This window comes from Cobetia sp. BMC6 (assembly GCF_029991385.1).
Lineage (GTDB): Bacteria > Pseudomonadota > Gammaproteobacteria > Pseudomonadales > Halomonadaceae > Cobetia.
Window position 1 is genome coordinate 1 of sequence record NZ_JAKUMF010000006.1, and the last position, 57,671, is coordinate 57,671.

Annotated in this window: 49 protein-coding genes; 27 read left to right on the forward strand and 22 right to left on the reverse strand. The window is 63.6% G+C overall.

The window, feature by feature from the left end; translation table 11 throughout:
• Positions 1-719: 719 nt before the first annotated feature.
• Entirely contained in the window at positions 720-3,530 is a 2,811-nt protein-coding gene (locus tag MKZ40_RS11980) for a heavy metal translocating P-type ATPase (RefSeq protein ID WP_254627090.1), read from the reverse strand.
• Complete coding sequence (locus MKZ40_RS11985) at positions 3,527-3,982, reverse strand: MerR family DNA-binding protein (RefSeq protein WP_175089711.1); 456 nt, start codon at positions 3,980-3,982, stop codon at positions 3,527-3,529. The genes MKZ40_RS11980 and MKZ40_RS11985 overlap by 4 nt, the downstream gene beginning before the upstream one ends.
• A gap of 443 nt (positions 3,983-4,425) precedes the next feature.
• Here MKZ40_RS11985 and MKZ40_RS11990 point away from each other — a divergent pair, with 443 nt between their 5' ends.
• Positions 4,426-5,679, forward strand: coding sequence for an outer membrane protein transport protein (locus tag MKZ40_RS11990; RefSeq protein WP_254627089.1), 1,254 nt, complete (start codon positions 4,426-4,428; stop codon positions 5,677-5,679).
• A 169-nt stretch (positions 5,680-5,848) separates the two neighbouring features.
• Here the strand turns inward: MKZ40_RS11990 and MKZ40_RS11995 are convergent, their stop codons facing one another.
• From MKZ40_RS11995 to MKZ40_RS12020, 6 genes are all read right to left on the reverse strand, one after another.
• Positions 5,849-6,931, reverse strand: a complete 1,083-nt coding sequence (locus MKZ40_RS11995; RefSeq protein WP_175089709.1) for a porin — start codon at positions 6,929-6,931, stop codon at positions 5,849-5,851.
• A 318-nt stretch (positions 6,932-7,249) separates the two neighbouring features.
• The gene (locus tag MKZ40_RS12000) at positions 7,250-8,845 is read right to left on the reverse strand and encodes an ABC transporter ATP-binding protein (protein ID WP_217485871.1); all 1,596 of its coding nucleotides are present in this window, start codon (positions 8,843-8,845) and stop codon (positions 7,250-7,252) included.
• 147 nt (positions 8,846-8,992) lie between these two features.
• Complete coding sequence (locus tag MKZ40_RS12005; RefSeq protein ID WP_175089707.1) at positions 8,993-9,916, reverse strand: ABC transporter permease subunit; 924 nt, start codon at positions 9,914-9,916, stop codon at positions 8,993-8,995.
• 14 nt (positions 9,917-9,930) lie between these two features.
• Complete coding sequence (oppB, locus tag MKZ40_RS12010) at positions 9,931-10,857, reverse strand: oligopeptide ABC transporter permease OppB (RefSeq protein WP_043337152.1); 927 nt, start codon at positions 10,855-10,857, stop codon at positions 9,931-9,933.
• A gap of 59 nt (positions 10,858-10,916) precedes the next feature.
• Positions 10,917-12,563: a peptide ABC transporter substrate-binding protein gene (locus tag MKZ40_RS12015; protein WP_254627088.1), complete on the reverse strand. Its 1,647-nt coding sequence runs from the start codon at positions 12,561-12,563 to the stop codon at positions 10,917-10,919.
• Positions 12,564-12,713: 150 nt separating this feature from the next.
• Entirely contained in the window at positions 12,714-14,339 is a 1,626-nt protein-coding gene (locus MKZ40_RS12020) for a peptide ABC transporter substrate-binding protein (protein WP_175089706.1), read from the reverse strand.
• A gap of 419 nt (positions 14,340-14,758) precedes the next feature.
• Here MKZ40_RS12020 and prfB point away from each other — a divergent pair.
• From prfB to MKZ40_RS12050, 6 genes are all read left to right on the forward strand, one after another.
• A protein-coding gene (gene prfB, locus MKZ40_RS12025) for a peptide chain release factor 2 (RefSeq protein ID WP_175089705.1) occupies positions 14,759-15,857 on the forward strand; the annotation gives its coding sequence in 2 pieces (ribosomal slippage) (positions 14,759-14,833 and positions 14,835-15,857; 1,098 coding nt in all).
• 164 nt (positions 15,858-16,021) lie between these two features.
• The gene (gene lysS / locus MKZ40_RS12030; protein ID WP_175089704.1) at positions 16,022-17,560 is read left to right on the forward strand and encodes a lysine--tRNA ligase; all 1,539 of its coding nucleotides are present in this window, start codon (positions 16,022-16,024) and stop codon (positions 17,558-17,560) included.
• A 367-nt stretch (positions 17,561-17,927) separates the two neighbouring features.
• Positions 17,928-18,311, forward strand: coding sequence for a hypothetical protein (locus MKZ40_RS12035; RefSeq protein ID WP_043336300.1), 384 nt, complete (start codon positions 17,928-17,930; stop codon positions 18,309-18,311).
• A 229-nt stretch (positions 18,312-18,540) separates the two neighbouring features.
• A complete protein-coding gene (locus MKZ40_RS12040) occupies positions 18,541-18,852 on the forward strand; it encodes a BolA/IbaG family iron-sulfur metabolism protein (RefSeq protein ID WP_175089703.1) in 312 nt (103 codons plus the stop codon).
• Between the two features lie 2 nt (positions 18,853-18,854).
• Positions 18,855-19,823, forward strand: coding sequence for a hypothetical protein (locus MKZ40_RS12045; protein WP_175089702.1), 969 nt, complete (start codon positions 18,855-18,857; stop codon positions 19,821-19,823).
• Complete coding sequence (locus tag MKZ40_RS12050; protein ID WP_175089701.1) at positions 19,820-20,338, forward strand: GNAT family N-acetyltransferase; 519 nt, start codon at positions 19,820-19,822, stop codon at positions 20,336-20,338. The genes MKZ40_RS12045 and MKZ40_RS12050 overlap by 4 nt, the downstream gene beginning before the upstream one ends.
• A 198-nt stretch (positions 20,339-20,536) precedes the next feature.
• Here MKZ40_RS12050 and MKZ40_RS12055 read toward each other — a convergent pair whose 3' ends face one another.
• A complete protein-coding gene (locus MKZ40_RS12055) occupies positions 20,537-20,797 on the reverse strand; it encodes a cell division protein ZapB (RefSeq protein WP_175089700.1) in 261 nt (86 codons plus the stop codon).
• Positions 20,798-20,979: 182 nt separating this feature from the next.
• A complete protein-coding gene (gene rsmD, locus MKZ40_RS12060; protein WP_175089699.1) occupies positions 20,980-21,654 on the reverse strand; it encodes a 16S rRNA (guanine(966)-N(2))-methyltransferase RsmD in 675 nt (224 codons plus the stop codon).
• 106 nt (positions 21,655-21,760) lie between these two features.
• On the opposite strand from rsmD, the gene ftsY reads away from it, so the two are divergent.
• From ftsY to MKZ40_RS12085, 5 genes are all read left to right on the forward strand, one after another.
• The gene (gene ftsY / locus MKZ40_RS12065; protein ID WP_175089698.1) at positions 21,761-23,467 is read left to right on the forward strand and encodes a signal recognition particle-docking protein FtsY; all 1,707 of its coding nucleotides are present in this window, start codon (positions 21,761-21,763) and stop codon (positions 23,465-23,467) included.
• Positions 23,464-24,132, forward strand: a complete 669-nt coding sequence (ftsE, locus tag MKZ40_RS12070) for a cell division ATP-binding protein FtsE (RefSeq protein ID WP_043336289.1) — start codon at positions 23,464-23,466, stop codon at positions 24,130-24,132. The genes ftsY and ftsE overlap by 4 nt, the downstream gene beginning before the upstream one ends.
• Positions 24,129-25,211: a permease-like cell division protein FtsX gene (gene ftsX / locus MKZ40_RS12075; RefSeq protein WP_175089697.1), complete on the forward strand. Its 1,083-nt coding sequence runs from the start codon at positions 24,129-24,131 to the stop codon at positions 25,209-25,211. The genes ftsE and ftsX overlap by 4 nt, the downstream gene beginning before the upstream one ends.
• Before the next feature lie 258 nt (positions 25,212-25,469).
• Complete coding sequence (gene rpoH / locus MKZ40_RS12080) at positions 25,470-26,345, forward strand: RNA polymerase sigma factor RpoH (protein WP_175089696.1); 876 nt, start codon at positions 25,470-25,472, stop codon at positions 26,343-26,345.
• 196 nt (positions 26,346-26,541) lie between these two features.
• Positions 26,542-29,172, forward strand: coding sequence for a GGDEF domain-containing phosphodiesterase (locus tag MKZ40_RS12085; RefSeq protein WP_175089695.1), 2,631 nt, complete (start codon positions 26,542-26,544; stop codon positions 29,170-29,172).
• Positions 29,173-29,304: 132 nt separating this feature from the next.
• Here MKZ40_RS12085 and slmA read toward each other — a convergent pair whose 3' ends face one another.
• The 5 genes from slmA to coaBC form a co-directional block, all read right to left on the reverse strand.
• A complete protein-coding gene (gene slmA, locus MKZ40_RS12090; protein WP_175089694.1) occupies positions 29,305-29,922 on the reverse strand; it encodes a nucleoid occlusion factor SlmA in 618 nt (205 codons plus the stop codon).
• Between the two features lie 112 nt (positions 29,923-30,034).
• The gene (gene argB, locus MKZ40_RS12095; RefSeq protein WP_043336279.1) at positions 30,035-30,952 is read right to left on the reverse strand and encodes an acetylglutamate kinase; all 918 of its coding nucleotides are present in this window, start codon (positions 30,950-30,952) and stop codon (positions 30,035-30,037) included.
• A 230-nt stretch (positions 30,953-31,182) separates the two neighbouring features.
• The gene (locus tag MKZ40_RS12100) at positions 31,183-32,565 is read right to left on the reverse strand and encodes a phosphomannomutase/phosphoglucomutase (protein ID WP_175089693.1); all 1,383 of its coding nucleotides are present in this window, start codon (positions 32,563-32,565) and stop codon (positions 31,183-31,185) included.
• 171 nt (positions 32,566-32,736) lie between these two features.
• On the reverse strand, positions 32,737-33,195 hold the full coding sequence (gene dut / locus MKZ40_RS12105) for a dUTP diphosphatase (protein WP_043336274.1): 459 nt from the start codon (positions 33,193-33,195) through the stop codon (positions 32,737-32,739).
• Positions 33,196-34,539 carry a bifunctional phosphopantothenoylcysteine decarboxylase/phosphopantothenate--cysteine ligase CoaBC gene (gene coaBC, locus MKZ40_RS12110; RefSeq protein WP_175089692.1) on the reverse strand — a complete coding sequence of 448 codons (1,344 nt, stop codon included), beginning with the start codon at positions 34,537-34,539 and terminating at the stop codon, positions 33,196-33,198.
• A gap of 298 nt (positions 34,540-34,837) precedes the next feature.
• Here coaBC and radC point away from each other — a divergent pair, with 298 nt between their 5' ends.
• The 11 genes from radC (at position 34,838) to MKZ40_RS12165 (ending at position 45,716) form a co-directional block, all read left to right on the forward strand.
• Positions 34,838-35,512: a DNA repair protein RadC gene (gene radC / locus MKZ40_RS12115; protein ID WP_043336272.1), complete on the forward strand. Its 675-nt coding sequence runs from the start codon at positions 34,838-34,840 to the stop codon at positions 35,510-35,512.
• A 440-nt stretch (positions 35,513-35,952) separates the two neighbouring features.
• Positions 35,953-36,189, forward strand: coding sequence for a 50S ribosomal protein L28 (gene rpmB, locus MKZ40_RS12120; RefSeq protein ID WP_043336270.1), 237 nt, complete (start codon positions 35,953-35,955; stop codon positions 36,187-36,189).
• A gap of 92 nt (positions 36,190-36,281) precedes the next feature.
• Positions 36,282-36,437, forward strand: coding sequence for a 50S ribosomal protein L33 (rpmG, locus tag MKZ40_RS12125; protein ID WP_016417370.1), 156 nt, complete (start codon positions 36,282-36,284; stop codon positions 36,435-36,437).
• Positions 36,438-36,593: 156 nt separating this feature from the next.
• The gene (mutM, locus tag MKZ40_RS12130) at positions 36,594-37,409 is read left to right on the forward strand and encodes a bifunctional DNA-formamidopyrimidine glycosylase/DNA-(apurinic or apyrimidinic site) lyase (RefSeq protein WP_175089691.1); all 816 of its coding nucleotides are present in this window, start codon (positions 36,594-36,596) and stop codon (positions 37,407-37,409) included.
• Positions 37,410-37,540: 131 nt separating this feature from the next.
• Complete coding sequence (locus MKZ40_RS12135) at positions 37,541-38,731, forward strand: class I SAM-dependent rRNA methyltransferase (protein WP_175089690.1); 1,191 nt, start codon at positions 37,541-37,543, stop codon at positions 38,729-38,731.
• A gap of 174 nt (positions 38,732-38,905) precedes the next feature.
• Positions 38,906-39,262, forward strand: a complete 357-nt coding sequence (locus MKZ40_RS12140; RefSeq protein ID WP_175089689.1) for a DUF2007 domain-containing protein — start codon at positions 38,906-38,908, stop codon at positions 39,260-39,262.
• A complete protein-coding gene (locus MKZ40_RS12145; RefSeq protein WP_175089688.1) occupies positions 39,259-39,765 on the forward strand; it encodes a thioesterase family protein in 507 nt (168 codons plus the stop codon). Before MKZ40_RS12140 ends, MKZ40_RS12145 begins: the two co-directional genes overlap by 4 nt.
• Before the next feature lie 143 nt (positions 39,766-39,908).
• Complete coding sequence (gene ald / locus MKZ40_RS12150) at positions 39,909-41,030, forward strand: alanine dehydrogenase (protein WP_175089687.1); 1,122 nt, start codon at positions 39,909-39,911, stop codon at positions 41,028-41,030.
• Positions 41,031-41,216: 186 nt separating this feature from the next.
• Positions 41,217-42,230 carry a tryptophan--tRNA ligase gene (locus MKZ40_RS12155; RefSeq protein ID WP_175089686.1) on the forward strand — a complete coding sequence of 338 codons (1,014 nt, stop codon included), beginning with the start codon at positions 41,217-41,219 and terminating at the stop codon, positions 42,228-42,230.
• A 265-nt stretch (positions 42,231-42,495) separates the two neighbouring features.
• The gene (locus tag MKZ40_RS12160; protein WP_175089726.1) at positions 42,496-43,725 is read left to right on the forward strand and encodes a YeeE/YedE family protein; all 1,230 of its coding nucleotides are present in this window, start codon (positions 42,496-42,498) and stop codon (positions 43,723-43,725) included.
• Positions 43,726-44,036: 311 nt separating this feature from the next.
• Complete coding sequence (locus MKZ40_RS12165; RefSeq protein ID WP_175089685.1) at positions 44,037-45,716, forward strand: NAD-dependent malic enzyme; 1,680 nt, start codon at positions 44,037-44,039, stop codon at positions 45,714-45,716.
• A 118-nt stretch (positions 45,717-45,834) separates the two neighbouring features.
• On the opposite strand, the gene acnA is transcribed toward MKZ40_RS12165, so the two are convergent.
• Positions 45,835-48,594: an aconitate hydratase AcnA gene (acnA, locus tag MKZ40_RS12170; RefSeq protein WP_175089684.1), complete on the reverse strand. Its 2,760-nt coding sequence runs from the start codon at positions 48,592-48,594 to the stop codon at positions 45,835-45,837.
• A gap of 377 nt (positions 48,595-48,971) precedes the next feature.
• Between acnA and MKZ40_RS12175 the strand changes: the two genes are divergently transcribed.
• The 3 genes from MKZ40_RS12175 (at position 48,972) to trxB (ending at position 51,534) form a co-directional block, all read left to right on the forward strand.
• Positions 48,972-49,337 (forward strand): CPXCG motif-containing cysteine-rich protein, encoded by a 366-nt coding sequence (locus MKZ40_RS12175; protein WP_175089683.1) that lies wholly within the window; start codon positions 48,972-48,974, stop codon positions 49,335-49,337.
• Between the two features lie 286 nt (positions 49,338-49,623).
• On the forward strand, positions 49,624-50,226 hold the full coding sequence (locus tag MKZ40_RS12180; protein ID WP_043333044.1) for a peroxiredoxin: 603 nt from the start codon (positions 49,624-49,626) through the stop codon (positions 50,224-50,226).
• Positions 50,227-50,577: 351 nt separating this feature from the next.
• Entirely contained in the window at positions 50,578-51,534 is a 957-nt protein-coding gene (gene trxB, locus MKZ40_RS12185; RefSeq protein WP_175089682.1) for a thioredoxin-disulfide reductase, read from the forward strand.
• A gap of 134 nt (positions 51,535-51,668) precedes the next feature.
• Here trxB and MKZ40_RS12190 read toward each other — a convergent pair whose 3' ends face one another.
• A complete protein-coding gene (locus MKZ40_RS12190; RefSeq protein ID WP_175089681.1) occupies positions 51,669-51,920 on the reverse strand; it encodes a SlyX family protein in 252 nt (83 codons plus the stop codon).
• A gap of 596 nt (positions 51,921-52,516) precedes the next feature.
• On the opposite strand from MKZ40_RS12190, the gene MKZ40_RS12195 reads away from it, so the two are divergent.
• Positions 52,517-52,981 carry a cold-shock protein gene (locus MKZ40_RS12195; protein WP_043333039.1) on the forward strand — a complete coding sequence of 155 codons (465 nt, stop codon included), beginning with the start codon at positions 52,517-52,519 and terminating at the stop codon, positions 52,979-52,981.
• A gap of 96 nt (positions 52,982-53,077) precedes the next feature.
• Here MKZ40_RS12195 and MKZ40_RS12200 read toward each other — a convergent pair whose 3' ends face one another.
• From MKZ40_RS12200 to dapC, 5 genes are all read right to left on the reverse strand, one after another.
• On the reverse strand, positions 53,078-53,491 hold the full coding sequence (locus tag MKZ40_RS12200) for a hypothetical protein (protein WP_043333036.1): 414 nt from the start codon (positions 53,489-53,491) through the stop codon (positions 53,078-53,080).
• A complete protein-coding gene (dapE, locus tag MKZ40_RS12205; protein WP_282627907.1) occupies positions 53,488-54,687 on the reverse strand; it encodes a succinyl-diaminopimelate desuccinylase in 1,200 nt (399 codons plus the stop codon). Before dapE ends, MKZ40_RS12200 begins: the two co-directional genes overlap by 4 nt.
• 156 nt (positions 54,688-54,843) lie before the next feature.
• Entirely contained in the window at positions 54,844-55,869 is a 1,026-nt protein-coding gene (gene dapD, locus MKZ40_RS12210; RefSeq protein WP_175089680.1) for a 2,3,4,5-tetrahydropyridine-2,6-dicarboxylate N-succinyltransferase, read from the reverse strand.
• A gap of 40 nt (positions 55,870-55,909) precedes the next feature.
• A complete protein-coding gene (locus tag MKZ40_RS12215) occupies positions 55,910-56,266 on the reverse strand; it encodes an ArsC family reductase (protein ID WP_043333033.1) in 357 nt (118 codons plus the stop codon).
• Positions 56,267-56,398: 132 nt separating this feature from the next.
• Positions 56,399-57,598, reverse strand: coding sequence for a succinyldiaminopimelate transaminase (gene dapC, locus MKZ40_RS12220; RefSeq protein ID WP_175089679.1), 1,200 nt, complete (start codon positions 57,596-57,598; stop codon positions 56,399-56,401).
• Positions 57,599-57,671 lie beyond the last annotated feature (73 nt).

Consider the following 57,671-nt stretch of genomic DNA (forward strand, 5'->3'; position numbering starts at 1 on the left):
AACTCGGAAGTGAAACCGCTTAGCGCCGATGGTAGTGTGGAGTTTCTCCATGTGAGAGTAGGTCATCGTCAGGCACTTATACTGAACCGCCCCTGTAGCCTTGCTGCAGGGGCGGTTCTCTTTGTGCTAAGGAAAAATCATAGGCGCGAAGGTCATGCGTGGGAGAAGCCATGTGCGACATGTGTGGAAAGGCATGCATAGAGACGTCAGCAGATCCGCTGTGCAGAAAGAAGGCCAAAGGAAGCGCCCCTGTCACTGATGTGGCAGGGGCGTTTTTGCATTAACGGCACCTTGATCAAGCGGGATAAATAAGAGGCACGCGGGGTAAAGTAGAGCAAAGCGGCTGTGGAAAACTCAAGACTCGGCAGTGCAGGAGCTATCCATACGAACTCGCGACAGCTATTTTCCCTCCAGTGTGCTGCCGGGGGCCCAGGCCTCGGAGTTGCCGGGCGGCATGCCATGAGCACTCTCGTTGCGAGTCTTGCGAGAGCCGTCTGGTGCTCTTTTAGGCAGGAAGAGGTCACGAAAAAAGCCCTGCCACACAGCGTGTGACAGGGCTTGGAGGTGATAATCTTGTGCGATTGCCTTTGTGCGATCGCCTTGCGCAACTGCAGGACTACAGAGCAAGGCTGGGAGTGTGTTTCATGACTTGGCGAGCCAGAACCACCAGACAATGGCGGCAATCAGGCCGAGTCCTAGCAGATTGATGGCCATGCAGATCATGCTGACGCTCCTTGTGAGGTGGTGGCGGTATTCTCGGGGCTACCCGTTGCGGATCCAGCTGCGCTCGGGGGCGTATATCGACGCAGACGATTGGCATTGGTCACGACGGTGACCGATGACAAGGACATGGCCAGCCCCGCGATGACCGGCGACAGCAACATGCCCGTGAAGGGGTAGAGGATGCCCGCGGCAATCGGGATGCCGATCAGGTTGTAGCCGAAGGCACCCACCAGGTTCTGCTTGATGTTGCGCAGGGTGGCCTGGCTGATCGCGATCGCATCCGCGACCCCGCCCAGCGACGGATGCATCAACGTGATACCGGCGGTCTCGATGGCAACGTCAGTACCTTCGCCCATCGCGAAGCCGACATCGGCCAGCGCCAGCGCCGGCGCATCATTGATGCCATCGCCGACCATGCCCACCACATGACCTTCCTGCTGCAGCCGCGCGATCTCATCATGCTTGTCATCCGGTGAGACGCCAGCACGGTAATCATCGATACCTGTCTCGCGCGCCACGGCCGCTGCCGTGTGAGGGTTGTCACCGGTCAGCATGATCACCTTGAGGCCGATGGCATGCAGGCGAGCAATGGCATCGCGACTATCGTCACGCAGCGGGTCGGCCAGCCCGAAGACGGCGAGCAATTCATCGTCGCGAGCCATCAGGATCAAGGTGCGCGCATTGTCTTCCAGCGCCGTGATCTGCTCGCTGAGAGGAGCAAGGCTGATGCCTGCCTCTTCCAGCATGGCAGCGTTGCCCATGCGCCAGGTGCGACCTGTATCGTCCTGGGCCTGAATGCCGCGCCCGCTGATGGTCTGGTAGTCATGGAAGGCCTTGCTGCGCGAGGCATCGGGGCGTCTGGCTTCGATATGTGCCAGCAGCGCCGCGGCCAGCGGGTGCTCGGAGCCCCGCTCCAGTGCATATGCTGCATCCAGCACGGCTTCCTCGTCTTCCCCTTCGAGGAGCGAGACCTCGGTGACTTCCGGCTTGCCGCGCGTCAGGGTGCCGGTCTTGTCGACCACCAGCGCAGTCAAGCGACTGGCGGTCTGCAGTGCCTCACCGCTGCGTACCAGCACGCCATGCTCCGCTGCCTTGCCGACCCCGATCATGGTCGAGATCGGCGTCGCCAGACCCAGTGCACACGGGCAAGCGATGACGAGTACCGCCGTCGCGACCACCAACATATGGACGCCGGTCGGCGCAGGCCCGAAGTTGAACCACACCAGCGCCGCGACGATGGCGATGATCATCACGCTGGGCACGAACACGCCGGAGATGGTGTCAGCCAGCCGGCCAATCGGCGGGCGCGAATTCTGCGCCTGACGCACCTGGCTGATGATGCGTCCCAGGCGCGTCTCGCTACCGACGCGCTCGACCTCGAAGACCAGGCTGCCACGCGTATTGAGCGTGCCGGCGGCTACTTCATCGCCGATACCGCGTGACACGGGCAGCGGTTCACCGCTGAGCATCGATTCATCGATATGGCTCTGGCCCTCGATGACCCTGCCGTCCACCGGAATGCGCTCACCGGGGCGAATGCGCACCTGGTCCCCGCTGCGGACCTCGTTGATATCGACCTCGTGCTCTTCACCGTCGCGGATCACGCGGGCAGTGCGAGTCTGCAGATCAAGTAGCGCGCGCAGCGCCTGCTGAGTACGGCCCCGGGCGCGGACTTCCAGCGCCTGCCCCAGGCTGATCAAGCCGATGATCATGGTCGAGGCTTCAAAGTAGAGTCCGCGCGCCGCCGGGGGCACGCTGTCGGGAAACAGCAGCACGCCCATGGAGTAGATCCATGCCGCTCCGGTACCGAGCGCCACCAGCGTGTCCATGTTGGCCTGATGGTGCGTGAAGGCCTTCCAGGCGCTGGTGAAGAAGCTGCGTCCTGCCGTGGCGAGCACGCCTAGCACGGCGACGCCGATCGCCAGCCACACCCCGCGCTCGAGCCCCTCGAATCCGGGGTGATGGAAGAACATGCTGATCATCAGGGGGATACCGATGCCCAGCGACAGCACGCTGTCGCGGACACGAGAGCGATATTCCTGATCGGCGTCTTCCTGCTGTTGCTGCTCACCGGCCTGCGCGTCTTCCACCAGGCTTGCCCCGTAGCCGATACCTTCGATGGCAGAGACGATCTCGTCGGGAGCGAGGCGGCTCGTGACCTGGGCGGTGCGTGAGGCGAAGTTGACCTGCGCCTGCTCAACTCCATCCAGGCCATCCAGTGCCTTCTGGATCGTCGCCACGCAGCTGGCACAGGTGACGCCGGACAGTGAGAACTCGGTGCTTGCGCTATCGGCTGGCTGGCTCGCAGTCGCTGCCTTGTTTGCAACGGCCGGGGTATCAGCAGCCGGCGCGACTTGAGCTTCATCCACCTCGGCGGGGGCCTCAAGCGAATAGCCCGTCTCGAGAATGATGCTCTCGAGCAGCCCGCGCGGCAGACAGGCGACCACGTCGAGAGTGTCTTCTTTCGGCGTGCCACTGACTTGCGCGGTGTCATCCCAGTGCTGGATGGCCTCGCGCAATCTGGCGACGCACTTCTGGCAGTGCATGCCGTACACCGACAGATCATGATGGGCGCGTTCCGGCAGGGCTTTCTCCTTGAGGGGGTAGCCGCAGTCTTCCGCGACTTCCTGCAGTGCCGTGGATGATAGCTGGCTGTGCATCAGCAACAGCTCCGCGTCAGGCGCGCCGAGCAACTCGGCCTGCGGGTCCTGCGCCTGCAAGGCACGACGAATCCTGCTGACACAGCCCTGACAATGGATGCCTGGTGCCTGCATAAGTCGCGTCTCGGGAAGTGACGGGGTCATCATGACTGCCCCCCGTCGCGATGTTGAGAAGTGGAAGCGGTGTCGGGCATGTCCTGCGGAAAGCCTTCGATCAGACAGCACACGCTGTTGCCGTCCGGCACGCCATCCGGCAGGTCCTGCCAGCAATCCAGCGCATGCTCCATGCGCCCTGCCAGGGCTTCCAGCTCACGAATTCGCTCGCGCACTTTCGGCAGGTGCTGCCGCAGCAGGTCACGAACCAGTGGGCACGGCGAGTCGTGCTGATCCGCCTGCTCGAGAATCTGTTTGATGTCGGCAAGGCTGAAGCCCAGCTGGCGTGCCTGACTGATGAATTTGAGTCGTACCAGCGCCTGCTCATCAAAGCGCTGATAGTTGTTGACGGGATCACGTCGGGCCGTGATCAGCCCCTGGCGCGTGTAATGGCGAACGGTTTCGGCGGTGACGCCCCCCGCGCGGGCCAGTTCGGCGACTTTCATTGCATCATCTCCTGGTGATCGAGAGTGGCGGAGAGAGCATTCGGCTGCCCTGTAGGTCTGTCGGCAGCCAATGTTCCGTGACTGATCATCAGTGTAAGACTTATGTGTTGCACATAGGTCAAGCGAGCCGATACATACGAAAAATCTGATGTTCGACCAATAGGCTAGAGGGGGGAGAAGAGGGGGCTGTCGTGTTTTAAACGCTGGCGACAAGGCACGAAATCGTCGTCAGGTCATGGGCTTAGCAGCACGTGACAGTGCAGACATGAATGAAAGTTCCCTGAATACTAGAAATCTCCCTATTCAAACAAACGTTCGCCCTTGACTTGAACGCACGACTCGCCCAAAACGTAGATGACAGAGCTATGCATCAACGAATGATAACAACAACATGCGGCTCTCCAGCCACCTGCAATGGGACGCCATCCATAATGAAAAACAAGATGAACAAACTCACCCTCGGGGTCGCTCTGGCAACGGTAGCCACGGCTTATGCCGGTGGCGTTCACGCGGGGGCCTTCCAGCTGAACGAGCAGAGTGTCAGTACCCAGGGCACCTCCTTCGCCGGGCGCGCCTCGAATGCCAATGATGCCTCCACCGTGTTCGGCAACCCCGCCGGCATGTCCTTCCTGGATCGTGCCCAGATCACCGGCGGTGTGACCTATCTTGACGTCAATACCGATATTGATGTCGCCAGCGCGAATGATGCACTCGGTCGGCCAGTCTCTGGCGGAGATGACGGCGACATGGTGCCGGGGGCGGCAGTGCCTTCCTTCTATTACGTGCAGCCGATGAATGATCGGGTAGCACTGGGCTTCGGGGTCTACGCACCCTTTGGCGTGATCACCGATTATGGTTCTGATTTCCGCGGCCGTTATTTCGCCAATTACAGTGAAGTCGAGGTGGTCACCGCCCAGCCGACCATCTCCTACCGCATCAATGACAAGTGGGCCATCGGTGCCGGTGTGACCTACAACAGCATCAAGGGTGAGCTGACGTCGAATACTCTCGATGTCGGCGCAGGCGATGGCAAGGTCAAGATCAAGGGCGACGATGCCGCCTGGGGCTACAACGTCGGGGTCATCTTCCAGCCGGTGGAAAGTACCCGCCTCGGTCTGTCCTATCGCTCCAAGGTGGATTACAGCCTGGAAGGCGAGGCCAAGTACAACAATGTCTTCACTGGCACGGGCTTCGTTAATACCGAGCAGGATGCGTCGCTGGATGTGACCCTGCCGGAAAGCATCGACTTCTCCGTGACGCACAAGCTGGATGATCGCTGGACGCTGATGGCAGGCGTGACCTGGGTGCACTGGAGCCGCTTTGACGAGATCGCGGTGGAAGTCGACAACATGAGCGACATCGTCGAGGAGCAGGGCTACGAGGACAGCTGGCAGTACGCGGTGGGTCTGAGCTATCAGCTCAATCCGCAGTGGGTGCTGCGCACCGGCATGGCCTTCGATGACAGCCCGACCGTGGATGAGCATCGCAGCGCGCGTATCCCGTCCGGGGATCGCACCATCTTCTCGCTGGGGGCCGGCTGGACGCCGATGCCGGAGCTGACCATCGACATGGCCTACACCTACCTGTGGGAAGAGACGGCCACCGTCAGCCTGAGCGAGCCCAACCGTGGTACCTATGAAGCCGATTATGAGAATGAAGCGCATGGCTTCGGTCTCGGCGCGACCTATCGCTTCTGAGTACGTAAGCGGCTGAAACGCTGAGCTGATTTCGGGACAATCGATACAAAGAACGCCCGGTCATATGACCGGGCGTTTTCTTGTCGTCCTGCCGGGTTCATCAGGCAAGGGCGGAACTATCGCCTCAGCGCGAGCATTGGCGAACCGTCACCAGCGTCTGACATGACGATCAGAAGTCGTAACGCGCCAGGAACATCAACTGGTCGCGGTCGGCGCTGTACTCGCTTCCGTCTGACTGGCGGCTGTTGTCGAAGCGATACTCGGTGGCCAGCGTCAGGTCCTTGACCCGCCAGGCTGCGCCCAGAATCTGATAGGCGTAGCGTGCTTCGCTGTCGGCGTCTTCCAGGTGGTTCAGGCCGCCATAGAGCTCGACACTGTCATCACCCCAGATGACCTCCTTGAACTTGTAGTTGACCACGAATTCCGCGCCGCGCGCCTTGTCGACGAAGCTTTCCGAGGAGTCCAGGGTGCTGCCGGCGATGTGATTGCGATATTCCCCGCCGACGAGGGCGATGTACCAGTTGCCCGGCGACCAGTGACCACCGAGCAGCCAGGCATCGATATCGCCGTTCTCGCTGTTGCCGCTCTCGTAGTCGCTCATCTCCGTATGGTGGAAGACCCCGCCTACCGTGAAGTCCTCGTTCGGGTGCCAGTTGAGCGCGGCTTCATAGCTGTAGTCACGCTCATACCCCGAGTACTCGGTCTCGGTGGTGAAGACGCCATCCTCGAAGAGTGAGGTCTCGTTGCTGTGCTGGCCGTCATGGCCGAGCTGGTAGAGCAGGCCGACAGTGACGTCGTCGAAGCCTTTCTTCCAGTACAGCGAGTTGTCCGGCCGCCCCGTGCCATGCAGGCCACCATCACCGCTGCGGCCTTCGAATGTCCCTGACGCCTCGCCACCATTGATCCAGAACCAGTCGGTGTTGACGGCCACCATGTCGTACCAGGGGCCATACTGCTTGCCGACCGTGAAGCTGCCCCATTTCTCGTGGGCCGCTCCGGCGTAGAGCATGCGCTTGTAGTGAGCATCGGTGCCGTCCTTGAACCAGGGATCGAAGCCCCATTCGGCGCGGATGATGGAGCTCCAGCCCTGCTCGAACTGATGCTCGTGGATCAGGCGCACCCGTGAGCCGCCGTTGTAGATCTCGTCGTGTGCGCCATCCTGGATCACCGCAAACGCCGCCAGGCGGCCACTGAACTCGACGCGGTCGGTATCCGTCTTGTAGACCTCGATGGCCTGGGCCATGGGGCTCATGCTCAGCAGTCCCGTGCCGAGCAGGGCTGCGCCAATCGCGTGACGCAGTCGTGAGTGAGTGTGAAGGGGGATGCTGGCTGTTGTTGTAGGTTGCATCGTCATCCTGTGCATGTCTTTCCATCGGCGTGGGTCATGCCGGAGCGTCCTGCTCCGGCCTCGGTCGGGTGCAAGCACCCGGCTGCCCTTGCCCGGGGCGAGGCCGGGCGCTCATCGCCACCCTTCAGGCAGGCAGTAATGAGGCCCTGCGCCTTTTCCCAGGCAAAGTGGGGTCTTGATGGGCGCCGCAGCGCCCATCAGGCATGTCGTCTTTTCAGGGTGTCAGTGGTGCGCCTGGCCCAGGTCCGGGGCGAAGGCGGCCTGCATCAATTCACGCGTATAACGCTCCCGGGGCGCCTCGAAGATGGCGTGGGTACTGCCGTTTTCCACTACCTCGCCTTCCTTCATCACGATGAGGTGGTCTGACAACGCACGCACGACCGCCAGGTCATGGCTGATGAACAGATAGGTCAGGCCATGACGCGCCTGCAGGTCGCGCAGCAGGTCGATCACCGTGACCTGTACCGAGCGGTCCAGCGCCGAGGTCGGCTCGTCCAGCAGCAGGAATTCCGGCTTGAGCACCAGGGCGCGCGCGATGGCGATGCGTTGGCGCTGACCGCCGGAGAACTCATGCGGATAGCGATTGCGCATGCCGGGGTCGAGGCTGACCTCGCTCAGGGCTTCGCAGACCCGCGCATCGCGTTGGGCGCGATTGAGCTCGGGATGATGCACACGCAGGCCTTCGCTGATGATCTCGCCCACGGTCAGGCGCGGCGACAGGGAGCCGAAGGGGTCCTGGAAGACGACCTGCATGCGCGAGCGCAGCGGCCGCATGCCGGGCTTGTCCAGCGCGGCGATGTCCACACCATCGAAGTCGATGTTGCCCTGGCTCTTGAGCAGGCGCAGCAGGGCACGACCCAGCGTCGACTTGCCGGAGCCGGACTCGCCGACGATGCCGATGGTCTGCCCGCGTCGCACCTCGAGATCGATGCCGCGCACCGCCTCGAAGGCGACCTTGGGGCCGAGCAGCGGACGCTTGATGGTGAAGCTGACACGCACATCGCGCGCCGACAGCAGCACTGGTGCATCCGCGGCCACCGGGGCCTTCTCGCCGGCCGGTTCGGCATCGATCAACATGCGGGTGTAGGCGTGCTGCGGGCGCTCGAAGACGTCGTGGGTGGCGCCGGTTTCCAACAGCTCGCCGTGACGCATCACGCAGACGCGGTCCGCGAAGTGGCGCACGATGCTCAGGTCGTGGGTGATGAACAGGATCGCCATGCCGTAGCGCTGCTGCAGCGACTTGAGCAGCCGCAGGATCTGCGCCTGCACCGTGACATCCAGTGCGGTAGTCGGTTCATCGGCGATCAGCAGGTCCGGCTCGCAGGCCAGCGCGATGGCGATCATCACGCGCTGACGCTGGCCACCGGACAGCTCGTGGGGATAGCTGTCGATACGTCGCGCCGGCTCCGGAATGCCGACCTGCTCAAGCAGTTCCAGCGCCTTGTGGCGAGCCGCGCGACCCTTGAGGTCACGATGCAGCGCCAGTACCTCGATGATCTGGCGTCCGATGCGGTGCAGCGGATTGAGCGAGGTCATCGGCTCCTGGAAGACGGTGGCGATGCGGTTGCCGCGCAGCTCGCGCATACGCCGCGTCGAGGCACTCAGCAGGTCTTCGCCGCGCAGGCGGATGGCGCCCTTTATCTCGGCGAGTTCCGGCAGCAGGCGCAGGATGGCGGTGGACGTGACCGACTTGCCGGAGCCGGACTCGCCGACCAGCGCCAGCGTCTCGCCCTTGTTGAGGGTGAAGCTGACGCCCTTGACGGCGGGTACCGCGCCGTCCGGCAGCTGGAAGTCGACCTTGAGATCATCGACCTCCATCAGCGGCGGCGTGCCCGGCGCCTCGGCGGCCAGGCCCAGGCGAGTCAGGGTGTCGGCGCGCGCCTGGTCGGCGGCGTTGCGTGCTGGCGGCAGGCTGGAGGAGGTGCCGGAGGTAGAGGGTGAAGAAGTCATGATCAGCGCTCCGGTTCAGCGAGTCTTGGGGTCGAGGGCATCACGCAGCCCATCGCCGAGGAAGTTGAGGCAGAACAGGGTCGCGGCGAGGAAGGCCGAGGGCACCAGCAGCATCCAGGGCGCGGTCTCCATCATGTCCTTGCCTTCGGAGATCAACACGCCCCACGAGGTCAGCGGTTCCTGCACGCCGAGACCGAGGAACGACAGGAAGCTTTCCAGCAGGATTACCTTGGGCACCGTCAGCGTGACGTAGACGATCACCGGGCCCAGCGCATTGGGGATCAGGTGGCGGGTGACCACCTGCAGGTCGCGCACCCCCAGCGCATGCGCCGCCTCGACGAATTCGCGCTTCTTGAGCGCCAGCACCTGGCCGCGCACGATACGCGACATGTCCAGCCACTCCACCGCACCGATGGCGGCGTAGATCAGGAAGATGTTGCGACCGAACACCACCATCAGCAGGATCACCAGGAACATGAATGGCAGCGAATACATGATGTCGACGAAGCGCATCATCAGGTTGTCGGTGCGTCCGCCGAAGTAGCCGGAGACGGCGCCGTAGAGCACGCCGATCACCAGACTGACGAAGGTGGCGACCAGCGCCACCGACAGCGAGATCTGGCCGCCATGCAGGGTGCGGGTCAGCAGGTCGCGGCCGTTGACGTCGGTGCCGAAGACGTGGCCGGAGGCCAGGTCCGGGCCGGTGCCGATGGCGTTCCAGTCGACTTCATCGAGTTCGAAGGGCGTCAGCCACGGGCCGATCAGGCAGGCCAGCACGATGATGGCCATCACCACCAGGCTGCACATGGCGGCGCGATTCTGCTTGAGGCGACGCCAGGCGTCGCGGGTCAGGCTGTCGCCTGCCGGCGCGGCAGGGGGCTGGCCGTCGAAGGCACTGGCACCGCCGGTGCCGTGGGGGGCGGGAGTTGTCTGTGACATGTCAGGGCCTCGGGTCAGTCGTCGTAGCGGATCTGCGGGTCGAGCATGCTGTAGAGCAGATCGACGATCAGGTTGAGCAGCAGGATCAAGGCGCCATAGAAGACCACCGTGCCCATCACCAGGGTGTAGTCACGATTGAGCGCACCCTGCACGAAATAGCGCCCGATGCCGGGAATGCCGAAGATCTGCTCGATCACCACCGAGCCGGTGATGATGCCGGCGATGGCCGGGCCGAGGTACGAGACCACCGGCAGCATCGCCGGTCGCAATGCATGGCGCAGAATCACCTTCCACTCGCTCAGGCCCTTGGCGCGGGCGGTGCGGATGTAGTGGCTGCCGAGCACCTCGATCATGCTGGCGCGCATCATGCGGGCGATGTAGGCGATCTGCTGGATGGAGAGCGCCACCACCGGCAGCAGCAGGTTCTGCCAGGCGCCGCCGTTCCAGCCGCCGGCCGGCAGCCAGCCAAGCAGCACGCCGAACACCAGCGCCAGCAGCGGGGCGATCACGAAGTTGGGCACCGCGATCCCCGCCAGCGCAGTACTCATCACCACATAATCTGCCGTCGAGTTGCGCCGGATGGCCGCGATCACCCCCAGCGGCACCCCGATCAGCAGCGCGGCCAGAATCGCCCACATGCCCAGTTCCAGGCTGGCCGGGAAGCCCTGGCTGATCAGCTCGCTGACATCGAAGTCCTTGTACTTGAAGGACGGGCCGAGATCGCCCTGCACCAGATCACCCAGATAGCGCAGATACTGCATCGGCAATGGCTCATCCAGGTGATAGGCCGCGCGCAGGTTCTGCTCGATTTCCGGGGGGAGACGGCGCTCGCCATCGAAGGGGCCGCCCGGAGCGACCCGCATCAGGAAGAACGATAGGGTGATCACGATCAGCAGGGTGGGAATCGCCTGCAGCAACCGTTTGAGGGTGTAGCTCAGCATCCAGTGCTCCGTCCGAGCCGCTGCCCGGGTGTGTCGTTGTTATTGGTGACTGTCGTCTGTCAGCGCGAGGTATCGATCTGCAGATAGCGACTCGGGTGCACGTCCAGCGCATTGGGCGCCCAGCCGCTGATGGCGGGGTCGACAAGACTGGAGGTGACATAGTCGTAGAGCGGCAGCACCACATCGTGGTCGAGCAGATACTGCTCGGCGTCATGGAGCTGGCGCTGGCGGGTGCCAGTGTCTCCTTCACGCGCCGCCGTCTCGATCAGCGCATCGTAGGTCGGCGAGCTGAGCCCGGGCGCGTTGGAGGTGTTGTCGCTGCTGAAGGAGTTCAGGAAGTCGTATGCATCGGCGATGGTGGCGATCATGCCGTAACGCCCGACTTCGAAATCGCCCAGCGCCAGATCGCGGTAATGCACCGCGGCCTCGGTGTTGGTCAGCGTCACCTTCACGCCCAGCGGTTTCCACATCGCCCCGAGGGCCACGGCGATCTTCTTGTGGTCTTCCAGGGTGTTGTAGCGCAGGGTCAGCTCAAGCGGGGTTTCCGGGCCGTAGCCCGCGTCGGCCATCAGCTCACGCGCCTTCGCCATCCTCCGGTCCATCAACCAGTCAGCGAAGTCGAAGCGCGCGCCCTGATGTTCACTCAATGCCTTCGGCACGAAGTGCCAGGAGGGAATCTGGCCCATGCCGAGAATGCGCTCGGTAATCACCTCACGGCGCGTGGCCAGATTCAGCGCGCGACGAATGCGCTGGTCGGCCACGGGTGAGCCCTCGCGCAGATTGAAGACATAGAAGTACTCGCCGAGGATCGGGTAGGTGTGCAGGGCAGCGGCCAGATTGTCCTGAATCCAGGCGTAGTGGCTGGCGGGCACGCCGTAGGCGATCTCGACTTCGCCGGCGCGAAAGCGATTGAGCGCGGCATGACTCTCCTCGATGGGCAGGTAGACCACCTCATCGAGCGCGACCGTGTCTGCCGCGTGATAGCGAGCATTGGGTGACAGTGTGATATGCGACTGTGGCGCCCATTCGTTGAGCACGAAGGCACCCGAGGTGACCATGTTGGCCGGCCGCGTCCAGTCAGCGCCCTTGGCCGCGATCACATGGCGTGGCAGCGGGGCGGCTTCGCTCATCGCCAGCGTCTGCGCCAGCGTCGCCGAGGGATGACTGAGCGTGATGGTGAGCGTCTGCGCATCGGGCGCGGTCACGCCGAGTTGCTCCGGTGCCAGCGCGCCGGTATTCACCGCGCGAGCATTGACGATCGGGTAGTAGAGCGTGGCGTTGTGGGCCGCGGTGGCGGGTGTCAGCAGGCGGCGCAGCGCGAAGACGGCATCCTGGGCGGTCAACGGCGTGCCGTCTGACCACTCGAGCCCCTCGCGCAGATGAAAGGTCCAGCTCAGCCCATCGGCGGACGACTCCCAGCGCTCTGCCAGCCCGGGAATCAGCTCGCCGTCGGCGGAGTAGGCGATCAGCGGCTCGAACAGATCACGCGTGATGCGTGTCTCCCAGGTGCCGCTGGTCTGCTGCGGGTCCAGCGACGCCGGCTCGGCGCCATTGGCGATACGCAGGATCTGTTCGCCTTGGCTTGCAGGGCTTGTGGATTGTGCGGCCATGGCGCTGCCGGAAGCGCCGATGGAGAGAGAAAGAACGGACAGCAGCAGGCCTGCGCTGAGGCTTGCCGCGCATTGCATCGGTGAGGTGGGGGACATGCATGAACTCCTTGTCACGCCCGTGGGGCGCGACGTCATCTTCTGGTGCCATCCTTGGCAGATGCCACGCTCCTGCCCTGCCGGACACGAGCGTGGACCCATGACGATCTAGAGAACCGCGAGCCAGGTCAGAGGCTCACAGGGCTTGCCTCACTCGGAGAACGAGACCCAGCGCGAGCGGTGGGTATCCTCGATGTTGTCCTGCCAGCCGTTGAGCTTGGGGTTCACCAGATTGCGCGACACGTAGTAGTAGATCGGCAGCACTGCGTAGTCATCCAGCGCCTTGCGCTCGGCGTCCTGCATCAGTGCCTCGCGATCCTCCATGTCGAGCGTATTGGCAGCCTCTTGCATGTCGTCATCCAGCGCACTGTTGGAATAGGCGCCGTAGTTGTTGGGCACGCCGCTTTCCAGCAGGTTGAGGAAGTTCTGGGCGTCGTTGTAGTCGCCGATCCAGCCGGCGCGGCCGACATCGAACTTGCCCTGGCGCATGTCCTCGTAGTGCACCGCGACTTCGGCGTTCAGCAGATTGACCTTCACGCCCAGCGGCTTCCACATCGCGGCGGCGGCGATGGCCACCTTCTTGTGGTCTTCGCTGGTGTTGTAGCGCAAGGTCAGCTCCAGCGGGTTGTCCGGGCCATAGCCGGCGTCTTCCATCAGGGACCTGGCCTTCTGCATGCGCTCATCCATCGACATGTCCTTGAAGGCCATTTCCTGGATGTCGTAATGGTTCACGCCGGTGGGCACGAAGCTGTAGGCCGGCACTTCGCCGGTGCCGAGGATCTTGTCGGTGATGACGTTGCGGCGGATGGAGAGGTTGAGCGCCTCACGCACGCGCGGGTCTGCCGTGGCATGGCCATCGCGCGAGTTGAGCACGTAGTAGTAGATGCCCAGGTAGGGCGCGACGTGGGTGGCGTCCGGCAGGTTGTCCTTCAGCCAGCCGTATTGCTGGGTCGGGAATTCGCGCGCGATGTCGATCTCGCCGGCGCGGAAGCGCTTCAGGGCGCTGTTGCGCTCCTCGATGGGGTAGTAGATCACCTCATCCAGCGCGACCTCATTGGCATCGTGGAACTCAGGATTCTTGAGCGCGACGATGCGGGTCTGCGGCTGCCACTCGCTCAGCTCGAAGGCACCGTTGGAAACCATCTTGCCGGGGTCGGTCCAGTCCTTGCCGTACTTCTCCACCACATGTTTCGGCAGCGGGTAGGCGGTGTAGTGCGACAGCTGATCCAGGAAGTAGGGCGTCGGACGCTCGAGGGTGATCTCGAGGGTGTGATCATCCACGGCACGCACGCCGAGGGTGTCCGGCTCGGCCTCGCCGCTGTTGATGGCCTTGGCATTCTTGATCGGATACAGGATGTAGGCGTAATCCGAGGCATTTTCCGGCGTCATGATGCGCTTGAGCGCGTACACGAAGTCCTCGGCGGTCACCGGCTCACCGTCTGACCACTTGCCGTCCTGGCGCAGCGTGAAGGTGTAGGTCTTGCCATCGTCGGAAATCTGCCATGACTCGGCCGCACCGGGGATGCGCTCGCCATCGGCGGCTTCAGTGACCAGCCCCTCGAAGAGGTCGCCCACCACGTCATTTTCCCAGGTGCCGGAAATCTGCTGCGGGTCCAGCGAGGCCGGTTCGCCCATGATCGCCAGCTTGAGCGTGTCGGCCATGATGCCCTGGGAGGCGACGATGCCCCCGGCCAGCAGCAGAGAACCTGCCAGGCGTTTGAGCGCGAAGCGTCTGGGCAGTGCGGGGGTGTGAGAGGGGGAGTGCAGTCGTGCCATGATAGGGAGGCTCGCTATTGTTGTTAGGGGTGACACCAGTGTCGCCTTCTACCATCGAATCTTTTCCTGCCCGCTGTCCATGTTAAAAAATGGATGGCTTATGCATGCATTCGATAAACGTCATGCAAGGCGCGGAAAATCGGGCCATTCGAGGCTGACGGACGTTTGAATGACTTTGGTCGTATTCGTCGCCTGCCCGCTGATGGGCGGCATGTCTGGCAGCCGAGAACCGTCGCTGGCCAGCTGGCCACGGATGATGAACCGGGCATGGTCGGCACGCCGGGAAATGGCTACAATATCGGGCTTTGCGCGCTGTCGATCTGCACATGCACCTCCGGGTGGCATGTAGCGGAGCCCGTCGCTTGCGACAGGATCGCCGCGCACCCATTCACGCATCATCGCCTCAAGACAGGACGACCATGCAAGAGATCAATCCGATCACCAACCTCATCAAGGACCTGTCCGAAAGGGCAGAAGTCCTGAGGGGGTACCTTTGACTATGCCGAAAAGCAGGATCGGCTAGAGGAAGTCACTCGCGAGCTCGAGAATCCGGATGTCTGGAATGACCCGGACTACGCGCAGAAGCTCGGCAAGGAGCGTGCGTCGCTGGAGCTGATCGTCAAGACCCTCGACGACATGAGCAACGGTCTGTCCGACTGCTCCGATCTGCTGGAAATGGCGGTCGAGGAAGAGGACGAAGGCACCGTGGACGAAGTCGTCCGCGAGCTGGACCAGCTCAAGGCCAGTCTCGAGAAGCTCGAGTTCCGCCGCATGTTCTCGGGTGAGATGGACGCCAACAACGCCTACCTCGACATCCAGGCAGGCTCCGGCGGTACCGAAGCGCAGGATTGGGGCAACATGTTGCTGCGCATGTACCTGCGCTGGGCCGAGCATCACGGTTTCAAGACCGAGATCGTCGAGGCGAGCGCCGGTGAAGTCGCCGGCATCAAGTCCGCGACCATCCACGTCGAGGGTGATTACGCCTTCGGTTGGCTGCGCACCGAGCTTGGCGTGCACCGTCTGGTCCGCAAGAGTCCCTTCGACTCCGGCGGCCGTCGTCACACCTCGTTCGCGTCCGTGTTCGTGTCGCCGGAAATCGATGACAACATCGAGATCGACATCAACCCGGCCGACCTGCGCACCGATACCTACCGCTCCTCCGGCGCCGGTGGTCAGCACGTCAACACCACCGACTCCGCGGTACGTATCACCCACGTGCCGACAGGCATCGTGGCGGCCTGCCAGACCGAGCGTAGCCAGCATTCCAACCGTGACCGCGCCATGAAGATGCTGAAGGCGCGTATCTACGAAGCCGAGATGCAGAAGCGCAACGCCGCCAAGCAGGAACTCGAGGACTCCAAGTCCGATATCGGCTGGGGCAGCCAGATCCGCTCCTACGTCCTCGATGACCAGCGCATCAAGGACCTGCGGACCAGCGTCCAGTCGAGCAACTGTGACAAGGTGCTCGACGGCGACCTCGATGACTTCATCGTCGCCAGCCTCAAGATGGGGCTCTGAGCGCGAGTACCCTCGCGGCCCAGTGCCTATTCGCCTCCGTCGGTATCGCCGGCGGAGGCCACGAATCCCCGTATCGCGGTCAGCACTGATGGTCACTACCGTCAGGCTGATCATGATCTGTCGTGGCCCAGGCCATGACCCTTTGACACGAGACAGGCCCCTCCATGTCGACAGAGCAGACCCCCGCCATTGATGAGCAGCAGGCCGCCGAACAGGCTCAGGAAGAGAACCGTCTGATCGCCGAACGTCGCGCCAAGCTGAACGCCCGCCGCGAGCAGGCCGCCGCCGAAGGCAAGAGTGCCTTCCCGAATGATTTCCGTCGTGACAGCCTCGCCGCTGACCTGATGGAAGAGCTGGGCGAGAAGGACAAGGCCGAGCTGGAGACGCTGGACCGCAAGGCCGCCGTCGCCGGGCGTATCATGCGCAAACGTGGCCCCTTCATCGTGCTGCAGGAAGTCTCCGGCCAGATTCAGCTCTACGTCGACAAGAAGGGCCTGCCGGAAGCGCTGCTCGAGGACATCAAGAGCTGGGATATCGGTGACATCGTCGGTGCCAGTGGCCCGGTGCACAAATCTGGCAAGGGCGATCTGTACGTCATGATCGAAAGCGCCCAGCTGATGACCAAGAACCTGCGTCCGCTGCCGGACAAGTTCCACGGTCTGTCCGATCAGGAAATGCGCTACCGCCAGCGTTATGTCGACCTGATCATGAACGAGCAGTCACGCCGTACCTTCGCGCTGCGTGCCGGCATCGTCGCCTCCATCCGTCGCTTCCTCAGCGATCGCGGCTTCATGGAAGTCGAGACGCCGATGCTGCAGCAGATCCCGGGTGGCGCGACCGCACGTCCGTTCATCACGCACCACAATGCGCTGGACATGGAAATGTACCTGCGCATCGCGCCGGAGCTGTACCTCAAGCGTCTGGTGGTGGGTGGCTTCGAGCGCGTGTTCGAGATCAACCGCAACTTCCGCAACGAAGGGCTGTCGACGCGTCACAACCCCGAGTTCACCATGCTCGAGTTCTACTGGGCCTACGCGGACTACCGTGACCTGATCGCGCTCACCGAAGACATGATCCGCACTGCCGCCCAGGAAGTGCTCGGCACCACGCAGATCACCTGTCAGGGCAGCGAGTACGACCTGAGCCAGCCGTTCATCCAGATGACCATGCGCGAGTCGATCATCAAGTACGGCGATGGCATCACCGAAGCTGACCTGGCAGATTACGACGCCGCCCGCGCCACGGCGGAGCGTCTCGGTATCCAGGTCAAGCCGATCTGGGGGCTGGGCAAGCTCGAGACCGAGATCTTCGAAGCCGTCGCCGAGCACCGTCTCGACCAGCCGACCTTCATCACCGAATATCCGGCCGAAGTCAGCCCGCTGGCGCGCCGCAACGATGCCAACCCGCACGTGACCGATCGCTTCGAGTTCTTCGTCGGTGGCCGCGAGATCGCCAATGGCTTCTCGGAGCTCAACGACGCCGAAGACCAGGCCGAACGCTTCCAGGCCCAGGTGGCCGAGAAGGACGCCGGTGATGACGAAGCCATGTTCTATGACGCCGACTACGTGCGCGCGCTGGAATACGGCATGCCGCCGACCGCCGGTGAAGGCATCGGCATCGACCGTCTGGTGATGCTGCTGACCGACAGCGCCTCCATCCGCGACGTGCTGCTGTTCCCGGCCATGCGTCCGCAGCAGGGCTGAGCAGCAGGCCGCCAGCCCCTCATGATGTGTCGGCGTGATGCGCCATCGTGATGGGCCACGCTGGTGGCACCCACAACGCCTCCGATCCCTGATCGGGGGCGTTGTGGTCTCTGGCTCACACGAATGACGGACGACGAGTGCCCCGCGGGGCATGATCGGTGCCGATGAGGCAAGGTGGCGCTTGGCTTTGTTGCCCGCGAGCGGCCATAATGGTCGGCGTCCAGTCTGCTGGCGCCCTGGCACTGCCAGGGTGACGCGCTGGACGCCTCGAGGCTCACCCGCATCGCGTGCCTGCTTTCTGAGCGGCGCTGCCATCCACGGTGTGTCCTGTCTCGGAATTGTCCCTGAATGTCCTGGAGAGTGCAGAATGAAGCTGCTTAACCGTTCCGCCCTGAGCGTCAAGCCGACCCAGGCGTTTGTCGACTGGATCAACTCGCTGGAATCCGAAGGCGAGGGAGGTGAGGATCTGGCGCTGGAGGATGTCAATCAGGAGAGCACCGTCTACCTGATTCCCGAGATGGACACGCGTGAGGCGCTGGACGGCTTCGTCTCCGAGCGCTGGCTGGACGTGCTGGAGAGCGAGCTGCGCGCCTGGGAAGAAGACACCCGCCATTGGCCGGAGCCGATGGACAAGGCACTCTTCGAGCGCTTCCTGACCGTCGAGCACAGCTATCTGGCGGTTGACCTGGACGACGAGGCACCGCTGGAAGTCAGCGAAGTCGATGACGAGCTGCTGGCCGATCTGGACTGACCCTCTGTCATGCTCGTGCAGATCGTCAGGCGCGTGATGGGCGCCGTCGCCGCACTTTTCGCAAGAGCTGTCAGCAAGCGCCGTCAGCAATGACTGTCAGTGATGGCGACAGACGCTACAATGGCCTCGGGCAAAATGCCCGAGGCCATTTGCGTTGTGGCGATCGCATCGTCACCCTCAATTTTCCGCATGCCCGTCGTGCGGCTTCCCCCCTTCAAGGAGATTGCGCATGAGCATCCAGACCCAGATAGACACCAAGCTCGCGACGCTTGACCCGTTGATGGTCGAAGTCGTCAACGAGAGCCATATGCATAGCGTGCCGGCCAACTCCGAGACCCACTTCAAGGTGACCCTGGTCAGCGATCGCTTCAGCGGCCTGTCGCGGGTCAAGCGTCACCAGCAGCTGTATGCCTTGCTCAGCGAAGAGCTGGATGGCCCGGTACATGCACTGGCACTGCACCTGTACACCGCGCAGGAGTGGGCGGCACGCGGCGGCGAGATTCCAAACTCCCCCAACTGTCTGGGCGGCGGCAAGCACTGACCATGACCCCTGAACCGCAACGCCTGCAATATCTGGACGCGATGGGACTGACCGCCTGGGTCGGTCGCTATCAGCTGCCCAATGCCTTGCCCACCCAGGCGTGTGACTGGCCCGAACCGCAAGCGGCGGAGGCGGTCGCGCCCCAGGCGCGCCTGCACGCGCTGATCGATGAGGCGCCGCGTCCGCCTGCTGCCCACCAGACGGCGGATGCCAGCCATGGCTCCTCCGCTCAGGCTGGCGGCATGGCCGGCAGCGCTGTGCCACGCCCGCCAGGGCCTTCTCCGGCCTCGAGTGCACGCGCCTTGCTGGGCATGGCGCCGGCGGCGGTCGAAGCCCCCGCTGCGGCCTCGCCGACGTCCGGCGCTGCCGAGACCAGCAGCACCGCCTCGTGGGGCACGCCGCCGACGCAGGTCTCGGCCGAGGCGCCGGCAGTAGATGAGGCAGTGACACCGCCAGCGGCAGACAAGCCGCCACTGCGCTTCAGCGTTCAGCTGGCGGCGCTGGAAGGACGCTGGTTGATCATGCTGCCCGGCGACGAGGCACCGCACCTGGAAGGGGAGGCCTTGCTCAAGGCGTTGTGGCGCGCTGCCGGTATCGAGACGGCATCAGGGCTCACCTTCAGCCACTTCCGCTGGCCGCTGCTGCCCCATCTCAAGGCCAGTGCGCCACTCGAGGAAGCCCGCGAAGGATTGCAAGCCTTCCTGAGTGGCCCGGCGCGTCGTGGTTGGCAGCCGGAGCGGCTGTTGATCTTCGGCAATGATGAGGCAAGCCAGACGCTGCACGAGGTGCTCGGTATCTCTACCTCCGAGCGCGGCGAGGCGACTACCAGCCTGCTGAACCTGCCGGTCTGGCAGGGGCCTGCGTTGTCGGCGCTGGCGCGCTCCAGTGAGGCCAAGCGCAAACTGTGGCCGCTGTTGATCCGCTGGGGACGCGAGTGGCAGTCGGCATCGCCGCAGACGGACGCCTCATGAGCGGGCCAGTTTCTCGGTGCCTCGAGCTGCGTGAGCTGGCCGATGATCAAGCGACCCTGACGGCGCTGGAGGCCATCGAGGCCAGCCAGGCACACGGCCTGAGCCAGTCACAGCTGATCGATGTGCTCAACGATGACGCGCGCTGTGTGCTGGGCGCCTGGTGGCAGGCCTGTGAGCCGTCGGACGGTGAGACGCCGACTGCAGAGTTGATCGGCTTCGTGGTGTTGGCGCGCGGGCCCTTCGAGGCCGAGATCGAGGCGATCACCGTGCACGCCGCGCAGCGCGGGCAGGGCGTTGGTGCACGCCTTTTGGCCGCCGCCATCGCGCAGGCGCGTGACTGGCAACGTGACTCGGGGCTTGAGCGTCTGCTGCTGGAGGTACGCGCCAGCAATGCCGCCGCCGCAGCTCTCTACGCGAAAGTCGGTTTCACCCGGGATGGAGTGCGCAAGGGCTACTACCCGATGGTGGATGGCGGGCGTGAAGATGCCTGGCTCATGTCGCTGCCGCTGATGTGAGAGCCGTATCCAGCGCAACCCTGGGTTCCGACGACAACTCTGGTGCTGGCACCGATACGAAAACGCCGCTGACAGTCTCCTGTCGGCGGCGTTTTCATGAGGCCCTGTTCATGCACTCTTGTTCAAGCGCTCCTGTTCAAGAGTCATTGTTCAAGAGTGCATGTTCACGCGGCCCAGCGCTCAGGACACGCGGGAGCATCAGGCGCTCTGGGTTTCGCTCTCGGTCTCGCTGAAGCGTGCGACCAGCGCTTCCAGACGGCTCGCCCACTGCTCACGCTCTTCCTGCAGTTGAGCGTTGGTCTGGCGCAGCTGCTCCAGCTCTTCGCCCTGACCTGTCTTGGCTTCGGTCAGGCGCTGGTTCTCTTCCTTCAGCTCTTCGACTTCCATCTTCAGCATCTCGATGCTGTCGATGGCCTGGCCGACTTTCTGCTCAAGTTGGGTAAAGAGTTCGGTGCTCATGCTATCTCCTTGTCGAGTCACGGTCGTGGCCCGAGGGGGTTCGTTGAGGGCGGTAAAGATATACGGTAAATGCTGGTGCGATGAATATCGGCCATGTCGGGAATCCTTGCCGGATGGCGCAGCGATACCCGCCTGCAGGCAGACTACGACGCCGCCTGAGTCGACACAAGTGGGAAGGTGGCTCAGGCGGGCGGATGGCGCCGATACAGGCGGCCATGACTGTCGCCGGCACGGCTTTCCCGGTGCAGCTGCCAGTTGGCGGGCACCACGGGGCCGAGGCCGGATTCCACTTCCAGATAGATCATGGCGTCATCGCTCAGCCAGCCATGCGCTTCGAGCAGTGCGCAGCTCGCGGCGGCCAGCTCGAGCCGGAAGGGCGGATCGAGCAGCACCAGATCCATGCCGCCCGCGGCGGGAGTGGCCGTCTCGAGCCAGTGCAGGACATCGCCGGTCACCACCTGTGTTGGCAGACTGTCACCGTTGGCGAGGGTCGCGAGATTGGCTTCGAGCGCACGCGCGACGCGGCTGTCGCGTTCCACGAAGGTGACATGCGCCGCCTCACGCGACAGCGCCTCGAGGCCCAGCGCGCCGCTGCCGGCGTAGAGGTCAAGCACGCGGGCGCCGCCGACATGAAAGCCCAGCCAGTTGTAGAGCGTCTCACGCACGCGGTCGGGTGTCGGGCGCAGGCCCGGTGCGTCGATCACGTTGAGCAGGCGGCGCTTGAAGCGCCCGCCGATGATGCGCAGGCGACCTGGCCCACCGGCGGCCTGGCCACGCTTGCCGCTCTGTTTGTCAGCGCGCGAGGGCGCGTTGGATCTGCCCCGTGCGGGGCCTTGGGAGGATGCGCGTTTTTTCATGCCGCGAGTCTAGCATGTGCGACGCCGGATGCCGCGCGGTGCGTACCTTCAGCCCCGAAGGGATGGTAGGATGACGCCACTTTCACGAGTTCAGGACTGTCTCGCCATGTTCGGTTTTTTCAAGCGCAAGAAACACAAGGCTCAGGAGCAGAAAGCCTCCGAGCAGCAGGCCCTCGAGCAACAGGCTCTTGAACAGACACAAGACGCCACGCCTCACGAGCAAGCCGATGCCGAGCAGGCAGCGCGGCTCGAGGCGAAGCGTCTCGAGGCCGAGAAGGTAGAGGCAGAGCGCCTTGCCGGTGAAGAGGCCGCTCGGGACGAGGCTCAGAAGGTCGAAGATCAGCAGGCCGAGGCTCAGAGGCTCGAAGAGCAGAGAGCCGAAGCTGAAGCCGAGCGCATCGCGCAGGAACGCGCAGCGCAGGAGCAGGCCGCTCAGGAACAGGCCGCCCGAGACGAAGCCGAGCGCATCGCCCAGGAGCAGGCCGCTGCAGAACGCGTCGCCGCCGAAAAGGCCGCCCGGGAAGAGGCACAGCGTCTGGCTGCCGAGCAGGCCGCTCAGGCAGAGGCCGAGCGTATCGCTGCCGAACAGGCCGCTCAGGCCCGTGCGGAAGAAGCCGCCAGTGAAGCGCGTGCCGAAGAGGCGCGTATCGCGGCTCGCGAGGAAGAAGAGCGTCAGGCCGCCGCGCAGCTGGCCGCCATCGAGGCCGAAGAGCAGGCCGCGCTGGAACAGGCTCGCCAGGAAGAAGAGGCACGTGCCGCCGAGGCTGCCGCCGCTGGCGCAGACGCCGTGGTCGAGGACGACGAGGCGCGTGAAACGGCCCGCGACGGGCGCGAAAAGCCACGTCGTGGCTTCTTCGCGCGCATCAAGGCCGGCCTTGGCAAGACGCGCGCCAATCTGACCGAAGGCGTCGCCAGCCTGTTCCTCGGCAAGAAGCAGATCGATGATGAGCTGATGGAAGACCTCGAGACCCAGCTGCTGATGGCAGACGTGGGCATCGAGGCGACCACCGAGATCATCGACAACCTGACCGCGCGCATCTCGCGCAAGGAATTGAAGGAGCCGCAGGCGCTCTATGAAGCGCTGCAGGAAGAGCTGCGCGTGATGCTGGCACCGGTCGCCAAGGACCTGGAGCTGCCGGCCAAGGGCAGCGGCCCCTTCGTGATCCTGATGATCGGTGTCAACGGCGTCGGCAAGACCACCACCATCGGCAAGCTGGCCAAGCGCTATCAGAGCCAGGGCCGCAGCGTGATGCTGGCGGCGGGCGATACCTTCCGCGCCGCGGCGGTCGAGCAGCTCAAGGTGTGGGGCGAGCGCAACAAGGTGCCGGTCATCGCTCAGCATACCGGCGCCGACAGTGCCTCGGTCATCTATGACGCTCTGGAAGCCGCCAAGGCGCGCAACGTCGATATCCTGATCGCCGATACCGCGGGCCGCCTGCACAACAAGAGCCACCTGATGGAAGAGCTCAAGAAGGTGCAGCGCGTGATGGCCAAGCTGGATGTGTCCGCGCCTCACGAGGTGATGCTGGTACTGGATGCCGGTACCGGGCAGAACGCCCTGTCACAGGCCTCCACCTTCCATGAAGCGGTCAACATCACGGGCCTTACGCTGACCAAGCTGGATGGGACCGCCAAGGGCGGCATCATCTTCGCGCTGGCCAAGCAGCTCAATCTGCCGATCCGCTATATCGGTGTCGGGGAAGGTGTCGATGACCTGCGTCCCTTCGCGGCCGATGACTTCGTCAGTGCCCTGTTCGCACGCGCGGGCGATGAGGCAAGCGAAGAGGCCGACGCCGAGTCGCGCGAGGCATGATTGCCTTCGAGCATGTCGGCAAGCGCTATGGAGGGCGCTTCGATGCACTGGCCGGGCTCGACTTCAGGGTCGAGCGTGGCGAGATGGTCTTTCTGACAGGCCATTCCGGTGCCGGCAAGAGCTCGTTGCTCAAGCTGATCATGCTCCTCGAGCGCCCCTCGCGTGGGCGCATTCTGGTGGCGGGGCATGATATCGGGCGGCTGCATACCTCCCAGGTGCCGTATTACCGCCGCCAGATCGGCGTGGTCTTCCAGGACCACCAGCTGCTGACCGACCGCAACATCTTCCACAACGTGGCCCTGCCGCTGATGATCCAGGGGGTGCCGCCGCGTGAACAGGCACGGCGGGTGCGGGCGGCGCTCGACAAGGTCGGTCTGCTGCATCGCGAGAAGGCGTTGCCGATCGAGCTGTCCGGTGGTGAGCAGCAGCGGGTCGGCATCGCGCGCGCCGTGGTCAACAAGCCCGCGCTGCTGCTGGCCGATGAGCCGACCGGCAATCTGGACCCGGCACTGTCCGCCGATATCATGCGTCTGTTCGAGGACTTCAATCGCATCGGAACCACGGTGATGATTGCCAGTCACGATCTGGCGCTGATCGCCCGTCTGCACCATCGCACGCTGGAGCTGTCCGATGGTCGTCTGATCGCCGACAAGGATGCCCGATGAGTCCCCCGCGTTCCCGCAACGATTCCCCCTCTTCTTCACGCGAGCGTGGTCAGTCCCGCGCCGAGACGCGTGCCCGCAAGGCCGCCGCGCAGGCGCCTGAATCGTCGGAGGCCGCCGAGCGTGCAGCGCGCAAGGGCGCGCGCTCCAGTCGTGTCTCGGTCGAGAGCCGCTATCGCAGCTGGCTGCGTCATCACGCTGCCATGGCGCGCGACAGCGCACGCCGCCTGCTGGCCGCGCCCATCGCCAGCCTGCTGACCATGCTGGCCATCGCCATCGCGCTGACGTTGCCGGCGGCGCTGTGGCTGGCACTGGACAGCGCGCGCCTGCTCGATAATGAACTCAATGACAGCGCTCAGCTCACCCTCTATCTCGAAACCTCGGTCGATGAGAGCCAGGCGCTGACGCTGTCGGACTCGCTGCGCGACGCCGCCGGTGTCGGAGGAGTGCGTCTGATCACCGCCGCCGAGGGCATGCAGGAATTCGCCCAGGCGCTGGACCTCAAGCGCTCACTGAGCCTGCTGGATGACAACCCCTTGCCGGCCAGCATCGTCATCACGCCACTGGACACCACGCCGGAGTCTGTCCGTGCCCTGGCCACGCGTCTCGAGAGCGAGCCGGGTGTCGCCAGCGCACGCCTGGACCTGGCATGGCTCGAGCGTCTGCGTCAATTGGGTGAGCTGGGTCAGAAAGTGACGCTGGGTCTCGCGCTACTCTTCGGGCTGGGCGTGTTGCTGGTGGTGGGCAATACCATCCGCCTGTCCGTGGAGAGTCGCCGCCAGGAGATCGAGGTCGTGACGCTGATCGGGGCGACCCACGCCTTCGTGCGGCGTCCCTTCCTCTACAGCGGTGCCTGGTACGGTCTGGGGGGGGGGCTGCTGGCCTGCGGGATCCTGGCGCTTGGCGGCAACTGGCTGGCGGCACCCGTGACGGCTCTTGTACAAAGTTATGGCGGCAACTATGTGTTGCCCGCGCTGGGCATTGCAGGGGGTGCCACGCTGCTGTTTTCGAGTACAATATTGGGCTGGATAGGGGCCTGGATCGCGGTCGGACGTCATCTGGCGAGTATTTCTCCGCGCTGATTCCGATTATTTTTCGCGGTTTTCAGCCATTATTTCTGCCCAGGAAGGTCAACAGTTACGTTCTGACAACATTCACGTCGGGCGTCAGTGAAGGGGGCTGGTGGGTGGTTAAACGCACCACACACCCGACAGCGTTACGAAGTGCTACTCGTCATGACAATTGTACACGTCATGTACAGCTATTGACGGGAACCTGTCCCAACCTTCACAGTCTCACTACTTGCATGCGTGTTAGGCAACCATGGAGACATCTGCACTATGAGCACCAGTCTTCAGCCACTTGGCCACCTGTCACCGGGTCAAGATCTAAACGGCTATATTCAGTCGGTGAACCGTATCGCTGTGCTTACTGCCGAAGAAGAGCATGAGCTGGCCCTGCGGTTGCATGAAGAGAATCATCTGGAGTCGGCCCGTCGACTCGTCATGTCGCACCTGCGCTTCGTCGTGCACATCGCGCGCAGCTACAGCGGCTATGGCTTGCAGCAGGCGGACCTGATCCAGGAAGGTAACGTCGGTCTGATGAAGGCGGTCAAGCGTTTCGATCCGCATCAGGGCGTGCGCCTCGTCTCCTTTGCCGTGCATTGGATCAAGGCCGAGATCCACGAGTTCGTGCTGCGTAACTGGCGCATCGTGAAGGTCGCGACCACCAAGGCTCAGCGCAAGCTGTTCTTCAACCTGCGTGGCGCAAAGAAGCGCCTCGCCTGGTTGAACAACGATGAAGTGGATGCCATCGCAGGCGATCTGGACGTCAAACCTTCCGTGGTGCGTGAGATGGAAAGCCGTCTCTCCGCCCACGATGCTGGCTTCGATGCCGGCCCCAGCGATGACGAAAGCTCGGCCTATCAGGCGCCGGCCAACTATCTGGAAGATCACAGCCTCGATCCGGCTGCCCAGGTGGAACAGCAGGACCTGGAAGACGACTCCCACGATCGTCTGCTCAAGGCACTGGCGGCACTGGATGAGCGCTCGCGCGACATCCTCCAGCAGCGTTGGCTGAGTGACAACAAGTCGACTCTGCACGAGCTTGCTGACATCTATGGCGTCTCTGCCGAGCGTATCCGTCAGCTCGAGAAGAACGCGATGAAGAAGCTGCGTGAATCAATGGGTGACATGAGCGAAGGCTTCGCTGCCTGAGTCTGATGGCCCCATGGCATGAGCCCATGACCTTCCGGCTCGCTGTCACGTGAAAAATGCCCCGCCGGGTTTCCCGGTGGGGCATTTTCGTTGAGGGAGAGTGGATCCCGAGGAATCCGTCGTTATTGGTTGAACAGTGCAACACAATGTTTCATTCTGTCACACTAAGACATGAAACATTTCTACTGGTGGCCCCGTGGACCCGATTTCCTCGCACGTCAATGGCACACATTCGCTGTGGCGAATCTTTGGGCTCAATGCGGCCTTGATGGTGGTGTTGGGTGGCCTGTTTCTGGCCAGCCAATGGTTTGATGTGCGTGAACAGGAAATGCGTCGCCTGGAGCTGCTGGATACCCAGCTGCATATCTCCACCGAGCAGCTGATCGCCAATGTCTCACGCGAGATGATGGTGCTGGAGCGCGTGTTGGGCAGTGAAGGCAAGGAGCTGTGGCGTGGCTCGCTGGATAGCGCGCTGGGTCGTCATCCTTCTCTGGTCTCGCTGATGGTGGTGCCGTTTGCCGATTACCGCGGCAGCAGCCTGCGTCAGATCGGCGTGGGGCGCAGTTGCAGCTGGCAGCTGACCCAGCCGGAAGCCCAGGCGCTGCCCGGACGCAGCAGCCTGCTGTTCGGCTCCGCACTGCCGCTGGCATCCGGTCAGCCAGGCTTGCCGTTCTATCGGCATATGGATATCGAAGGCATGTCCTGGCTGCTGATCGGCTGCCTGGATTTCTCCGAGTCACGTAGCCTGCTGGCCAACCCGAATTCCGATGATGGACAGCGCCTGCGTCTGTTTTCCACCAACGGCCTGCTGTTGTTCTCGAGCCCCCAGGAGCATGCGCTGGGCGTGACCGGCAAGCTGCCGCTGTCCTCGATGGCCAACATGGGCAAGTACATCTCCGAGCGTGGTGTGCGTCGCTACCATGTGCCGGGCTTCGACGGCCAGCCGCGCATGGCGGCGGGTAGCTATATCGCACCGCTCAAGCTGTTCAGCGTCGTGAGTCAGCCGATCTCCAGCCTGTGGTGGCTGTGGTGGCATCGTATCTGGTTCGGCATGCTGCTCGGCGGCATCTTCCTGGTCGTGCTGGTGGTCGTGGTGGCGCGTGCAGAGCGCAAGCGCGCTGAGCGTCATGATGAGCTGGAGGGGGCGCTCGAGTCGATGACGGCGCGTTCTCGCACCCTGGTGACGCTGATGGATAACCTGCCGGGCGTGGTGTATCGCATCGAGGTCAACACCGGAGTGCTGACCTTCATCAGCAACGGCTCGGCCGAGCTGTTCGGCCGCTCGGCCGAATCGCTTGTCGGGGCCGGCATCACCCTGACCGAGCTGATCCATCAGGAAGACCGTCAGTCCGTCAGCGCCGCTCGCCACTGGGCGATGTGCGCGCAGATGCGCCATGAGCAGGTCTTCCGCATCATCGCCGACCATGAGCGTTGGGTGCTTGATCGCAGCGTGATGATCGAGGGCGAGGATGGCGTGCGCTACTGGGAAGGCCTGCTGCTCGACATCAGTGCGCACAAGGAATCCGAGCGTCAGCTCGATTTCCTGGCGCGCCATGATGCCCTGACGGGACTCTATAACCGCAAGGCTTTCATGGCGGCGGCCGATGAGCGTGTCGCGGCGGGTGGCTTGATGATCTACGCCGACATTGACCGTTTCTCGACCGTCAACGATGGCCTGGGCCATGAAGCCGGTGACCAGCTGCTGGTCGCGGTCGGCGAGCGTCTGCGCCGTCTGCTGCCGCCGGGCGGTCTGGTGGCGCGTCTGGGGGCCGATGAGTTCGGCCTCTATCTGCCGCATGGCAATGGTGATCCGGCGCAGGTGGTGGACAAGATCCAGCAGAAGGTCGAGCGTCCCTTCACGATTCTGGGGCGCCCGCTGATCATCAGTCTGACGGCAGGGTATGTGCTGTCCGAGACCAATGGCGATGCCCAGGCGCTGATGCTGAATGCCGATGTGGCGCTCTATCACGCCAAGTCGCGCGGCGATCATGCGCTGCGCTGGGAGTCCTCGCTGGACAAGCATGTCGCCTCGCGCATGACGCTGGAGCAGGATCTGCGTCAAGCCATCGGCAGCGAGCAGCTCTATCTGCATTACCAGCCGCAGCTGGATAGTCATGGTGAGCTGCAGGGTGTCGAGGCGCTGCTGCGCTGGCAGCACCCGGAGCTGGGCATGATCTCGCCAGCCCAGTTCATTCCGCTGGCCGAGGAGACCGGCCTGATCTTCCGCCTCGGGCGTTTCGTGCTCGAGGAGGCCTGTGCCCAGATGGTGCGCTGGCAGGAAGCCGGCCTTCACATGCCGCGCATGGCGGTCAATCTGTCGGCGCGCCAGCTGACCTCGGGCTACGAGAATGAAGTCTTCGGCGTGCTGGAAAGCCAGAAGCTGTCACCGACCCGGCTGGAAGTCGAGGTGACCGAGACGCTGCTGATCCAGGACATGGAAGGGGGGCTTGCCGTGCTCGGCGCGCTGCGTGAGCTGGGGGTACGTGTGGCATTGGATGACTTCGGGCAGGGCTATTCGTCGCTGTCCTATCTGTCATCCCTGCCGCTGGATGTGCTCAAGGTCGACCGCAGCTTCGTGATGAAGATGGATGCGGTCGCCGGCTCTGATGGCGGTATCCGCTGCCCCAATCAGCAGGCCATCCAGCTGGTCGGTGCCGTGATCAGCCTGGGGCACTCGCTGGGTCATGAGATCGTCGCCGAGGGAGTCGAGACGGATGTGCAGTTCGAGGAGCTAAAGCGTCTGGGCTGTGATACCTACCAGGGCTACTTGCTGGCGCGGCCGATGTCCGCCGAGGCCATACTGGAGCGCTTCAGCGTCAACGCCTGAGGGGCCGTCCGTGCAATCCGGCCTCTCCAGGTCGTGACATGAGATGGCCTGACCTGGAAAAATGCCCCGCCTGCAATGACTGCAGGCGGGGCATTCGTTCTGGTGCGGCTCATACGCGCCAGGCAAGGCCTCTCAGACGGCAATGCGCTCCTGACTGCTCAGCAGCAGGTCGCGGCTCAGCAGCTGCCACTGGTCTTCCCAGTGCTCGGTCGGGCGCTTGCGATAGTCGCTGCGCACGTATTGGCCGATGCGGCCTTCCGCACATGCCATCAGCAGGTTGGCCGCTGCCGTGACGGTGATGGCCGGTCGCAGTCCTTCGCGAGGTTCGGCTTCGCGCAGTACCTGCTTGATCTGCGTCTCGAGGCGCTCGAACAGCTGCGCCATGCGCGTGCGCAGGCGTGCCGTCTCGCCGGTGAGGGCATCACCGTTGAGGAGACGACACAGGCCCGGATTCTTCTCGGCAAAGCCCAGCAGCAGGCTCAGGATGTGGTGCACCCTGGCATGCGCGGTGTCGTTGTCCTGAATGATCAGCGCGATACGCTCGAACAGCGTGCTCTCGATGAATTCGATCAGTCCTTCGAACATGCGCGCCTTGCTGGGGAAGTGACGATAGAGCGCCGCCTCCGAGACACCGACCTGTCGTGCCAGTGCTGCAGTCGTGATGCGTTTGCCGCTGTCCTCTTCCAGCATCAGGGCGAGTGCCTGGAGGATCTGTTCGCGACGTGATTGTTTTGGATTCGCCTGCGTCATGGAATCTTGTCGTTTATCGCGGCCTGCAGCAGTGTGCTACGGGCGGGTCCGTGTCCTGAGGCGTGTCGCTTGCCTCGCGCGAAATACCGGGGCCGAGCCCCGGCTTGTCACCTTACGCCTTGTCAGTGTCCGCTTCCGCGTTGCTGATCAACGTGCCGACCCCGGCATTGGTGAAGATTTCCAGCAGGGTCGCATGTGGCACGCGGCCATCGATGATGTGGGCACTGCGCACGCCTTGCTTCACGGCGTCCAGTGCACAGCTGATCTTGGGCAGCATGCCACCGTAGATGGTGCCATCCTCGATCAGGCCATCCACCGCCTCGGTGGTCAGGCCGGTCATGACTTCGCCTTGTGCGTTCATCAGGCCAGCCACGTTGGTCAGCAGCATCAATTTCTCCGCGCCCAGTGCCTCGGCGACCTTGCCGGCGACCAGGTCGGCATTGATATTGTAGCTGCGGCCCTCGGCATCGACCCCGATGGGCGCGATGACGGGAATGAAATCGTTGCGTGTCAGCAGTTCGATCAGGTCCGTGGAGACATGTTCGACTTCACCGACATGACCAATGTCGATGATTTCAGAGGCATTCATGCCCGGTGTCTGGCCGCTGACCTTGAGCTGGCGGGCGCGAATCTGACCGCTGTCCTTCCCGGTCAGGCCAATGGCCTTGCCGCCACTCTGGTTGATCAGGTTGACGATGCCCTTGTTGACCAGGCCGCCCAGCACCATCTCGACCACGTCCATGGTCTCGGAATCCGTGACGCGCATGCCATCGACGAAGCGCGATTCGATGTTCAGCTTCTCGAGCAGCGCGCCGATCTGCGGGCCGCCGCCATGCACGACCACCGGATTGATGCCGACTTCCTTCATCAACACCATGTCGCGAGCGAAGGAGTCGATCAAGGCTTCTTCGGTCATGGCGTTGCCGCCGTACTTGACCACCACGGTCTTGCCCGAGAACTGCTGGATATAGGGCAGGGCTTCGGACAGGACCTCGACCACCTGATGCGGGTCGCGGTTGGCGTGGCTCATCAGCGTATCACTCCACAGAAAATGGTCCGGAAAGAGAGTCCGGACACTGTCACTCGAAACGGTCTTTCAGCACGCGCGGTGCGCGCTGTCATGCAAATCGGTTGCTTCAGGCACCTGATGCGCCCGGATGAGCGGCTGCAGTGCCTGGCAAGACAAGGGCGGCGATCAAGCGGTAGACCGCCGCCCCGTTGCGACTCATGCCATCCTGTCGATGGCGAGCCAATGCGGGATCAGAACGGTGCCTGGAGGCTCGGCTCGGCCTGCTTGAGCGCAGCGCGGAAGCTGTCCTTGATGCGCTCCAGTGCGGCTTCCGACTTGCCTTCGAAGCGCAGCACCAGCATCGGGGTGGTGTTGGAGGCGCGGCACAGGCCCCAGCCATCGGCGTAGTCGACACGAATGCCGTCCAGCGTTGTCTTGACACCATCGCTGCCGAAGTCGCCTTCACTGGCCAGTCGCTCGACGATAGCGAACTTGTTCTCGTCGGTCACTTCCACATTGATCTCGGGGGTGCCGAGGTCCTGCGGGAAGCGGGCGAAGAAGGTGTCGGCATCGACATCCTGCTTGGCGAGGATTTCCAGCAGGCGCGCGGCACCGTAGATGCCGTCATCGAAGCCGAACCAGCGCTCCTTGAAGAAGATGTGGCCGCTCATCTCGCCGGCCAGTGCCGCGCCGGTTTCCTTCATGCGTGCCTTGATCAAGGAGTGGCCGGTGCGCCACATTTCCGGTGTGCCGCCGGCCTTCTCGATCACGGTCGCCAGATTGCCGGTGCACTTGACGTCGAAGATGATGCGCGCGCCCGGTACGCGTTCGATCAGGTCTTCCGAGAGCGCCATCATCAGGCGGTCCGGGTAGAGGATCTCACCCTTGGGCGTCACGACACCGAGACGGTCGCCGTCACCATCGAAGGCCAGGCCGATGTCCGCGCCGGTTTCCTGCATGGTCTTGATCAGGTCCTGCAGGTTTTCCGGCTTGCCCGGGTCCGGGTGGTGATTGGGGAAGTTGCCGTCGATCTCTTCGAACAGCGGCACGGTTTCGACGCCCAGGCGGCGGATCAGCTCCGGGCCCAGCTCGCCGGCCACGCCGTTGCCGCAATCGACCACGGCCTTGAGCGGACGCTTGACGACCACATCACCGGTGATCTGCTCCAGATAGCGCTCACGCACGTCCTCTTCACGCAGGCTGCCTTCGCCTTGCGCCAGATCGCCTTCCTGCAGGCGACGATAGAGGTCGGTGATGGTGTCGCCGGACAGGGTCTCGCCGGCCAGCACGATCTTCAGACCGTTGTAGTTGGCCGGGTTGTGGCTGCCGGTCAGCATCACGCCGGAGCGTGTGCCTTCCAGGATATTGGTGGCGTAGTAGAGCACCGGTGTCGGCACCATGCCGATGTCGACGACATCACGGCCGGCATCGCGCAGACCCGCGATCAGCGCCTTGGACAGGCGCGGGCCGGAGAGACGGCCGTCGCGCGCGACCACGACGGTAGATTCACCGCGTGCCGCGGCTTCGCTGCCGATGGATTGGCCGATGGCGCGCACGCCGTCTTCGGTGAGGGTCTCATCCACGATGCCACGGATATCGTAGGCGCGGAAAATTGAAGCGGGTACCTGACTCATGGTGCATCCCTGTCGGTTGAATCAATCGTGAAGTCGCTTGAGGCGTCATGCGTCTCGAACGCTATCGCTGCATGACGATCAGTGTGGAAATCTGCCGGGCTTCCTTGTGACCGGAAGCCCGGCAGCCGGTGCGAGCCTGCCGCTCGGCTGCCCTGTGGCATGACGGGGCAATCAGTGGCGACCGGAGTGGCCGAAGCCGCCTTCGCCGCGCTGGCTGGCCTCGAATTCAGAGACTTCCACCAGCTCCGCCTGTACCACTGGCACTAGCACGTACTGTGCCAGACGCTCGCCGGGTTCCAGCACGAACTCGCTCTCGCCGCGGTTCCAGACCGAGATCATCAGTTCGCCCTGATAGTCGGAATCGATCAGTCCGACCAGATTGCCCAGCACGATGCCGTGTTTGTGCCCCAGACCGGAGCGCGGCAGGATCATGCCGGCCAGCGCGGGGTCGGCGATATGGATCGCCAGCCCTGTGCGCACCAGCTCACAGGCGCCCGGCGCCAGGGTCAGCGGCGCGTCGAGCAGTGCGCGCAGGTCCATGCCGGCGCTGCCGGGAGTGGCGTGATGCGGCAGCGGGTAATCGCGAACGCGCTCGTCGAGAATCTTGAGTTCGAGCCGGGGGCGGGTCATCTAAGGTGCTTCCTGATCGTCGGTGACAGTCGGTGTAACGGTCTGGATGGCAGGGTCGAGGCTGACCCTGTGCTGATGGAGTGCCAGGGCGCGCTTCAGAATCGCGCGCGCCAGTTCCGTCTTGGGACAGGCCGCGATGGCCTGTTCGTGTTGCGTGTTCTGATCGAGCGGTTGCCACAGCAGGGTGGCGGCATTGCTGTCGCTGCCGAAGCCAAGGCCAGGCGTGCTCACATCATTGGCGACGATCATGTCGAGCTGTTTACGCGCGAGCTTGTCGCGTGCATAGCGCATCACATCGCGGGTCTCGGCGGCGAAGCCGATCACCAGTGGCGCCCGCTGGCCGGCGGCGCGGCGTGCCTGCGTCTGGGCGGCGATGCCGGCGATGATATCCGGATTGCGGATCAACGTGACCTGCATCTGCTCTTCGCCTGACTGCTTCTTGAGCTTGTGGTCGGCGACCGTGGCCGGGCGGAAGTCGGCGACTGCCGCGCAGCCGATGAAGAGGTCGCTCTCGCCGGCGGCCGCCTCGGCGGCGGCCTGCATGTCCAGCGCGGATTCGACATCGATGCGCTCGACGCCAGTCGGGGTCGTCAGTGCCACCGGGCCACTGATCAGGCGCACGCTGGCGCCCAGCGCCGCGGCCTCTGCGGCCAGCGCATAGCCCATCTTGCCGGAGCTGTGGTTGCTCAGGTAGCGCACCGGGTCCAGTGGCTCGCGGGTCGGGCCGGCGGTGATGGTCACCGTCAGGCCTGCGGCCGGCAATGACATCTCATTGCTCTGGCCGCTGGGGTCGCTCTGGCGCATGAGATCGCCCAGCGCCGCGACGATCTCTTCCGGCTCCAGCATGCGGCCCGCTCCCACGTCGCCACAGGCCTGTTCGCCGCTGGCCGGGCCGAGCAGCGCCCAGCCATCGGCACTGAGCTGGCGGGCATTGCGCTGGGTGGCGGGGTGCGCCCACATGGCCTGATTCATCGCCGGGGCCATTACCCAGCGCGCGCTGTTGGCCAGGCACAGGGTAGTGAGCAGATCATCGGCATGGCCATGCACCAGGCGGGCCATCAGGTCGGCGGTGGCGGGCGCGATCAGGATGACCTCCGCCCAGCGGGCCAGCTCGATATGCCCCATGCCGGCCTCGGCCTCGGGGTCCAGCAGGGAGGTATGCACCGAATTGCCCGACAACGCCTGCAAGGTCAGCGGTGTAATGAAGGCTTGAGCTCCTTCGGTCATGGCGATGCGCACCTCACAGCCCGCCTTTTTCAACAGGCGGGTGATCAGAGCGGCCTTGTAGGCCGCGATGCCGCCACTGATGCCCAGCAGAATGCGCCTTCCGGCGAGTGAATGCATGGTGTGTCCTGCGTCCCTGATGCGTCGATTGCTACGCTCGCGCGTTTGCCCTCTACCATATCACCGTGATGCAACCTTGCGTAGCGCCGCTGGCCCGCGACGCCGAGTGTCGCTTTGGTCCATGCGAGCGCTCGCTTCATGGGGCGGGGCTGTCATCTGATGGCATGCAGGGACCAGACGCAGGCCCTCAGGGCGGCAAGCGTTGATGCTCGCGATGGCGAAAGAGACCGCATGTGACCACGCTTCTCATGCTTTGGACTGTCAGCCATTCGGGCGGCAGGGGATGGGAGAAGAGTGCATGGGGATTCGAGAGTGGCCGGTCGGAGAGCGTCCGCGTGAGAAACTGTTGTCGTCAGGGGCAGGGGCCTTGTCAGATGCCGAGCTGCTGGCCATCTTTCTGCGCGTGGGTATAAAAGGGCGTTCGGCGGTGGATCTGGCGCGCGACCTGCTGAACACCTTCGGCGGTCTCAGGCCGTTGCTGGAGGCAACCCAGCAGGACTTCTGCGCAGCGCGCGGACTGGGTGACGCCAAGTATGTGCAGCTGCAGGCTTCGCTTGAGCTGTCGCGTCGCCATCTGGAGAGCCTGTTGATGCGCGGGGCCGCCCTGACATCGCCCCTGCTGGTGCGGCGCTATCTTTCCTCGCATCTGCGCGACCTGCCGCATGAGGTATTTGCCGCGCTGTTTCTCGACAGCCAGCATCGCGTCATCCGCTTCGAGACACTCTTCACCGGCACGCTGGATGCCGCCGCCGTCTATCCTCGCGAAGTGGTCAAGCGGGCGCTGGCGCTCAATGCCGGCGCCCTGATTCTCGCTCACAACCATCCCTCTGGCGTCGCGGAGCCCAGCGAGGCTGACCGGCGCATCACGCAGCGACTGGAAGAGGCGCTGGGACTTTTCGATATTCGTGTGCTGGATCACTTCGTGGTCGGGGACGGCGAGGTGGTCTCGTTTGCCGAGCGCGGCTGGCTGTAGCTGAGGCGTCCACGAAGCTGAGTCGCTGAGTGCTCGATGACGGCACAGCCCCGCCAGATGCGGTCGCCACTGGCATGAGAAATGCGCAGGGATTGCAAACCAGGGCACTGGTTGTGGTAATGTTGCGCCTCCCGTATCACCCACCACAGAATTCGCGACCACTCTGGCCGACATTGGCTGAGTGAAGCGTTTGGCTGAGAAGCGTCTGTACCGATGCGACACCTCGGGCACGGGCATGCTGGCGAAAAAAATCCGTATAGGACGTGCTTTCACGTTCCTCTTCGGGTAAAATGCTGCGCCTGCACGTTCCAGCACCCGAAAGCTTGTCTTCCGGAACGGACGTAAACACTTTGAAATCAGGGCATGAGGCGGCGCCTGCCACTTCCGGTTTGCCCGACAGGTTTTGAACAACTTAGCCAACGCAGCGGTTGGAGGCTCCAATGTCCAAAGTATGTCAGGTTACCGGCAAGCGCCCGGTGACTGGTAACAATGTTTCTCACTCCCAGCGCAAGACTCGTCGCCGGTTCCTGCCGAACCTGCACACCCACCGTTTCTGGGTTGAATCCCAGCAGCGTTTCGTCAAGCTGCGCGTCTCTACCAAGGGCATGCGCATCATCGACAAGAAGGGTATCGACGAAGTCCTCAAGGACCTCACTGCACGTGGCGAGCGCTTCTAAACACTAGAAGACAGCCCCTGTAGCAATGGCAACCGAGCCGAGGGCAACGCTCTCAATCGCTCGGTGAATGCGACTGTGGAAGGAAACTGAAAATGCGTGACAAGATCAAGCTGGTGTCAAGTGCCGGTACTGGCCACTTCTACACCACCGACAAGAACAAGCGTAACACTCCGGACAAGCTTGAATTCAAGAAGTACGATCCGGTCGTTCGCAAGCACGTGATGTACAAGGAAGCCAAGATCAAGTGATCTTGTCTCCCGCCAGCGTGCTGTCGGAACCCTCGAAAACCCGGTCCTGACCGGGTTTTCGAGTATCTGGATGTCGCTGTTCTGGGCATCCTGCAACAGGGTGGCGGCTTCTGTCGTCACCCTGTTGTGCGTCTGGCGGTCAGCCGAGGAGAGAACATGCCCGAATTACCGGAAGTCGAGACGACCCGTCGCGGTATCGCGCCGCTGGTCGAGGGCCAGGAGGTCACCGAGGTGATCGTGCGTCAGCCGCGTCTGCGTACCCCCGTGCCCGGCGAGCTCGCCGAGTGGCTGGTGGGTCAGCGTTTCGGCACGCTTGCACGTCGCGCCAAGTACCTGCTGTTGCCGATCGCCGATGGCCATCTGCTCTGGCACCTGGGCATGTCCGGCAGTCTCAGGCTGGTGCCTATCGGCACGCCGCCACGTACGCATGATCATGTCGATGTCGTGCTCGGCAATGGCCATGTGCTGCGCTATCACGACCCACGTCGCTTCGGCTTCGTCGACTTCGTACGCGGTGACCCGCATGCCGATAAGCGCCTGGTGCGACTCGGGCCGGAGCCGTTGTCCGATGCCTTCAATGGCGAGCACCTCTTTGCGCGCTCCCGCAAGCGCCGTGTGGCGATCAAGCCGTTTCTGATGGACAACGCCAACGTGGTGGGCGTGGGCAACATCTACGCCAGCGAAGCGCTGTTCATGGCCGGTGTCGACCCGCGCCGTCCTGCCGGTGAAGTGACGCGCGAGGAGTGCGAGCGCCTCGCCAACGCTGCCAGCAGCGTGCTGGCAGCGGCGATCGACCAGGGCGGCACCACGCTGCGTGACTTCGTCGGCGGAGATGGCAAGCCGGGCTACTTCGCGCAAAGCCTCAACGTCTACGGACGGGGTGGCGAGCCATGCCGCGAATGCGGCCACGAGATCATGAGTCTGGTACTGGGCCAGCGCGCCAGCTGCTTCTGCCCTTGTTGTCAGCACTAGCGGCGAGCCGCATCAGACCACTGCTAGACCGGGGGGCTCCGTGACCGGGGCCGCCATGACGACTAGAATAGGCCCGTTCGGGCGCGTCCTGTCGTCGTCCTGTCCCTTCCTCTGCTTTCTGGATATTTCCCGTGACTGAACGTCTGCGCCTGAAGAAGAATGCTGATCGCCGCCTCAAGGCCGGCCATTTGTGGCTGTACTCCAATGAAGTCGATACCGTCGCGACACCGCTCAAGAACTTCGAACCGGGCGCCCAGGCCATCATCGAGGCCAGCAATGGGCGTGCGATGGGTGTTGCCTACGTCAACCCGAACTCGCTGATCTGCGCGCGCATCGTGTCGCGCAACCCGGAGCAGCGCCTGGATCGCTCGCTGCTGGTGCACCGCTTCAACCAGGCGCTGTCGCTGCGCGAGAGCCTCTATGACAAGCCGTTCTATCGCCTGGTCCACGGCGAAGGCGACCTGCTGCCGGGCCTGATCGTCGATCGCTTCGGCGATGTGCTGGTCTGCCAGCTCAACACCTTCGGCATGGAGCGTCTGGCGGAAGTGATCGTCGATGCGCTGCTCAAGGTCGTCAAGCCGACAGCCATCGTGTTCAAGAACGATTCCAGCGGTCGCCGTCAGGAACAGCTCGAGCGCAACGTCGAAGTCGTCTATGGCGAGCTGCCGGAAAGCGTGCTGCTGGAGGAGAACGGCGTCCAGTTCACGGCACCGGTGCTCGACGGCCAGAAGACCGGCTGGTTCTACGACCACCGCGCCAACCGTGACTGGTTGAACCGTCAGGTCGAAGGTAAGCGCGTGCTGGACCTGTTCAGCTACGTCGGCGGTTGGGGCGTGCAGGCGGCGGCGCATGGCGCCAGCGAAGTGCTGTGTGTCGATGCTTCCGGCGCGGCGCTCGAGCGTGTGTCGGACAACGCCGTGCTCAACGGTGTCGAGGATCGCGTCTCCATCGCGGAGTCGGACGTCTTCGAGGCCCTCTCGGCCCTGCGTGCGGAAGGCGAGCAGTTCGACGTCATCATCGCGGATCCGCCCGCCTTCATCCGCAAGCGCAAGGACATCACCAACGGCGAGCGCGCCTATGCACGCCTCAACCGTGAAGCCATGCGCCTGCTGGGCCGTGACGGTCTGCTGATGTCCGGCTCCTGCTCCATGCATCTGGCGCCGGAGCGCCTGATGGATGTGGTGCGTGGCGCCGTGCGTCACCAGGACCGCCACGGTCAGGTCATCTTCCAGGGCCATCAGGCCAGTGACCACCCTGTGCACCCGTCCATTCCCGAGACGTCCTACCTCAAGGCCCTCGGTGTGCGCGTCTATCGCGACTGATGACGCCTGACGGATATCAGGACTGATGGCTGTGCCATCCGGCATCGATGACAACGCCGCCCTTCGGGGCGGCGTTGTCGTCTGTGGAATGTGGGGCGTCTGTGGCTTGTCTATCGACTGCGGCTCGCTTTTGGCTAATCGTCCATGGCTCATGGACTCTGATAGTCTGACGGCATGTATAGACGACTGACATCTCATCACAATCTCGTGCTGCTCGATCACTGGCGCAACCTGCTGGAAAGCGAGGGCATCCCCTGTGAGCTGCGCAATCGCCTGCTCGGCTCGGCCGCGGGCGAGTTGCCCGTGCTCGACTGCGAGCCCCAGCTGTGGGTGGCAGAGCATGACCTTCCACGTGCCCGCCGCCTGCTGGCGAGCATCGAGGCCGCGCCGCCCCTGCCGGATTGGCAGTGTGCCTGTGGCGAGCGTCTCGAGGGCAGCTTCAGCGAGTGCTGGGCGTGTGGGGCAAGCGCGCCGCAGCAGCCCGCACCACAGGCGCCCCCGCGCGATGAGGACCCGGAGTTCGTGGCATGAGCAAAGGCGCCCCGAAGGCGAGCGACGCGCCGCCGTTGACGCAAGATTTCCCCGGCTGGGCGCTGCCACGGCCGTTCCTGTTGCCGATCAGCGTGAAGAAGAAGGCGCTGGATGGTTATGGTCACGTCAACAATGCCGAGTATGTGCGCTGGCTGGAGGACATCAGCTGGGCACACTCTGAAGCGTTGGGGCTTGGTCTCGAGCACTACCGTGAGCAGGACCGCGGCATGGCAGTACACCGTCACGAGATCGACTATCTGGCCAGCGCACGACTTGGCGATTCGCTGATGCTGGCGACCTGGCTGGTGGATTGCGATGGTCGCCTGAGTCTGACGCGTCGTTTCCAGCTGCGCCGTTGCGCTGATGGCCAGACACTGCTGGAGGCGCGTACTCGCTTTGTCTGCATCGAGCTCTCGAGCGGACGTGCCCGACGCATGCCCGGAGCCTATCGTGAATGCTATTCGGCGGCGCTGGTGAGCGAGGAAACTGTCAGTCAGCGATGATTCCTCGCATTCCACTGCATCATTGGCGTGTTTTGGTGAATCTTGCTGGTATCTGATTGGCAAGACGCTGACGAGTCTGCTGTGCTTGTAGCAGGCGTCGTGATGACGTCAGTGTATTCCGCCAGCAGTGCAAGGAGTTCACCATGCAGATTGCCGTGCCGAAGGAAATCAAGAACCACGAGTATCGCGTCGCCCTCACGCCTGCCGGCGTGCGTGAGCTGATCGCCCAGGGCCATGAGGTGATCGTCGAGTCTGGTGCCGGGGAGGGCAGTGGCTACCCCGATGCCGAATACCAGGGCGTGGGCGCGCGTCTTGAGTCGGACGTCGAGCGGGTCTTTCGCGACGCCGAGCTGATTCTCAAGGTCAAGGAGCCGCAGCCGGCCGAGGTCGCCCGGCTCGCCCGCGGCCAGACCCTGTTCACCTATCTGCATCTGGCCGCCGCCCGTGAGCTGACCGAGAGCCTGCTGGAGAGCGGCGTGACGGCCATCGCCTACGAGACCATCACGGATGCCGACGGAGGCCTGCCGCTGCTGGCACCCATGAGTCGTGTCGCCGGACGCATGGCGATCCAGGCCGGCGCGCACGCGCTGGAGAAGGCGCAGGGTGGCATGGGCGTGCTGTTGCCCGGCGTGCCCGGTGTGCCGCCGGCGCGGGTCACGGTGATCGGCGGTGGCGTGGTGGGGGAGAACGCGGCACGTATGGCGCTGGGGCTGGGCGCCGAGGTGGTGATTCTCGATACTTCACTGGCGCGTCTCGAGACGCTGGACCATCGCTATCAGGGCCAGATTCGTACCGTCTACTCGACCTCCGAGGCGCTGGAGGAAGCGGTGCGGCAATCGGCATTGATCATCGGTGCCGTGCTGGTGCCCGGGGCGGCGGCCCCCAAGCTGATTCGCCGCGAGCATCTGCGCAAGATGACGCCAGGCGCCGTGCTGGTGGATGTCGCCATCGATCAGGGCGGCTGCTTCGAGACCAGCCAGGCGACCACCCACGCCGAGCCGACCTACGTGGTGGATGGCATCGTGCATTACTGCGTGGCCAACATGCCCGGCGCGGTGGCACGTACCTCGACCCAGGCGCTGACCAGCGCGACGCTGCCGTATATCGTGCGCCTCGCCAATGGCGGCTATCGCGAGGTGCTGAGCCGGGACAGCCACTTTGCCGCGGGCCTCAATGTGCACGCGGGGCAATTGATCCTGCCGGAAGTCGGCGAGGCCTTCGACATGCCGGTCACTGCGCTCGCCGAGGCGCTGGCGAAGGAGTGAGTCGGGCGCGCCGGCCCTTACGAAGGCTGCACGCCTCAGGGTAAGATGTGGGACATATAGCGACAGGTCATGGTGGCTGCGTTCGAGGGATTCGAGCGGGCGTTGCCGCGACCTGTCGTGATCCATTGTGAGCGAGTGCGGCCCCGCGGCACGACCTCCCGACCCAGACGCCCAAGAAGTGCATCCATGACCAAGACCCGCGTTCTTACCGGCATCACGACCACCGGCACCCCTCATCTCGGCAACTATGTCGGCGCCATCAAGCCTGCCATCGAAGCCAGTCAGGACCCGACGGTCCAGTCCTTCTACTTCCTCGCCGACTTCCACGCTCTGATCAAGTGCCAGGACCCGAAGCGCGTGCAGGAGTCGCGTCGTGAGATCGCTGCCACCTGGCTGGCACTGGGTCTGGACACCGACAATGCCATCTTCTACCGCCAGTCGGACGTGCCGGAAATCCCGGAGCTGATGTGGCTGCTCAACTGCGTGTGCGCCAAGGGCTTGATGAACCGTGCGCATGCCTACAAGGGCGCCGTGGCCGAGAATGAGGAAGCGGGCATCGAGGATCTCGATCGCGGCATCAACATGGGTCTGTTCAGCTATCCGGTGCTGATGGCGGCGGATATCCTCATGTTCAATGCCCACAAGGTGCCGGTGGGGCGTGACCAGATCCAGCACATCGAGATGGCGCGCGACATGGCCGGACGCTTCAACCACCTCTTCAAGGGCAACTACTTCACCATGCCCGAGGCGGTGACCGACGAGAAATCCCAGCTGCTGCTGGGCCTCGATGGCCGCAAGATGTCCAAGAGCTACAACAACACCATTCCGCTGTTCGGCACCGAGAAGCAGCTGCTCAAGAGTGTGCGCAAGATCAAGACCAACTCGCTGGAGCCGGGCGAGCCGAAGGACCCGGATACCTGTTCGCTGTTCCAGATCTATTCGGCCTTCGCCACCGAGGCGGAAGTCGCTGCCATGCGTGAGCAGTACGCGGCCGGCATCGGCTGGGGCGACGCCAAGAACCAGCTGTTCGAATACCTGAATGATCACCTCAAGGCGCCGCGCGAGCGTTACGTCGAGCTGATGGAAGACCCGGCGCACGTCGAGGCGATCCTCAAGCGTGGCGCCGAGCGTGCCCGTGAAGAGGCCGCACCGATGATGGAGCGTCTGCGTCGCGCTGTAGGTCTGGGCAACTTCCTCTAGATCGCCTGTCCACGCTGCTCGATCGGCCCCCGTCATCTTCCCGGATGGCGGGGGTTTCTGTTACTGGCGCCGTCGCTTCAGAGGGCGGCGTCATCGAGGCTGTCGTGCTGATGGCATCCGGGGCGTGATGTCAGGTATATACCTGAAGGGAATGAAAAGCATGCTGTAAATTCATTCACAGCTATAAAGCGAAGCGTTAGGCTTGCCGCATCAATGCTCGAAGCATGCTGAATACACAAGGGGGTACGACATGAGTCAACACGCGATGCCGGGCAAGGCCAGTGAGCCTGTCCAGCCAACTACCGCCATCAATCCTCGCGCCGTCTGGGCGGGTGGGCTGCTGGTCATTGCCTCCGTGCTGCTGAGTCTGGTCGCCGGCTGGCGCCAGGGCCTGCTGTTGCTGATCGGTGGCGCGCTGGGCGTGGTGCTCTATCACGCGGCCTTCGGCTTCACCTCCGCCTGGCGAGTGTTCATCACCGAGCGTCGTGGTCGCGGCCTGCGTGCCCAGATGCTGATGCTGGCGATCGCCGTGGTGCTGTTCTTCCCGGTATTGGCAGCGGGCAGCCTGTGGGGGCAGGACGTCTCCGGCTTCGTCTCGCCGCTGGGCACCTCCGTCGTGGTCGGCGCCTTCCTGTTCGGCCTCGGCATGCAGCTGGGTGGCGGTTGCGCCTCGGGCACGCTGTTCACCGTCGGCGGCGGCAATGCGCGCATGGTGATCACCCTGATCTTCTTCTGCGTCGGCTCGGTGATCGGCACCGCGCACTTCAGTTGGTGGCAGAGCTTGCCGTCGTTGCCCGCCGTCTCGCTGGTGGACAGCTTCGGTGCACTGGGCGGCATCATCGTCAGCCTGGTGCTGTTCGCCATCATCGTGCTGGTGACACGCACGCTGGAGAAGCGTCGTCACGGTGAGCTCGAGAAGGCCGCCGTGACCGATAGTCAGCCGCGTGGCCTGTCACGTTTCCTGCGCGGCCCCTGGCCATTGCTGGCGGGTGCCGTGGCGCTGGCGCTGCTCAACTTCGCCACCCTGGCACTGGCCGGGCGTCCGTGGGGTATCACCTCGGCCTTCGCGCTGTGGGGCACCAAGGTCTACACCACGCTGGGCTTCGATGTCAGTGACTGGGGTTACTGGCAGGCGGCGGGCAATGCCAAGGCACTGGCGGCACCGCTCTACACGGACATCACCACGGTAATGAACATCGGCATCGTGGTGGGGGCGCTGGCGGCGGCGCTGCTGGCCGGCAAGTTCGCACCGAAGTGGAACATTCCGCTGCGCTCGCTGGTGGCTGCCGTGCTGGGTGGCCTGCTGCTGGGCTACGGCGCGCGGTTGGCCTTCGGCTGCAACATCGGCGCCTACTTCGGCGGCATCTCCTCCGGTAGCCTGCATGGCTGGCTGTGGCTGGTGATGGCCTTCGTCGGCAACATGCTGGGCGTGAAGCTGCGTCCCTTCTTCGCCCTTGCGCCGCGCAAGCCGGCATCGCGTGCCGATCTGGCCTGAGCCATTCCTCGCACGTGACCGCGAACGCCTCGCTCCTTCCCCGTCAGGGGGATGAGCGAGGCGTTTCTCGTCATGCAGTACCCTTGTCTGCGCAACGCACGCCGACCTTGCACAGGCTGCCGGAGATAGCACTGCGCGTGCTATCATCATGCCTTGTTCGCACGTGGAAACTGCACGTCGAAAGGTCCCTCGGACGCCCGGTTGCCAGCAGGTCTTCTGCGGTGCTTCAGCGGGCATGCTGCGCTTGTCTGCCGGCATGCCGAGAAGCTTGCCGAGCGTGAGGTCGTCCCCACTGATTCAAGAGTCTCGCCATGACGGATACTTCCAAGCGCGCCCTGTATGTTCCTTACGCCGGCCCGAGCCTGCTCGAGATGCCGCTGCTCAACAAGGGCAGCGCCTTCAGCCTCGAGGAGCGTGTCAGCTTCAATCTGATGGGCTTGCTGCCGCAGAATGTCGAGAGCATCGAAGAGCAGGTCGCGCGCGTCTACAGCCAGTATCAGCAGTGCGCCACCGACCTCGACAAGCATATCCTGTTGCGCTCGGTGCAGGACGACAACGAGACCCTGTTCTTCCGCGTGATCGAGGAACACCTCGAGGAGATGATGCCGATCATCTACACCCCGACCGTCGGTCAGGCGTGCGAAGAGTTCTCCAACATCTACCGCAACCACCGCGGCCTGTTCATCTCCTACCCGGACCGCGAGCACATGGATGACATCCTGCGCTCCGCGACCAAGGACAACGTCAAGGTCATCGTCGTCACCGATGGCGAGCGTATCCTGGGGCTGGGCGATCAGGGCATCGGTGGCATGGGCATCCCCATCGGCAAGCTGTCACTGTACACCGCCTGTGGCGGCATCAGCCCGGCCTACACCCTGCCGATCTCGCTGGATCTTGGCACCAACAACCAGAAGCTACTCGACGACCCGCGCTACATGGGCTGGCGTCACGAGCGCGTCACCGGTGAGGACTACAACGCCTTCGTGGCCGAGTTCATCACTGCCGTGAAGCGCCGCTGGCCGAAGGCCATGATCCAGTTCGAGGACTTCGCGCAGGCCAACGCCATGCCGCTGCTCGAGCGTTACCGCGATGAAGTCTGCTGCTTCAACGACGACATCCAGGGCACCGCCTCCGTCGTGGTCGCGACCCTGATGGCTGCCTGCAAGGCCAAGGGCGAGAAGCTCTCCGACCAGCGCGTCACCTTCCTGGGTGCTGGTAGCGCCGGTTGCGGTATCGCCGAGATGATCGTGGTGGCGATGGTCAAGGAAGGCATGGACGAGGCCGAGGCCCGCAAGCGCGTCTTCATGGTCGATCGCTTCGGTCTGCTGACCAGCGACATGGAAGACCTCTACGACTTCCAGAGCCGTCTGGCCCACGACGTCGACAGCGTGACCGACTTCGGTGACCGCGGCCTGCTGGATGTGGTCAAGGCCGCCAAGCCGAGCGTGCTGATCGGTGTGTCCGGCCAGCGTGGCCTGTTCAGCGAAGACGTGATCCGTGCCGTGCAGGCCGGCTGCGAGAGCCCGCTGGTGATGCCGCTGTCCAACCCGACCTCGCGCGTCGAAGCGACACCGGCGGAAGTCATCGAGTGGACCGACGGCAAGGCGCTGGTCGCCACCGGCAGCCCGTTCGCGCCGGTCGAGCACAATGGCCACACCCACGCGATCGCTCAGTGCAACAATGCCTACATCTTCCCGGGCATCGGTCTGGGTGTGCTGGCGTCCAATGCCTCGCGCATCACCGACAACATGCTGATGGCCGCCGCCAACGCGCTGGCCAATAACGCTCCCATCGTCCTGAAGGGCGAGGGCGCGCTGCTGCCGTCACTGGGCGACATCCAGGATATCAGCCGCCAGATCGCCTTCGACGTGGCGCGTCAGGCCCAGGCCGATGGCGTGGCGCTGACCTCCAGCGACGAGATCATCCAGGCCAACATCGAGAAGAACTTCTGGCAGCCGCGTTACCGCGCCTACCGTCGCAAGGCGTTCTGATCGCGCCTGCGCCGTCATTGAGCGCATGGTACAGATTGCGTAAATGAAGAAGCCCCCGCAGGCCATGCCTGCGGGGGCTTTTGTGTGGCAGTCAGCGCTGCGGTGAGCGGCTGGCGGGTTACAGCATGCCGCGCAGCACGTAGTGGAGGATGCCGCCGTGGCGGTAGTACTCCAGCTCGTTGTCGGTATCGATGCGGCACAGCGCCTCGATCTTCTGCTCACCCTTGTCGCTCTTGAAGGTGACCTGGACCTTGCCGCCGGCCGTCAGGTCATTCAGGCCGCTAATGCTGATTTCCTCATCACCGGTCAGCCCCAGCGACTGGCGGCTCTCGCCTTGTGGGAACTGCAGCGGCACCACGCCCATACCGATCAGGTTGGAGCGGTGGATGCGCTCGTAGGACTCGGCGATCACCGCACGCACGCCCAGCAGCAGGGTGCCCTTGGCGGCCCAGTCACGTGAGGAGCCGGTGCCGTACTCCTTGCCGGCGACGACCACCAGCGGCGTGCCTTCCTCGGCGTACTTCATGGCGGCATCGTAGATGGCCATCTGCTCGCCGGACGGCACGTGGCGGGTCTCGCCGCCCTCGACACCATCGAGCATCTCGTTGCGGATACGCACGTTGGCGAAGGTGCCGCGCATCATCACTTCGTGGTTGCCGCGACGCGAGCCGTAGGAGTTGAAGTCCTTGACCTCGACCCCGTTCTCCTTGAGGTAGCGACCCGCCGGGCTGTCCGGCTTGATGGCGCCGGCCGGCGAGATGTGGTCGGTGGTCACCGAGTCACCGAGCATCGCCAGCACGCGGGCATTCTCGACATCCTGAACGGCTTCGGGCTCACGCTGCATGCCTTCGAAGAACGGCGGATGCTGGATGTAGGTGGAATCCTTCCACTCATACACTTCGGCTTCCGGCACGTCGATGGCCTGCCAGGTCTCATCACCGTCGAAGACCTCGGCGTACTCCTTGCGATACATCTCGGTACGTACCTGCTCGATGGCCTCGGCGATCTCGGCCTGACTCGGCCAGATGTCCTTGAGGAAGACGTCATTGCCCTCGGTGTCCTTGCCCAGCGGCTCCTTGGAGAGATCGACCCGCACGGTGCCGGCGAGAGCATAGGCGACCACCAGGGGCGGCGACGCCAGCCAGTTGGTACGCACGTTGGGATGCACGCGTCCCTCGAAGTTGCGGTTGCCCGACAGCACCGAGGCGACCGTCAGGTCGCGCGCATTGATGGCGTCCTCGACCGGTTCCGGCAGCGGCCCGGAGTTGCCGATACAGGTGGTGCAGCCATAGCCGACCAGGTTGAAGCCCAGCTCGTTGAGGTCATCCTGCACGCCGGCAGTCGCCAGGTAGTCGGTGACGACCTTGGAGCCCGGCGCCAGAGAGGTCTTGACCCACGGCTTGCTGCTCAGGCCTTTCTCACGCGCCTTGCGTGCCACCAGGCCTGCCGCCAGCATCACGCTGGGGTTGGAGGTGTTGGTGCAGGAGGTGATGGCGGCGATGACCACATCGCCGTGGTCGAGGCGGAAGGTCTCGCCATTCAGCTCGCTGTAATCGCCGTTCTTCACCTCGCTCTGCTTGTCGTAGCTCTGCTCGACATCGACGGCGGTCTGGCCACCTTCGGACAGCCACTTGCCGTCCTCGATGTCCGGCACTTCTCCCAGTTGATCGCCGAGAATCTTCTCGAAGGTCTGCTTGATGTCAGTGAGCGCGACGCGGTCCTGCGGGCGTTTGGGGCCGGCGAGGGAGGCGACGACATCAGTCATGTCCAGCTCGAGCGTATCGGAGAAGACCGGCTCGTGGCCCGGCTCGCGCCACAGGCCCTGCTCCTTGGCATAGGCCTCGACCAGCGCGACCTGCTCATCGGAGCGACCGGACAGGCGCATGTAGTTGAGCGTCTCGTCATCCAGCGGGAAGAAGCCGCAGGTAGCGCCATACTCCGGCGCCATGTTGGCGATGGTCGCGCGGTCCGCCAGCGGCAGGTCATCCAGGCCATCACCGTAGAACTCGACGAATTTGCCGACCACGCCACGGCTTCTCAGCATCTGGGTGACGGTCAGTACCAGGTCAGTCGCGGTGATGCCTTCGTTGAGCTTGCCGGTCAGCTTGAAGCCGACCACTTCCGGAATCAGCATCGAGACCGGCTGACCGAGCATCGCGGCTTCCGCCTCGATACCGCCGACGCCCCAGCCGAGAACGCCGAGGCCGTTGATCATGGTGGTATGGGAGTCGGTGCCGACCAGGGTATCGGGGTAGGCGAAGGTCTTGCCATCCACTTCACGGGTGAAGACAGCGCGGCCGAGGTATTCCAGGTTCACCTGATGGCAGATACCGGTGCCTGGCGGGACGACGGAGAAGTTGTCGAAGGCCTGCTGGCCCCAGCGCAGAAACTCGTAACGTTCGCGGTTGCGCTCCATCTCGATGCGCACGTTGTCCTTGAAGGCGCTCGGATCGCCGTAGTGATCCACCATCACCGAGTGGTCGATGACCAGGTCCACCGGAGTCAGCGGATTGACCTTCTCGGGGTCGGCGCCGAGTATCTTGACGGCATCACGCATGGAGGCCAGATCGACCACACCGGGTACGCCGGTGAAGTCCTGCATCAGTACGCGCGCTGGACGATAACCGATCTCGTGGGTGCTGGAGGCGGTCTTCTGCCAGTCGGCCAGTGCCTTGATGTCTTCCTTGGTCGCGGTTTCACCGTCCTCGAAGCGCAGCTGGTTTTCCAGTAGCACCTTGAGCGTGAAGGGCAGTCGTGTCAGGTCGCCAAGCGTGTCGGCCGCCTTCTTTAGCGAGTAGTAGTGATAGCGCTTGTCTCCGACTTCCAGCTCGGAGAGGGTGTCAAGCGAATCCAGTGACTGAGAGCGCTGGGAACCCATGATTCTCCTCCTTGTCGTTGTCTTCACCGGCCAGACTGCTGAAGTGTCATCCAACAGGCGCGTCAGGTGCCTTGGCCGGATGCGACGCGTCGCGAGAGCGACTGCCAGGTCGCGTATGGTTACCTGTATAAGGCTATGGTCATCATGTGACAGGAATTCAAGCGCACACCATCATCGAGGATAGTGTGACGCAAGGAACCCTGCGTCGCGTTCGCTGCCATAGAGTTTGCCGCCACGACTCTCATGCGGCGTGAATGCGGCCTCTGAGGTATCCGGGTCAGTGGTATCCGGGGCAGGGGTATCCAGAACGGTGGCACCCCAGACGGGCCCGTCCGCAACGTCCGTCGCGTTCACCATCAGGCACAATGGAGGCTGTCATGAATGAACAAGGGCGCAGACCGAGCGAGTCCGGTGAGCTGCCGGAAGATGATGAGGTTCTGGATGCGGCGGTCGAACAGTGGCTGGCGGAGCATTCCTCGGGACAGTCCGATGAATGGCCGGGCCATGAGTTGCTGGAAGACAGGCAGGAAGGAGCGGTCAATGAGGCGCTGCATGAGGCGGAAATCCACTGCCCCTACTGCGACACGCCTTTCACGGTGTTCCTGGATCTGGACGAGGGCAGTCTGACCAACATCATCGACTGCGAGCGTTGCTGTCAGCCGATCCAGGTGCGCCAGCAGGTCGACCCGGTCAGCGGTGAGCTCGAAGGGCTGGATATCGGCCAGGATGACGACGTGCTGTGACGGCATCTCTCACTCACGCCACGCAGGAGCCGGTGCCGGCAGGCGTCAGTGGCGCAAAGTGACAGGCTTGCAGGGGGCAGGGCGCGGTAGATGCTGTATTCTGCAGCCAAGGTCACTTATGATCCCGACACTCGCTGTTGGCGTCATCGAGCTGCCATAGGCAATCTCTATGGTGGCGATTGCAGCAAACATTTGGCATCTGCCACACGTGGCGATTAGTCTGTGTGGCGATTCATCACAAAGGCGGTCCGCTGCCTTTATCATCATTATTCCTCAGGAGATCACCATGAGCGTATTGGTCGGACGTCAGGCCCCGGATTTCGAAGCCGCAGCAGTGCTGGGCGACGGTACCATCGTCGACAACTACAAGCTGTCTGATTCCAACGGCAAGCTGCGCGTGCTGTTCTTCTGGCCGCTGGACTTCACCTTCGTTTGCCCGTCTGAAATCATCGCCCACGACAACCGTCTGGCGAAGTTCAAGGAACTCGGCGTCGAAGTCATCGGTGTGTCCATCGATTCCCAGTTCACTCACCACGCATGGCGCAAGACCTCTCCGGACGCTGGCGGCATCGGTGAAGTCGGCTTCCCGATCGTGGCTGACGTCAAGCACGAAGTCACCCAGGCATACGGCATCGAGCACCCGGAAGCTGGCGTCGCTCTGCGCGCTTCCTTCCTGATCGACGAAGATGGTGTCGTTCAGCACCAGGTCGTCAACAACCTGCCGCTGGGTCGTAACGTCGACGAGATGGTCCGCATGGTCAAGGCCCTGCAGTTCCACCAGACCAACGGCGAAGTCTGCCCGGCAGGCTGGGAAGAAGGTCAGGAAGGCATGAAGGACACCGCTGAAGGTGTTGCCAAGTACCTGGCAGGCCACTCCAGCAGCCTGTAAGTCGCTACTGGACGAGATCAGTGCATGCATTCCATGGCTGACTGATCGAGCGCCTGCCTTCGACACCTCTGCGTGAGAGTATCGACAGGCAGGCGAACCCGAAGCCGTCGCCCCTGGCGGCGGCTTCCGTGTATCTGAAGCTTGCGTCATAAGCATCTGCGATGCCGGTCTGAGCGCAGTGCTGAAAGCCTGGCCCGTCTGCGCTACTCTGCGCAGTCCTCCGTTCCATCACCACCGTGTCCTGAGCCATGCCGATCGCGCTCGCTGTCCGTATCGCTCAGCACATTGATCATCAGCCGTCGCTGCGGCGACTGGTGAATTTCTCCGCCTTTATCTGTCTCGAGGTCATCCATGAGCAATGTCCGTCACGAACGTCTGATCATCCTTGGTTCCGGCCCGGCGGGTTACACCGCTGCCGTCTATGCCGCGCGTGCCAATCTCAAACCGCTGTTGATCACCGGCATGCAGATGGGTGGCCAGCTGACCACTACCACCGATGTCGACAACTGGCCGGGTGATGATGCCGGCGTGCAGGGGCCGGAGCTGATGGAGCGCATGCGCCGTCACGCCGAGCGCTTCGAGACCGAGATCCTGTTCGATCACATCAATGAAGTGACCCTCGGTGAGCGCCCCTTCCTGCTCAAGGGCGACAACGGCAGCTACAGCTGTGACGCCCTGATTATCGCTACCGGCGCCAGCGCGCAGTACCTGGGTCTGCCGAGTGAGCAGCAGTTCATGGGCCAGGGCGTCTCGGCCTGTGCGACCTGTGACGGCTTCTTCTATCGCAATCAGGAAGTCGTGGTGGTCGGTGGTGGCAACACCGCTGTCGAGGAAGCGCTGTACCTGTCCAACATCGCCTCCAAGGTCACGTTGGTGCATCGCCGTGACAGCCTACGCGCCGAGAAGATCCTGCAGGACAAGTTGTTCGACAAGGTCGAGAACGGCAACATGGCGGTCGAATGGCACCACACCCTCGACGAAGTGCTGGGCGACAACTCCGGTGTCACCGGCGTGCGTCTGCGTCATGTCGAAAGCGGCGCCACCAAGGAGTTGAGCTCGATGGGCGTGTTCATCGCCATCGGCCACCGTCCGAATACCAGCCTGTTCGAAGGCCAGCTCGCGATGCAGGGCGGCTATCTCAAGGTCCAGTCCGGTCTGGAAGGCAATGCCACCCAGACCAGCATCCCCGGCGTCTATGCCTGCGGCGATGTGATGGACCATGTCTACCGTCAGGCGATCACCTCTGCCGGTACCGGCTGCATGGCGGCGCTGGATGCCGAGCGTTATCTGGACGGCCTCATCGCCTGAGATCGCCCAGTCTGTAGCAACACTGACTGATTCAAGAAAGTCTGATTCAGCACTGCCCGACCGGCCCCGCAGCCTCGCTGCGGGGCCGGTCTGCGTTCAAGGCCCTGTCAGGAATTGGCTGGGAGGGCTGAGGCTCAGTAATGGGGTGGCAGCTCGTCGTGTGGCTGCGCACTGAAAGTTGCTGTCGAGTCTGCATCGCCTTGCTGTTCGCGCAGGGTGCGGAGCTGGCTGGCCATCAGCGCGGTGAGGCGCTCGAGGGTATCTATCTGGCGCTGCTGGGCGATGACGGTGCCATCGAGGGTCTCGAGCCAGTCATCCTGATGCGCGAGGCGCGATTCCAGTGCTTCCAGTCGGGCTTCCAAGTTGGGATCAGTCGAGGTTGTCATGCATCTGGGCTCCAGAGGGTGAGGTAATGGTCCGTGTGGGCGGTGGGACAAGAGGGGGAAACGGCCGCCGTTGGATGACGACTCATGCCAGGATTTCTGAACGATGGCACGCCGAATCGTTGCTGCGGTCGTTGCCGGGAACATTGCCAGGATCGTTGTCGAAGTGCCGCAAAGTGTTTAAGGATTGTCACTGAGTTGCCTCAGACGCATCAGGAAGAGGCGTGATAGACTGTTGACAGTGCGATTGACTTGTTTTTCGTATATCGCACCCATTGACGGCCTTCGATCGCCTGCGCTTCGCGCGTCATTGACAGGGCCGGTTCCATCGACTGATGTGGAGTTACCTGCATCACGAGCCACGACGTCACCAGAGCGATGCACAGGTATCTTCGCGTGTATCGGTGACGGTGACGGGCACCGCCGTGAGGCGCTGCATTCAGGCAGTTTCCCGACTGACGATAGCTGCTGTAACCCTGTCGTGCGGTCAGGCGCTGTCCATTGCGATCAAGGGCAGAACATTCTGATAGGGATCATCCGAAGCACTCATTTCTGCCCTCGCGTTACACCTCCACCCATTACCTAGAGAGTTTATCTTGATGAGTTCCAAGACGTTCTTCCGTTGTTTCATCATCAGCCTGCTGCTGGCACTGCCGGCACCATTGCTGATTGCTGTCTTCATCACCCTGACCGGCGGCCAGCTGGCCGACACCCTGAGCCAGGCGCTTAGCGTCGAGGGCTTCGAGCTGGCGTACGCGGCTGCCGTCGCGGCCGTGTTCATCCTGCTGTTGATCGCGACGCTTGCCATTCCGGTGCTGTCTCCGCGCTCTGCGGTACTGGCTGAAGTCGAGGACGACGATCGTGAGATCGGCGAGGTCAAGTGGTTCAACGTCAACAAGGGCTACGGTTTCGTGACCCGTGAAAGTGGTGAAGATGTCTTCGTTCACTTCCGTGCCATACGTGGCAAGGGCCACCGTACCTTGGCCGAAGGTCAGAAAGTGCGTTACCACGTCATCAGCAATGAGCGTGGCCTGCAGGCGGATGACGTGACGGTCATCACCTGATCGCTGACTCGCTCAGTGAAAGACGACAACGCCCCGCAGGCCAGCCTGCGGGGCGTTGTCGTTTCAGGGCTTGTCTTGCCGGAAGGGACGGGTCACTCAGCCCTTGTCCGGCCAGGTGAAGGCCTCTTCGCTGCCATCAGCCATGACGCGGAAGAAGCGGTCCGGCTCATCACCGGGCTGCCAGCTGCCCAGCGAGCAGCGCGTCTCGACCTGCAGGGCCCGAGCGGCGGCGCGTGCGCAGTCGACATCGCGCGCCCAAGGGGTGCTGGCGCTGTCGAACCACAGGCTGGCAAAGCCATCGGCGACTTTCTCGACAACCAGTACCGCGATCTCGGCGCCATCTCGCGTGAGGCGCGTACGGTGTTGCAGCTTGCCGGCCGGCTGGAAGACGACGACCTGACCGAACTGCTCGCCCAGCCAGGCGCCCAGTGCTTCCAGGCTCAAGGGCTTGAGGTAGATCTCGATGTCCGGATATTGCTCATCGGCGTCATTGTGCGGGGTGTCGCTCATGCCGTGGTCTCTTGGGTCGCGGGGACAAACAGATATTCCAGGATGTGCTCGTAGGCGCTGGAGAGTCGGTCCAGATCGCTGGCCATGACGCGTTCATCGATCTTGTGGATGGTCGCATTGACCGGCCCCAGCTCGACGACCTGAGTGCCGAGAGTGGCGATGAAGCGACCATCGGAGGTGCCGCCTGAGGTGGACAGGACAGGCTTGCGTCCCAGTGCGCGTTCCACGCCGTGCACGGCCGCATCGACCAGCGCGCCTTCCGGCGTCAGGAAGGGCTCGCCGCTCAGGTTCCACTCGATCTCGACGTCCAGACCGTGCTTCTCGAGGATCTCATAGGTGCGGCGCTTGAGGTCATCGGCGGTCAGCTCGGTGGAGTAACGGAAGTTGAAGACCACTTCCAGCTCGCCGGGGATGACGTTGGTCGCGCCGGTACCGCCACGGATGTTGGAGATCTGGAAGCTGGTCGCCGGGAAGAAGTCATTGCCGTTGTCCCAATGCTCGGCAGCCAGGTCAGCCAGGGCCGGGGCGGCATCGTGGATCGGGTTGCGCGCCAGATGCGGGTAGGCCACATGGCCCTGGATGCCCTTGATGTGCATGACTGCACCCAGCGAGCCGCGACGGCCATTCTTGATCACGTCCCCGGCGTAGTCGGTGGAGGACGGTTCGCCGACGATGCAGTAATCGAGGCGCTCATGATGCTCACGCAAGTACTCGACCACTGCACGAGTGCCGTGAACCGCCGGGCCTTCCTCGTCGGAGGTGATCAGGAAGGCGATGCGTCCTTCGTGGTCCGGGTTGGCGGTCACGAAGCGCTCGGTGGCAGTCAGCATCGCGGCCAGTGAACCCTTCATGTCGGCGGCGCCACGGCCACACAGGAAGCCGGCATCATCGATGCACGGCGAGAACGGCGGATACTGCCAGTTGGCTTCCGGGCCTGTCGGCACGACATCGGTGTGGCCGGCGAAGGCCAGCACCGGACCATGATGTCCACGCACTGCCCAGAAGTTGTCGACATCACCGAAGGGCAGCCGCGTGATGGTGAAGCCCAGCGCCTCGAGGCGTTCGATCATCAGGGTCTGGCAGTCCAGGTCGTCCGGCGTGACCGAGGGGCGTGAGATGAGATCGAAGGCCAGCTCCAGCGTCGGAGACAGATCGGCGGGGCGTGGCGGAAGCGGTGCGTTTGAATCAGTCATCATGGGCCATCGCTGCAGGCGTCATCGCGAGGAGCGACAGCGCGAAATTCGGGGAGAGGCGAAGTGTCTTCACGCCGGCCCAGACGCTGCTGCCCGAGCCGGGAAATACCATGACGGCCTGCCAGAGAGGGAGTCTCCGGCAGGCTGTCGTCACACGCCTCAGTTGTGGGCGTGCAGGGCATCATTGAGCGCGATGGCGCTCTTGTTGGTGCGGCACTCGACACGGCCGGTGACGGAGTTGCGGCGCAGCAGCAGGTCGTCCTGGCTCGCCAGCTCACGGGCCGCAACCGTCTCGACTTCCTGGCCTTCGTTGTCGAAGACCATGACCTTGGTGCCGGCGGTGATGTAGAGGCCAGCTTCCACGGTGCAGCGATCGCCCAGCGGGATGCCGATACCGGCATTGGCGCCGATCAGGCAGCCTTCACCGACCTTGATGACGATGTTGCCGCCACCGGACAGGGTGCCCATGGTGGAGCAACCGCCGCCCAGATCAGACCCCTTGCCGACGAAGACGCCCGCGGAGATGCGGCCTTCGATCATGCCCGGACCTTCGGTACCGGCATTGAAGTTGCAGAACCCTTCGTGCATCACGGTGGTGCCTTCGCCCAGGTAGGCGCCCAGGCGCACACGCGCGGTATCGGCGATACGAATGCCGGTCGGCACCACGTAGTCGGTCATCTTCGGGAACTTGTCGACACAGTCCACGGACAGGGTCCGGCCTTCCAGGCGGGCCTTGAGGCGACGCGTCGGCAGTTCTTCGATGTCGATGGCGCCTTCGCTGGTCCAGGCGACATTCTTGAGCAGACCGAACATGCCGGTCAGGTCGATGCCGTGCGGGCGCACCATACGGTGAGACAGCAGATGCAGCTTGAGGTAGACCTCCGGCACGCTCTGCGGGGCGGCATCTTCCTCGATGAACATGGCGACCAGCGGGCGCTGGCTGGCGGCCAGGCTCTCGGCCAGTTCGGCCTGGGCGCTGTCACCGGCGTCGCGCAGGGCGCTGGCCAGGGCGGCGCAGTGTTCCGGCAGGAAGCTGGTGGCGGTGGTGCCAGCCGGTGCGTCCAGTGCCTTGCGAGCGGCGTCAACAACGGCAGCGGTCGGCTTGAACAGCGGGGCAGGATAGTAGACTTCCAGCCAGTCGCCGGTGGTGTTCTGGGTGCCGATTCCGAGGGCAAGGCTCAACATCGTGTCAATCTCCGGGGTGTCCAGTGGTGTAAGGGGTAACTCAGTCCTGCGGTTCGTAGACCGCCTTGTCATAGCCGATCACCAGATCCATCTCATTGTCGGCGGGATGACGCTCGAGAATGGGACGCTTGATCAGGGTCGGGTGCTCCAGCATCAATGCGCGTGCCGAATTGGCATCGAGGCTGTCACGTTGTTCATCGCTCAGGTTGCGCCAGCTGGTGCTGCGCTTGTTGAGCAGGCTGCTCCAGGCGGTCTGCTCCAGCCAGGATTCCAGCAGGCTGGCGGAGAGACCATCCTCGCGCAGGTCATGCCAGCGGTAGGGCACGCCCCGGTCGTCGAGGGCGCGGCGCGCCTTGCGGCAGGTATCGCAGGTCTTGATGCCGTAGAGCACGTGCATGGCGGTCTCCTTGAGCCAATCCGCCCCGCCGGGCGGGGCTGTCATCCAGTGTCGGGCTGCTGTCCAGTACGCTGCTGATCTGCCAGTGCAACGCTGTCAGTGCGGCGCTGTCAGCCCGTGCGGGTCTTGCCCTCAGCGCAGGCGTTCGACGAAGCGACGCAGGCGCTGGGCGGCTTCGACGGTCTGTTCCAGTTCGGCCACCAGCGCCAGACGAATGCGTCCGGCACCCGGATTCACGCCGTCCACCTCGCGCGCCATGTAGCTTGCCGGCAGTACGCCGACGGCCTCTTCACGCAGCAGCTCGCGGGTGAAGGCGGCATCGTCACCACCAGGAACAGCGGGATACAGGTAGAAGCTGGCTTCCGGTGTCGGGAAGTCCATTACCGGCGCAAGGATTTCGGTCATGGCGGCAAATTTCTCGCGGTAGGCATTGCGATTGGCCAGCACATGGTCTTCATCATTCCAGGCGGTGATGGAGGCGTACTGGTGATGCAGCGGCATCGCGCAGCCGTGATAGGTGCGGTAGTGGCGGAAGCGACGGATCACCTCGCCATCGCCGGCCACGAAGCCGGAGCGCAGGCCCGGTAGGTTGGAGCGCTTGGACAGCGAGTGGAAGACCACGCAGCGCGCGTAGTCGTCGCGGTCCATGGCGGCACAGGCTTGCAGCAGGCCCGGCGGCGGCATGGACTCGTCGAGGTACAGCTCCGAGTAGCACTCATCGGAGGCGATCAGGAAGTCATGCTCGTCGGCGAGGCGAATCAGTTGCTGAAAGTCCTCCAGCGGTGTCACGGCGCCAGTAGGGTTGCCCGGCGAGCAGACGAAGACGATCTGTGTATCACGCCATACCTCAGCCGACACCGCGGCGTAGTCGGGACGGAAGCCATTCTCGGCGGGGCAGGGCAGGTAGGTGACCTCGCCGCCGGCCAGCAGCGTCGCGCCTTCGTAGATCTGATAGAAGGGATTCGGCACCAGCACGCGCGCCGGACGCGTGCTGTCCAGCGAGGCCTGGATGAAGGCGAACAGTGCCTCGCGGGTGCCGGTGACCGGCAGGACCTGCTGATCGATATCCGGCGTGGCGTTGAGCGAGAAGCGCTTTTCGAGCCAGTCGGCAATCGCCTGGCGCAATTCCGGCAGACCGCCGGTGGCGGGGTATTTGGCCACGCCCATGATGTGCTCGCGCAGGGTGTCGAGCACGAATTCGGGCGGCGCATGACGCGGCTCGCCGATGGTCAGTGCAATCGGGTCCAGGGCGGGATTGGGCACGACGCCCTCGCGCAGCTTGGCCAGGGTTTCAAACGGGTAGGGCTTGAGCTGGTCGAGATCCGGGTTCATGCACGTTCCATGGGTGATGGCCGTGGCAGTCAGGCTGCCGGCCGAGCAGGAAGGAAGGCGTCCGCGAGTCACC

Coding starts and splice junctions, on each gene's coding strand:
- MKZ40_RS11980 (WP_254627090.1), bottom strand. CDS start 3,530: ATGATGACCCCGTCACTTCCCGAGACGCGACTTATGCAGGCACCAGGC.
- MKZ40_RS11985 (WP_175089711.1), bottom strand. CDS start 3,982: ATGAAAGTCGCCGAACTGGCCCGCGCGGGGGGCGTCACCGCCGAAACC.
- MKZ40_RS11990 (WP_254627089.1), top strand. CDS start 4,426: ATGAACAAACTCACCCTCGGGGTCGCTCTGGCAACGGTAGCCACGGCT.
- MKZ40_RS11995 (WP_175089709.1), bottom strand. CDS start 6,931: ATGAGCCCCATGGCCCAGGCCATCGAGGTCTACAAGACGGATACCGAC.
- MKZ40_RS12000 (WP_217485871.1), bottom strand. CDS start 8,845: ATGGAGGTCGATGATCTCAAGGTCGACTTCCAGCTGCCGGACGGCGCG.
- MKZ40_RS12005 (WP_175089707.1), bottom strand. CDS start 9,916: ATGTCACAGACAACTCCCGCCCCCCACGGCACCGGCGGTGCCAGTGCC.
- oppB (WP_043337152.1), bottom strand. CDS start 10,857: ATGCTGAGCTACACCCTCAAACGGTTGCTGCAGGCGATTCCCACCCTG.
- MKZ40_RS12015 (WP_254627088.1), bottom strand. CDS start 12,563: ATGTCCCCCACCTCACCGATGCAATGCGCGGCAAGCCTCAGCGCAGGC.
- MKZ40_RS12020 (WP_175089706.1), bottom strand. CDS start 14,339: ATGGCACGACTGCACTCCCCCTCTCACACCCCCGCACTGCCCAGACGC.
- lysS (WP_175089704.1), top strand. CDS start 16,022: ATGTCGACAGAGCAGACCCCCGCCATTGATGAGCAGCAGGCCGCCGAA.
- MKZ40_RS12035 (WP_043336300.1), top strand. CDS start 17,928: ATGAAGCTGCTTAACCGTTCCGCCCTGAGCGTCAAGCCGACCCAGGCG.
- MKZ40_RS12040 (WP_175089703.1), top strand. CDS start 18,541: ATGAGCATCCAGACCCAGATAGACACCAAGCTCGCGACGCTTGACCCG.
- MKZ40_RS12045 (WP_175089702.1), top strand. CDS start 18,855: ATGACCCCTGAACCGCAACGCCTGCAATATCTGGACGCGATGGGACTG.
- MKZ40_RS12050 (WP_175089701.1), top strand. CDS start 19,820: ATGAGCGGGCCAGTTTCTCGGTGCCTCGAGCTGCGTGAGCTGGCCGAT.
- MKZ40_RS12055 (WP_175089700.1), bottom strand. CDS start 20,797: ATGAGCACCGAACTCTTTACCCAACTTGAGCAGAAAGTCGGCCAGGCC.
- rsmD (WP_175089699.1), bottom strand. CDS start 21,654: ATGAAAAAACGCGCATCCTCCCAAGGCCCCGCACGGGGCAGATCCAAC.
- ftsY (WP_175089698.1), top strand. CDS start 21,761: ATGTTCGGTTTTTTCAAGCGCAAGAAACACAAGGCTCAGGAGCAGAAA.
- ftsE (WP_043336289.1), top strand. CDS start 23,464: ATGATTGCCTTCGAGCATGTCGGCAAGCGCTATGGAGGGCGCTTCGAT.
- ftsX (WP_175089697.1), top strand. CDS start 24,129: ATGAGTCCCCCGCGTTCCCGCAACGATTCCCCCTCTTCTTCACGCGAG.
- rpoH (WP_175089696.1), top strand. CDS start 25,470: ATGAGCACCAGTCTTCAGCCACTTGGCCACCTGTCACCGGGTCAAGAT.
- slmA (WP_175089694.1), bottom strand. CDS start 29,922: ATGACGCAGGCGAATCCAAAACAATCACGTCGCGAACAGATCCTCCAG.
- argB (WP_043336279.1), bottom strand. CDS start 30,952: ATGAGCCACGCCAACCGCGACCCGCATCAGGTGGTCGAGGTCCTGTCC.
- MKZ40_RS12100 (WP_175089693.1), bottom strand. CDS start 32,565: ATGAGTCAGGTACCCGCTTCAATTTTCCGCGCCTACGATATCCGTGGC.
- dut (WP_043336274.1), bottom strand. CDS start 33,195: ATGACCCGCCCCCGGCTCGAACTCAAGATTCTCGACGAGCGCGTTCGC.
- coaBC (WP_175089692.1), bottom strand. CDS start 34,539: ATGCATTCACTCGCCGGAAGGCGCATTCTGCTGGGCATCAGTGGCGGC.
- radC (WP_043336272.1), top strand. CDS start 34,838: ATGGGGATTCGAGAGTGGCCGGTCGGAGAGCGTCCGCGTGAGAAACTG.
- rpmB (WP_043336270.1), top strand. CDS start 35,953: ATGTCCAAAGTATGTCAGGTTACCGGCAAGCGCCCGGTGACTGGTAAC.
- rpmG (WP_016417370.1), top strand. CDS start 36,282: ATGCGTGACAAGATCAAGCTGGTGTCAAGTGCCGGTACTGGCCACTTC.
- mutM (WP_175089691.1), top strand. CDS start 36,594: ATGCCCGAATTACCGGAAGTCGAGACGACCCGTCGCGGTATCGCGCCG.
- MKZ40_RS12140 (WP_175089689.1), top strand. CDS start 38,906: ATGTATAGACGACTGACATCTCATCACAATCTCGTGCTGCTCGATCAC.
- MKZ40_RS12145 (WP_175089688.1), top strand. CDS start 39,259: ATGAGCAAAGGCGCCCCGAAGGCGAGCGACGCGCCGCCGTTGACGCAA.
- ald (WP_175089687.1), top strand. CDS start 39,909: ATGCAGATTGCCGTGCCGAAGGAAATCAAGAACCACGAGTATCGCGTC.
- MKZ40_RS12155 (WP_175089686.1), top strand. CDS start 41,217: ATGACCAAGACCCGCGTTCTTACCGGCATCACGACCACCGGCACCCCT.
- MKZ40_RS12160 (WP_175089726.1), top strand. CDS start 42,496: ATGCCGGGCAAGGCCAGTGAGCCTGTCCAGCCAACTACCGCCATCAAT.
- MKZ40_RS12165 (WP_175089685.1), top strand. CDS start 44,037: ATGACGGATACTTCCAAGCGCGCCCTGTATGTTCCTTACGCCGGCCCG.
- acnA (WP_175089684.1), bottom strand. CDS start 48,594: ATGGGTTCCCAGCGCTCTCAGTCACTGGATTCGCTTGACACCCTCTCC.
- MKZ40_RS12175 (WP_175089683.1), top strand. CDS start 48,972: ATGAATGAACAAGGGCGCAGACCGAGCGAGTCCGGTGAGCTGCCGGAA.
- MKZ40_RS12180 (WP_043333044.1), top strand. CDS start 49,624: ATGAGCGTATTGGTCGGACGTCAGGCCCCGGATTTCGAAGCCGCAGCA.
- trxB (WP_175089682.1), top strand. CDS start 50,578: ATGAGCAATGTCCGTCACGAACGTCTGATCATCCTTGGTTCCGGCCCG.
- MKZ40_RS12190 (WP_175089681.1), bottom strand. CDS start 51,920: ATGACAACCTCGACTGATCCCAACTTGGAAGCCCGACTGGAAGCACTG.
- MKZ40_RS12195 (WP_043333039.1), top strand. CDS start 52,517: ATGAGTTCCAAGACGTTCTTCCGTTGTTTCATCATCAGCCTGCTGCTG.
- MKZ40_RS12200 (WP_043333036.1), bottom strand. CDS start 53,491: ATGAGCGACACCCCGCACAATGACGCCGATGAGCAATATCCGGACATC.
- dapE (WP_282627907.1), bottom strand. CDS start 54,687: ATGATGACTGATTCAAACGCACCGCTTCCGCCACGCCCCGCCGATCTG.
- dapD (WP_175089680.1), bottom strand. CDS start 55,869: ATGTTGAGCCTTGCCCTCGGAATCGGCACCCAGAACACCACCGGCGAC.
- MKZ40_RS12215 (WP_043333033.1), bottom strand. CDS start 56,266: ATGCACGTGCTCTACGGCATCAAGACCTGCGATACCTGCCGCAAGGCG.
- dapC (WP_175089679.1), bottom strand. CDS start 57,598: ATGAACCCGGATCTCGACCAGCTCAAGCCCTACCCGTTTGAAACCCTG.